This window comes from Ralstonia pickettii (assembly GCF_000607165.1).
GTDB classification, from domain to species: domain Bacteria; phylum Pseudomonadota; class Gammaproteobacteria; order Burkholderiales; family Burkholderiaceae; genus Ralstonia; species Ralstonia holmesii.
In genome coordinates, this window is sequence record NZ_JFZG01000006.1 from 1,021,188 (window position 1) to 1,077,032 (window position 55,845).

Annotated in this window: 56 protein-coding genes (2 of these 56 running past the window's edge); 31 read left to right on the top strand and 25 right to left on the bottom strand. The window is 64.9% G+C overall.

From position 1 onward, the window contains the following. The 5 genes from BG83_RS0111125 to BG83_RS0111145 all read right to left on the bottom strand — a co-directional run. Positions 1-256, bottom strand: the 5' portion of a protein-coding gene (locus BG83_RS0111125; RefSeq protein WP_024976788.1) for a hypothetical protein. Its footprint begins 206 nt before the window's first position; only the first 256 of its 462 coding nucleotides appear in the window; the start codon lies at positions 254-256; the stop codon falls past the left edge of the window. Between the two features lie 245 nt (positions 257-501). Continuing rightward, positions 502-804, bottom strand: a complete 303-nt coding sequence (locus tag BG83_RS0111130; protein ID WP_024976789.1) for a CBU_0592 family membrane protein — start codon at positions 802-804, stop codon at positions 502-504. 65 nt (positions 805-869) lie between these two features. After that, entirely contained in the window at positions 870-1,679 is an 810-nt protein-coding gene (locus BG83_RS27730) for a TorF family putative porin (RefSeq protein WP_024976790.1), read from the bottom strand. Further along, positions 1,679-3,400 (bottom strand): choline dehydrogenase, encoded by a 1,722-nt coding sequence (gene betA / locus BG83_RS0111140; protein ID WP_024976791.1) that lies wholly within the window; start codon positions 3,398-3,400, stop codon positions 1,679-1,681. The genes BG83_RS27730 and betA overlap by 1 nt, the downstream gene beginning before the upstream one ends. 17 nt (positions 3,401-3,417) lie before the next feature. After that, complete coding sequence (locus tag BG83_RS0111145) at positions 3,418-4,941, bottom strand: aldehyde dehydrogenase family protein (protein WP_051541469.1); 1,524 nt, start codon at positions 4,939-4,941, stop codon at positions 3,418-3,420. A gap of 269 nt (positions 4,942-5,210) precedes the next feature. Here BG83_RS0111145 and BG83_RS27735 point away from each other — a divergent pair, with 269 nt between their 5' ends. From BG83_RS27735 to BG83_RS0111160, 3 genes are all read left to right on the top strand, one after another. After that, positions 5,211-6,656 (top strand): helix-turn-helix domain-containing protein, encoded by a 1,446-nt coding sequence (locus BG83_RS27735; protein WP_024976793.1) that lies wholly within the window; start codon positions 5,211-5,213, stop codon positions 6,654-6,656. A 187-nt stretch (positions 6,657-6,843) separates the two neighbouring features. Further along, a complete protein-coding gene (locus tag BG83_RS0111155) occupies positions 6,844-7,914 on the top strand; it encodes a DMT family transporter (protein ID WP_024976794.1) in 1,071 nt (356 codons plus the stop codon). Next, a complete protein-coding gene (locus tag BG83_RS0111160) occupies positions 7,911-8,213 on the top strand; it encodes a hypothetical protein (protein ID WP_024976795.1) in 303 nt (100 codons plus the stop codon). Before BG83_RS0111155 ends, BG83_RS0111160 begins: the two co-directional genes overlap by 4 nt. 180 nt (positions 8,214-8,393) lie before the next feature. Here the strand turns inward: BG83_RS0111160 and BG83_RS0111170 are convergent, their stop codons facing one another. Beyond that, complete coding sequence (locus BG83_RS0111170; protein WP_024976796.1) at positions 8,394-10,496, bottom strand: phosphocholine-specific phospholipase C; 2,103 nt, start codon at positions 10,494-10,496, stop codon at positions 8,394-8,396. Positions 10,497-10,582: 86 nt separating this feature from the next. After that, positions 10,583-10,801, bottom strand: a complete 219-nt coding sequence (locus BG83_RS0111175; RefSeq protein ID WP_024976797.1) for a hypothetical protein — start codon at positions 10,799-10,801, stop codon at positions 10,583-10,585. Between the two features lie 383 nt (positions 10,802-11,184). Here BG83_RS0111175 and BG83_RS0111180 point away from each other — a divergent pair, with 383 nt between their 5' ends. Together BG83_RS0111180 and BG83_RS0111185 are read left to right on the top strand one after the other, a co-directional pair. Then, the gene (locus BG83_RS0111180) at positions 11,185-13,149 is read left to right on the top strand and encodes an NRPS-independent rhizoferrin synthetase (RefSeq protein WP_024976798.1); all 1,965 of its coding nucleotides are present in this window, start codon (positions 11,185-11,187) and stop codon (positions 13,147-13,149) included. Then, entirely contained in the window at positions 13,146-14,390 is a 1,245-nt protein-coding gene (locus BG83_RS0111185; RefSeq protein ID WP_024976799.1) for a rhizoferrin export MFS transporter, read from the top strand. The genes BG83_RS0111180 and BG83_RS0111185 overlap by 4 nt, the downstream gene beginning before the upstream one ends. Here the strand turns inward: BG83_RS0111185 and BG83_RS0111190 are convergent. The 5 genes from BG83_RS0111190 to BG83_RS0111210 form a co-directional block, all read right to left on the bottom strand. Next, positions 14,378-15,568 carry a VanZ family protein gene (locus BG83_RS0111190; protein WP_024976800.1) on the bottom strand — a complete coding sequence of 397 codons (1,191 nt, stop codon included), beginning with the start codon at positions 15,566-15,568 and terminating at the stop codon, positions 14,378-14,380. The two genes, BG83_RS0111185 and BG83_RS0111190, sit on opposite strands and share 13 nt — an antisense overlap. Before the next feature lie 120 nt (positions 15,569-15,688). Further along, positions 15,689-16,354 (bottom strand): ABC-type transport auxiliary lipoprotein family protein, encoded by a 666-nt coding sequence (locus tag BG83_RS0111195; RefSeq protein ID WP_024976801.1) that lies wholly within the window; start codon positions 16,352-16,354, stop codon positions 15,689-15,691. Between the two features lie 9 nt (positions 16,355-16,363). Beyond that, complete coding sequence (locus BG83_RS0111200) at positions 16,364-17,332, bottom strand: MlaD family protein (RefSeq protein ID WP_024976802.1); 969 nt, start codon at positions 17,330-17,332, stop codon at positions 16,364-16,366. Further along, entirely contained in the window at positions 17,332-18,210 is an 879-nt protein-coding gene (locus BG83_RS0111205; RefSeq protein WP_024976803.1) for an ABC transporter ATP-binding protein, read from the bottom strand. The genes BG83_RS0111200 and BG83_RS0111205 overlap by 1 nt, the downstream gene beginning before the upstream one ends. Next, positions 18,207-19,331, bottom strand: a complete 1,125-nt coding sequence (locus BG83_RS0111210; RefSeq protein ID WP_024976804.1) for an MlaE family ABC transporter permease — start codon at positions 19,329-19,331, stop codon at positions 18,207-18,209. The genes BG83_RS0111205 and BG83_RS0111210 overlap by 4 nt, the downstream gene beginning before the upstream one ends. Positions 19,332-19,517: 186 nt before the next feature. Here BG83_RS0111210 and BG83_RS0111215 point away from each other — a divergent pair, with 186 nt between their 5' ends. The 3 genes from BG83_RS0111215 to BG83_RS0111225 all read left to right on the top strand — a co-directional run bounded on the left by BG83_RS0111215 (position 19,518) and on the right by BG83_RS0111225 (position 22,164). Beyond that, positions 19,518-20,399 carry a biotin--[acetyl-CoA-carboxylase] ligase gene (locus tag BG83_RS0111215; RefSeq protein WP_024976805.1) on the top strand — a complete coding sequence of 294 codons (882 nt, stop codon included), beginning with the start codon at positions 19,518-19,520 and terminating at the stop codon, positions 20,397-20,399. Next, on the top strand, positions 20,396-21,277 hold the full coding sequence (locus tag BG83_RS0111220; RefSeq protein ID WP_024976806.1) for a type III pantothenate kinase: 882 nt from the start codon (positions 20,396-20,398) through the stop codon (positions 21,275-21,277). Before BG83_RS0111215 ends, BG83_RS0111220 begins: the two co-directional genes overlap by 4 nt. A gap of 101 nt (positions 21,278-21,378) precedes the next feature. Next, positions 21,379-22,164: an SPOR domain-containing protein gene (locus BG83_RS0111225; protein ID WP_024976807.1), complete on the top strand. Its 786-nt coding sequence runs from the start codon at positions 21,379-21,381 to the stop codon at positions 22,162-22,164. A 4-nt stretch (positions 22,165-22,168) separates the two neighbouring features. Here the strand turns inward: BG83_RS0111225 and rfaE2 are convergent, their stop codons facing one another. Both rfaE2 and BG83_RS0111235 read right to left on the bottom strand, forming a co-directional pair. Next, the gene (rfaE2, locus tag BG83_RS0111230) at positions 22,169-22,666 is read right to left on the bottom strand and encodes a D-glycero-beta-D-manno-heptose 1-phosphate adenylyltransferase (RefSeq protein ID WP_024976808.1); all 498 of its coding nucleotides are present in this window, start codon (positions 22,664-22,666) and stop codon (positions 22,169-22,171) included. A gap of 74 nt (positions 22,667-22,740) precedes the next feature. Beyond that, positions 22,741-23,595, bottom strand: coding sequence for a ferritin (locus BG83_RS0111235; RefSeq protein ID WP_009239234.1), 855 nt, complete (start codon positions 23,593-23,595; stop codon positions 22,741-22,743). A 404-nt stretch (positions 23,596-23,999) separates the two neighbouring features. On the opposite strand from BG83_RS0111235, the gene BG83_RS0111240 reads away from it, so the two are divergent. Beyond that, positions 24,000-24,695: a glutathione peroxidase gene (locus BG83_RS0111240; RefSeq protein ID WP_024976809.1), complete on the top strand. Its 696-nt coding sequence runs from the start codon at positions 24,000-24,002 to the stop codon at positions 24,693-24,695. Here the strand turns inward: BG83_RS0111240 and BG83_RS0111245 are convergent, their stop codons facing one another. The 5 genes from BG83_RS0111245 to BG83_RS0111265 all read right to left on the bottom strand — a co-directional run bounded on the left by BG83_RS0111245 (position 24,696) and on the right by BG83_RS0111265 (position 29,951). Continuing rightward, on the bottom strand, positions 24,696-25,880 hold the full coding sequence (locus BG83_RS0111245; RefSeq protein WP_051541470.1) for a patatin-like phospholipase family protein: 1,185 nt from the start codon (positions 25,878-25,880) through the stop codon (positions 24,696-24,698). A 3-nt stretch (positions 25,881-25,883) separates the two neighbouring features. Then, positions 25,884-26,762 carry a PhaM family polyhydroxyalkanoate granule multifunctional regulatory protein gene (locus tag BG83_RS0111250; RefSeq protein ID WP_024976811.1) on the bottom strand — a complete coding sequence of 293 codons (879 nt, stop codon included), beginning with the start codon at positions 26,760-26,762 and terminating at the stop codon, positions 25,884-25,886. A 49-nt stretch (positions 26,763-26,811) separates the two neighbouring features. After that, positions 26,812-27,630, bottom strand: coding sequence for an enoyl-CoA hydratase/isomerase family protein (locus BG83_RS0111255; protein ID WP_024976812.1), 819 nt, complete (start codon positions 27,628-27,630; stop codon positions 26,812-26,814). A 68-nt stretch (positions 27,631-27,698) separates the two neighbouring features. Beyond that, positions 27,699-28,862, bottom strand: a complete 1,164-nt coding sequence (locus tag BG83_RS0111260; RefSeq protein ID WP_024976813.1) for an ABC transporter substrate-binding protein — start codon at positions 28,860-28,862, stop codon at positions 27,699-27,701. A gap of 84 nt (positions 28,863-28,946) precedes the next feature. Continuing rightward, positions 28,947-29,951 carry an LLM class flavin-dependent oxidoreductase gene (locus BG83_RS0111265; protein ID WP_024976814.1) on the bottom strand — a complete coding sequence of 335 codons (1,005 nt, stop codon included), beginning with the start codon at positions 29,949-29,951 and terminating at the stop codon, positions 28,947-28,949. Between the two features lie 104 nt (positions 29,952-30,055). Here BG83_RS0111265 and BG83_RS0111270 point away from each other — a divergent pair, with 104 nt between their 5' ends. After that, complete coding sequence (locus tag BG83_RS0111270; protein ID WP_024976815.1) at positions 30,056-30,964, top strand: IclR family transcriptional regulator; 909 nt, start codon at positions 30,056-30,058, stop codon at positions 30,962-30,964. 3 nt (positions 30,965-30,967) lie between these two features. Here the strand turns inward: BG83_RS0111270 and BG83_RS0111275 are convergent, their stop codons facing one another. Further along, complete coding sequence (locus BG83_RS0111275; protein ID WP_024976816.1) at positions 30,968-31,960, bottom strand: fumarylacetoacetate hydrolase family protein; 993 nt, start codon at positions 31,958-31,960, stop codon at positions 30,968-30,970. Between the two features lie 82 nt (positions 31,961-32,042). Between BG83_RS0111275 and BG83_RS0111280 the strand changes: the two genes are divergently transcribed. From BG83_RS0111280 to BG83_RS0111295, 4 genes are all read left to right on the top strand, one after another. Next, positions 32,043-32,915 (top strand): IclR family transcriptional regulator, encoded by an 873-nt coding sequence (locus BG83_RS0111280; RefSeq protein ID WP_024976817.1) that lies wholly within the window; start codon positions 32,043-32,045, stop codon positions 32,913-32,915. Next, a complete protein-coding gene (locus BG83_RS0111285; RefSeq protein ID WP_024976818.1) occupies positions 32,881-34,017 on the top strand; it encodes a DUF3108 domain-containing protein in 1,137 nt (378 codons plus the stop codon). Before BG83_RS0111280 ends, BG83_RS0111285 begins: the two co-directional genes overlap by 35 nt. A gap of 1 nt (position 34,018) precedes the next feature. Then, positions 34,019-34,858, top strand: coding sequence for a 3-oxoadipate enol-lactonase (pcaD, locus tag BG83_RS0111290; protein WP_024976819.1), 840 nt, complete (start codon positions 34,019-34,021; stop codon positions 34,856-34,858). A gap of 319 nt (positions 34,859-35,177) precedes the next feature. Then, on the top strand, positions 35,178-35,435 hold the full coding sequence (locus BG83_RS0111295) for a DUF3567 domain-containing protein (RefSeq protein ID WP_012760982.1): 258 nt from the start codon (positions 35,178-35,180) through the stop codon (positions 35,433-35,435). Between the two features lie 114 nt (positions 35,436-35,549). Here the strand turns inward: BG83_RS0111295 and BG83_RS0111300 are convergent, their stop codons facing one another. Next, complete coding sequence (locus tag BG83_RS0111300; RefSeq protein WP_024976820.1) at positions 35,550-35,942, bottom strand: rhodanese-like domain-containing protein; 393 nt, start codon at positions 35,940-35,942, stop codon at positions 35,550-35,552. 152 nt (positions 35,943-36,094) lie between these two features. Between BG83_RS0111300 and BG83_RS0111305 the strand changes: the two genes are divergently transcribed. The 6 genes from BG83_RS0111305 to BG83_RS0111330 all read left to right on the top strand — a co-directional run bounded on the left by BG83_RS0111305 (position 36,095) and on the right by BG83_RS0111330 (position 42,258). Further along, the gene (locus BG83_RS0111305; RefSeq protein ID WP_024976821.1) at positions 36,095-37,135 is read left to right on the top strand and encodes a homocysteine S-methyltransferase family protein; all 1,041 of its coding nucleotides are present in this window, start codon (positions 36,095-36,097) and stop codon (positions 37,133-37,135) included. Between the two features lie 50 nt (positions 37,136-37,185). Continuing rightward, a complete protein-coding gene (gene metH, locus BG83_RS0111310) occupies positions 37,186-39,903 on the top strand; it encodes a methionine synthase (protein ID WP_024976822.1) in 2,718 nt (905 codons plus the stop codon). A gap of 241 nt (positions 39,904-40,144) precedes the next feature. Next, positions 40,145-40,558, top strand: coding sequence for a hypothetical protein (locus BG83_RS0111315; RefSeq protein ID WP_024976823.1), 414 nt, complete (start codon positions 40,145-40,147; stop codon positions 40,556-40,558). Positions 40,559-40,868: 310 nt separating this feature from the next. Continuing rightward, positions 40,869-41,501: a response regulator transcription factor gene (locus BG83_RS0111320; RefSeq protein WP_009277190.1), complete on the top strand. Its 633-nt coding sequence runs from the start codon at positions 40,869-40,871 to the stop codon at positions 41,499-41,501. A 102-nt stretch (positions 41,502-41,603) separates the two neighbouring features. After that, positions 41,604-42,044, top strand: a complete 441-nt coding sequence (locus tag BG83_RS0111325) for a response regulator (protein ID WP_024976824.1) — start codon at positions 41,604-41,606, stop codon at positions 42,042-42,044. Between the two features lie 73 nt (positions 42,045-42,117). Continuing rightward, a complete protein-coding gene (locus tag BG83_RS0111330) occupies positions 42,118-42,258 on the top strand; it encodes an entericidin A/B family lipoprotein (RefSeq protein ID WP_024976825.1) in 141 nt (46 codons plus the stop codon). Between the two features lie 82 nt (positions 42,259-42,340). Here BG83_RS0111330 and BG83_RS0111335 read toward each other — a convergent pair whose 3' ends face one another. Then, positions 42,341-43,783: a CHASE3 domain-containing protein gene (locus tag BG83_RS0111335; RefSeq protein WP_024976826.1), complete on the bottom strand. Its 1,443-nt coding sequence runs from the start codon at positions 43,781-43,783 to the stop codon at positions 42,341-42,343. A 223-nt stretch (positions 43,784-44,006) separates the two neighbouring features. On the opposite strand from BG83_RS0111335, the gene BG83_RS28680 reads away from it, so the two are divergent. The 3 genes from BG83_RS28680 to BG83_RS0111350 all read left to right on the top strand — a co-directional run bounded on the left by BG83_RS28680 (position 44,007) and on the right by BG83_RS0111350 (position 45,349). After that, complete coding sequence (locus tag BG83_RS28680; protein ID WP_004633727.1) at positions 44,007-44,180, top strand: DUF1328 family protein; 174 nt, start codon at positions 44,007-44,009, stop codon at positions 44,178-44,180. A 144-nt stretch (positions 44,181-44,324) separates the two neighbouring features. After that, complete coding sequence (locus BG83_RS0111345) at positions 44,325-44,756, top strand: DUF883 family protein (RefSeq protein ID WP_024976827.1); 432 nt, start codon at positions 44,325-44,327, stop codon at positions 44,754-44,756. A 35-nt stretch (positions 44,757-44,791) separates the two neighbouring features. After that, positions 44,792-45,349 carry a ferritin-like domain-containing protein gene (locus BG83_RS0111350; protein WP_024976828.1) on the top strand — a complete coding sequence of 186 codons (558 nt, stop codon included), beginning with the start codon at positions 44,792-44,794 and terminating at the stop codon, positions 45,347-45,349. 126 nt (positions 45,350-45,475) lie between these two features. Here BG83_RS0111350 and BG83_RS0111355 read toward each other — a convergent pair whose 3' ends face one another. Further along, positions 45,476-45,799 (bottom strand): DUF1840 domain-containing protein, encoded by a 324-nt coding sequence (locus tag BG83_RS0111355; RefSeq protein WP_024976829.1) that lies wholly within the window; start codon positions 45,797-45,799, stop codon positions 45,476-45,478. A 177-nt stretch (positions 45,800-45,976) separates the two neighbouring features. Here BG83_RS0111355 and argS point away from each other — a divergent pair, with 177 nt between their 5' ends. The 5 genes from argS (at position 45,977) to BG83_RS0111380 (ending at position 51,118) form a co-directional block, all read left to right on the top strand. After that, the gene (gene argS / locus BG83_RS0111360; RefSeq protein ID WP_024976830.1) at positions 45,977-47,767 is read left to right on the top strand and encodes an arginine--tRNA ligase; all 1,791 of its coding nucleotides are present in this window, start codon (positions 45,977-45,979) and stop codon (positions 47,765-47,767) included. Positions 47,768-47,827: 60 nt separating this feature from the next. Continuing rightward, positions 47,828-48,538, top strand: coding sequence for an SPOR domain-containing protein (locus BG83_RS0111365; RefSeq protein WP_024976831.1), 711 nt, complete (start codon positions 47,828-47,830; stop codon positions 48,536-48,538). A 161-nt stretch (positions 48,539-48,699) separates the two neighbouring features. After that, positions 48,700-49,356 (top strand): thiol:disulfide interchange protein DsbA/DsbL, encoded by a 657-nt coding sequence (locus tag BG83_RS0111370; RefSeq protein ID WP_004633713.1) that lies wholly within the window; start codon positions 48,700-48,702, stop codon positions 49,354-49,356. A gap of 119 nt (positions 49,357-49,475) precedes the next feature. Then, positions 49,476-50,276 carry an SDR family oxidoreductase gene (locus BG83_RS0111375; protein WP_024976832.1) on the top strand — a complete coding sequence of 267 codons (801 nt, stop codon included), beginning with the start codon at positions 49,476-49,478 and terminating at the stop codon, positions 50,274-50,276. Beyond that, positions 50,273-51,118: a helical backbone metal receptor gene (locus BG83_RS0111380; protein WP_024976833.1), complete on the top strand. Its 846-nt coding sequence runs from the start codon at positions 50,273-50,275 to the stop codon at positions 51,116-51,118. The genes BG83_RS0111375 and BG83_RS0111380 overlap by 4 nt, the downstream gene beginning before the upstream one ends. A gap of 71 nt (positions 51,119-51,189) precedes the next feature. Here the strand turns inward: BG83_RS0111380 and BG83_RS0111385 are convergent, their stop codons facing one another. Both BG83_RS0111385 and BG83_RS0111390 read right to left on the bottom strand, forming a co-directional pair. After that, complete coding sequence (locus tag BG83_RS0111385; protein ID WP_024976834.1) at positions 51,190-51,576, bottom strand: antibiotic biosynthesis monooxygenase family protein; 387 nt, start codon at positions 51,574-51,576, stop codon at positions 51,190-51,192. A gap of 33 nt (positions 51,577-51,609) precedes the next feature. Then, entirely contained in the window at positions 51,610-52,689 is a 1,080-nt protein-coding gene (locus BG83_RS0111390) for an MBL fold metallo-hydrolase (protein ID WP_024976835.1), read from the bottom strand. A gap of 185 nt (positions 52,690-52,874) precedes the next feature. Here BG83_RS0111390 and BG83_RS0111395 point away from each other — a divergent pair, with 185 nt between their 5' ends. The 3 genes from BG83_RS0111395 to aceK all read left to right on the top strand — a co-directional run. Beyond that, entirely contained in the window at positions 52,875-53,372 is a 498-nt protein-coding gene (locus tag BG83_RS0111395) for a MerR family transcriptional regulator (protein WP_024976836.1), read from the top strand. Positions 53,373-53,550: 178 nt separating this feature from the next. After that, positions 53,551-54,732: an isovaleryl-CoA dehydrogenase gene (locus tag BG83_RS0111400; RefSeq protein ID WP_024976837.1), complete on the top strand. Its 1,182-nt coding sequence runs from the start codon at positions 53,551-53,553 to the stop codon at positions 54,730-54,732. Positions 54,733-54,891: 159 nt separating this feature from the next. After that, a protein-coding gene (gene aceK, locus BG83_RS0111405) for a bifunctional isocitrate dehydrogenase kinase/phosphatase (RefSeq protein ID WP_024976838.1) crosses the window boundary here: on the top strand, positions 54,892-55,845 show its 5' portion. Its footprint extends 882 nt past the window's final position; 954 of the gene's 1,836 nt are visible here — the first part of the coding sequence; its start codon is at positions 54,892-54,894; its stop codon lies beyond the right edge, outside the window.

Below are 55,845 nucleotides of genomic sequence, written 5' to 3' on the forward strand. Positions count from 1 at the left end.
GGTCGTTCTTCCACGACAGGTAGCCGTAGGTATCGGCTTGGCGATCGGCGCCTTGGGTATAGACGTCGTACTTGGCGGCAGCGCCCTGGGTGTACGGATCAGCCTTGGCGACAGCGCCTTGCGTGTACGGATCAGCACTGCTTTGGACGGCAGCGGCGGCCGGTTGGGCCGACAGCAGCGCTGCGGAAGCCGAAACCGTGGCCACCAGGGCCAGCAGAGCGTTACGGGAGAAAGCGGTTGCGAGACGGGTGTTCATGATGGGCTCCTGATCTGTCTGGATATTCGGTTGCGCTCAGTTCGTTGCGCTTGTGATCAGAATAGATCGTTGCCCATGATGAATAAATACTCAATTTAAGAAAATACTGTTCTTCATACATCAACAATTGTTCAGCACCCGTGCCGGAAAAAGAGACTCTTGAGCCATATATCTAGCGGCGATCCCAAATCGGTCCCGCAAAAAAACCGCGTACGTAGACGCGGTTTTAACCGTGAGGGGCGAACCTACTGCTGCGCGGGATGCCCCGGGCGCGGCGCGCCAGCGGGTTCCGCTACCGGCCGCCCCGCTTGCTTATTCCGCCACCAGCCCATCAGCGTCAGCGCCAGCCAGAAGAACTGGGTGAGAAACGACGCGAGATTGAACGCGCCCATCAGCGAAATCAGGATGCAAATCGGTCCAAGCAAATTGAGGCGAACGGCAAATGCGCCGGTCGGCGGCTTATGCAGGACCTGCACGCCAAAGTGCGCAGAAACATAAGCGGCGACGCCGACCAGACCGACAACGTCGGTAAAACCCAGGGAGGCCATGGTGTGTGCTTTGAAAGCAGAGGTTGTGGAGAAAGGGTTGCAGGTAGCGCGCCGTCGCCTGCCGCTCAGTACTTGGCCGTCAGCTTGAGGGCGACCGTGCGTCGGCCGAGCGTCATGCGATCAGTGCCGTTGCGCACGGAGACCTGACGGGCGTAGGCAGATGCGTCCGCACCGGTCAACGCAGCGGACAGCGTCAAGAACTTGTTGATGGGGCGCGAGAGTTCAATGCGGTAGTCAGTGAAACTGAACGCGCTGTGGTTGCGCACGTGCTCGTGGCCAATATGCAGGCCGAGTGTGAAGTCGTTGGGCAAGGGCACGGCCCAGTTGGCTTCGGCGTAGGTGGAACCGCGGCTGCCGCGATCGATGCCGTCGGCCAGCGAATTGCCATCGAAGCCGAAGTAGTTCGACAGGGATGTCCACAACTTGACCGACACGCCGCGCCAGCCGGCGCCGACCATCCATTCCGTGTAGTCGTAGCCCGTGCCGGGGCCGCCGCCGACCGCCTTGTCGTAGCGGGCACCGGGGTACCAGTAGCGGTAGAGCCCGGTGGTCAACTCGACGCCATGCGCAACGGTGGTGGCATAGCCGAGGTAGGTATCGATCTCGGCATGTGCCCCTGCAATGACGTGATCGCTGACCTGGGAACCCCATGCACCGGCATAGAAACCGCTCGGTGCGGTGTAATCGACGCCGGCCTGCAGGGCAGGTTTTCCCCAGGTCTGGTGCAGGCCGCGCGAGACGTATTGCGAGACAACCGATGCATTGGCCGACCAGCGCTTGTCCTCGCCGGCCGGCACGTCATCCGCCAGTGCGGGCAGGGCAGCAGCGCACGCCGCCGCCCCACCCAGCATTGTCGCGACCTTGCGCCAGCGCATCACGCCACCACCAGTTCACTGGCGACCAGCGGTTTGGCCGGCGCCTGCAGCGGCGATTTGCCATGCACATAGAACGCCGCATCGGAGCGAGCGAGCGGCGCCACACCGCGAATGCGGTCGGCAATCTTCTCGGCCATCATGATCGTCGGCGCATTCAGGTTGCCGGTGACGATGCGCGGCATGATCGACGCATCGACCACGCGAAGTCCGTCGAGTCCATGCACGCGGCCCTCGTTGTCGACCACGGCCATCGGGTCGTCTGCGGGCCCCATCTTGCAGGTGCAGGACGGATGGAGTGCGGTCTCGGCGTGATGGCGTACGAAGGCATCGATCTCGGCATCGGTCTGCACGCTCGGACCGGGGCTGATTTCGCGACCGCGGTATTGATCGAAGGCACGCTGCGCGATGATGTCGCGCGTGATGCGCACACCGGCACGGAACTCGCGCCAATCCACATCGTGCGCCATGTAATTGAAGAGGATGCGCGGCTTGTCACGCGGATCGCGCGAGGCGAGCTTCACGTAGCCCCTGGATGGCGAACGCATCGAACCCACGTGGCACTGGAACCCATGCATCTTCACGGGGTTGCTGCCGTCGTAGTTCACGGCCAGCGGCAGGAAGTGGTACTGAATGTTCGGCCACTCGAAGCTGTCATCGCTGCGGATGAAGCCGCCCGCCTCGAAGTGGTTGCTGGCGCCGGGGCCAGTGCCGTGCATGTACCACTCCAGGCCGACCTTCGGCTTGTTGTACCAGAGCGTGTTTTCGTAGATCGACACCGGCCGGATGCACTCGTACTGGATGTACATCTCCAGGTGGTCCTGCAGGTTCTCGCCCACGCCCGGGAGGTGCGCGACCGAGTGGATGCCCATCGCGCGCAGGTCATCCGCATTGCCCACGCCCGAGCGCTGCAGCAACTGGGGCGAAGCGATAGCGCCACTGGTGACGATCACCTCGCGGCGCGCACGCCATGTTTCGCGCTTGCCATCCATCAGCGCTTCGACGCCCACGGCACGCGTGCCATCGAAGATCACGCGATCGGCCAGCACGCGTGGCAGCACGGTCAGCGTGGACCGTTTGCGCGCATTGTCGAGGTAGCACAGCGATGTACTGGCACGTCGACCCTTGGCGGTCACGGTGCGATCCATCGGGCCCAGACCTTCCTGGCGATAGCCGTTCAGATCGTCCGTAGCCGGGATGCCGGCTTGCTCACCGGCTTCGATAAAGGCGTGGAACAGCAGGCTGTTGTCGTGCTTGGGCGTGGTGACCTGCAGCGGGCCAGCGTCGCCGTGCCAGTCGTTGGCGCCCTTGTCGTACGTCTCCGATTTGCGGAAGTACGGCAGGCAGTCGGCATAGGTCCAGTCGTCCAACTGAAAATCGCTCGCCCAGCGCTCATAGTCCATCGCGTTGCCGCGAATGAAACACATGCCGTTGATGAGCGACGAGCCGCCCAGCCCCTTGCCGCGGCCTTGCGACATGCGGCGGTTATTCATGTGCGGCTCGGGCTCGGTTTCGTAGGCCCAGTTGTACGCGGTGCCCTGCAGCGGATACGCCAGTGCCGCCGGCATCTGCGTGCGGAAATCCCAGCGATGGTCAGGGCCGCCCGCTTCGAGCAGCAGCACGGTCACGTCCGGGTCTTCAGTGAGGCGCGCAGCCAGCACGCAGCCGGCAGAGCCCGCGCCCACGATGATGTAGTCGTATTCCTGTACGGTGTTTGTGGTCAAAAGATGCCCTCCCGTTCTTACGCAGCGTCCGCGCCGAACCAGCCCATCGGCTGCGGAGCGAGGTTGATGTAGCTGTGCTTGAGTTCGGTGTACTCGTCCAGTCCGCCGCGGCCCAGTTCGCGGCCGATGCCGCTGGCCTTGTAGCCGCCCCACGGTGCCTCGGGAAAGTACGGGTGATAGTCATTGGCCCACACGGTGCCGAAGCGCAGTGCGCGGGTCACACGGTTGGCGCGGTTCAGGTCGGCCGTCCACACGGCGCCGGCTAAACCGAACGGCGTGGCGTTGGCGCGGCGCACGGCTTCTTCTTCGGTGGAAAAGCGCTCAACGGTCAGCGCCGGGCCGAAGATTTCTTCGGTGGCGATCTTCATGTCGTCGCGCACATTGGTCAGCACGGTCGGCTCCAGCCAGAAGCCACGCTGGAATGCCTCGCCTTCCGGTGCCTTGCCGCCACAGCGCAGCACAGCACCTTCCTGCACGCCGGCCTGGATCATGTTGATGATCTTCTGGCGCTGGAAGGCGGATTGCACCGGGCCCATCTCCGTGCCTTCAGCGAAGCCATTGCCCACGCGGATGCGTTTGACGCGCTCGACCAGCGCATCGACAAAGCGGTCGTGGATACCGTCTTGCAGCATCAGGCGCGATCCGGCCGAGCACACTTGACCCGCGTGGAAGAACGCCGCGTTGACCGCGTAATCGACGGCGGTATCGAAGTCCGCATCGTCGAAGATGATGTTCGGGTTCTTGCCGCCCAACTCCAGGCCGATCTTCTTGAAGTTGCCGATGGCCGCGCTCATGACCGCCGCGCCGGCAACCGCGCCGCCCGTGAACGACACGAGATCCACGTCCAGGTTGCGCGACAGCTCGGCACCGGCTTCACCCGCGCCCGTGACGAGGTTGAACACGCCCGCCGGCACGCCGACCTCAACCAGCAGCTCGGTAAAGCGGTGCGTGGTCAGCGGCGTCAGGTTGCTCGGCTTGACGATGACGGTGTTGCCCGCGCCCAGCGCCGGCGCGATCTTCCAGGCGGCTTGCAGCAGCGGGTAGTTCCATGGCGTGATGAGGCCGCACACGCCCACCGGCTCGCGCAGCGTACGGCTGATGACGGTGTCCGGTGCCTCGTTGATGAGGCCGGATTCCGTGGCGACCAGGCCCGCGAAGTAGCGGAACGTCGCGGCAATGCCGTCCATGTCCCAGCGGCTTTCGATGATGGTTTTGCCGGTGTTGAGCGATTCGAGCGTCGCCAGGTTCTCGGCGTCGGCGTCGATGGCGTCGGCAATCCGGTTGAGCAGGCGTGCACGCTCGCGCGGGCCGGTCTGGCGCCACGGGCCTTCGTCGAATGCGCGACGGGCGGCGGCGATGGCGCGCTGCGCATCGGCCACGGAGGCGTCGGCCGCCTGCGTCAGGACGTTTTCGGTGGCGGGATCGACGATGTCGCGGTACACGCCGCCTTCGGGCTGCACCCACTGGCCGTCGATATAGAGATCAAGACGGGGAGCCAGTGCGGCGGAACGGAAATCGGTGGAAAGGGAAGCTTGCGTCATATCCAGTACCCCTGTGGATGATGGGCGCGCAAAGAAGTCGGCGCCCGAAATGCCGGCACCGAGGCGTCTTGTCAGACACCCATCCGATGCGGCGACCCTGAAATTCACTGATGGTGTTTTTATTTACCTTTGGAGAATTTTCGACTAGTCTAGAAAAAATTAGTTGCACCAGGCCAATCGTTATGACCTAACGCTGCAATTTATCGATAAATTCTCGCTATTTTTGTCACGCTATACTGTCGCGAATCACTTCCAGTCAATCCGCCCCCATGACCGCCGCAGCACTTCCGCCGTCCGACGGCCCACTTGATGACGACAGCTTTGCTGGCCGCCTTAAAGGCGTGCTGACGCGCGGTCGCATCCAGCTCAAGCAAGTGGCGGCGGCGCTGGGCGTGTCACCGTCTGCCGTCCATAAATGGACGCGCGGCGGCGAGATCGAATACGCCAACCTGCTCGCGCTGGCGCGCTTCCTGAACGTGAACTGGCTCTGGCTGCGCTACGGCGACCGGGCTCTGGCCGACCTGGAAGCCAGCCTGGCCACCGACGCCCGCGCCCGCGAAGGCCGCCAGAAGCACATCGCCGCGATCATGGAAAGTGAGGCGCGCATGACCTTCGCGCAGGAGATTTCCGGCGTGGTTACGTGGGAGTGGAACCTGCTGACGGATGCGGTGGCGTATTCGCCGAATGTCGCGCGCCTGTTTGGACGGCCGATCCGCACGCTGGAGGATTTCTGGCAATGCGTCGTTGCCGAAGACGTGCCGGGTGTGCAGGCGGCAATCGCTCAGAACCTGACCGCGGGCGGCGTCTACGCCCATGAATTCCGCATCGCACCGGCACCCGACGTGGTGCGCTGGATCGTCTCACGCGCCACGCTCGTGCGCGACGCACAGGACCGGCCGGTCAAAATGATCGGCCTGAGCCTCGATACCACCGAGCGCCACACGGCCGAAGCCGCGTTGCGTGATTCAGAGGCGCTGCTGGCCAAGGCGCAGCAGATCGCCCACCTCGGCAGTTGGATCTGGGAACCCGGCAGCGACGCCTGCCGCTGGACGGATGAGGCCTACCGCCTCTTCGGCTGGGCGCCGCAAGTCACGCCGGTGACGATGGCTCGTTATCTGGACGCCATCGTTCCCGCAGACCGCGCCCGTGTGCAGGCCGTGTTGGATCGGGCCGTCGCCTCACGGCAGCCGTATCGCGTCGAATACACCATCACCCTGCCCGATGGCACGCGCCGCCACCTTCGTGAGGAAGGCGAGGCGCAGGACCCTTCCGCGGCCACGCCCACGATGATCGGCGCGGCGCAGGACATTACCGCGCAAGTGCAAGCGCAGGCCGCGTTCCGTGACAGTGAGTCCAAACTGCGCACGCTGTTCGAGCAAGCACCGATCGGTATCGCGCAGGTCAGCCTGGAAGGCCGCTGCCTGAGCGCCAACCCGTGGTTGTGCAAGCTGCTGGGCCAGTCCGAAGCGGCGCTGCAGCAACGCACGCTGCTGGACCTCACGCACCGCAGTGACCTCGCACGCCATCTGCGCCAATACGGCGAGTTGCTCGCCGGGACGGTGCCCACGTATGCGCTCACGCTGCAGTTGGTACGCGGCGACGGCTCGGCAGTGCCGGTGCGCATGACCACGTCCTTGGCACGCGACCCGGCCACAGATGCCCCGCTGCACATGATCACCGTGGTCAATACGGTGCCCGAGGCGGGCGCGTCCTAGCCTACGGCGTCAACTGACGTCGCGAACGTCAACGCCTGACATTTCCAATCCATCACGATTTTTCCGGCACGCCTGGAGGGCCGGCATAGACTCCAAAGAACTATTAGTTAATTTCTTAACCTCCAGTAACTAGGGCGTCACACGCGTTTTCCCTGCACCTGGCGCCTACAGAACAAGGAGATCGGTTTTGGCCTCTTCCTCCGCCGCCCGCGCGGCACATCATCAACGCACTCTGCAATGGGGCTACCGCTGGGCGCTATGGGCGGCCATCCTCTGGGGCGCCTGGTACGTGCCGGGCACGGCTGTCTGGCATGAATCTCCGTTTGCCACGATGGACCTGTCCGATCCGCGCGCATTCCTGGTCTGCGCGGCCGTCATCACGGCGTTCCATAGCGTCATGGTGACGGTCTTCCAGTGGGTGTGGCTCGGCTCTCTCGGCAAGCTGGGCGATTACTTCCGCACCATCGGCCAGTTCCGCAAGATCTCGCGCTGGTACTTCATTGCGGCAGTCGTCGGCGGGCTGATGGCCAACTTCGGCTCGTATCTGGCGATGGGCTATGTCGGCGCCGTGTTCGCGGCAGTGGCCGGGCTGCTGTATCCGGTGGTGGGCGCGACGGTCGCCAAGCTTTGGTACAACGAGCGCATCACCGCGCGGGCGGCAGTGGGCATCGCCATCATCATCCTGGGCGGCGTGGCGATCTACGCGCCGGCATTGATGGCCGAATCGCACAGCGGCGGCAATCAGTGGATCGGCTACCTGGGCGGCGCCATGGCGGCGATCGGCTGGGGCCTGGAAGGCGCGATCGTGGGCCGTGCCATGGACGTGACCGACCCTGACTGCGGGGTCTCCATCCGCTACACCGCCGAGGCCATCTATTGGGTCGTCCTCATCCTGCCGGCCATCGCCCTGTTTGCGCATGTGCCTGTGCCGGTAACGGAGATTGCCTCAGGCATTGTCCACAGCAAGGCGCTGCTGTGGCTGGTCGTGGGCGGCGTCACCTTCTCGTTCTGCGCGGTGGCCTGGTACAAGTCGTTCCCGCTGATCGGCGTGGGGCGCGGGCAAGCGCTGGGCGCGTTCTACGCGATGTTCGCCACCCTCTTCACCGCCATCTTCACGCTGCAGTTTCCGGAGTGGTACTTCCTGATCGGCCTGGCGCTGGTGATCTTCGGCGGCTTCGTGATGGTGTCGGAGCGCTCGGAAAACCTGGAAGTGATCCGCGGCGGTGCCACCCCTGCATCCACGGAGACGCACGCATGAAACTGCACACGAAGGGCTACATCCTGCAACTGCTTGCGGGCAACGACACGCTGTGGGACAGCGACATCGCCCATCGCACCTGCATCGAATACTGCAAACCCGAAGACGAATACTGGACGGGCAGCATCCGTGCCATCCTCGCGGATCTCTACTCCGGCGGGCTGGTGCAAACGGCTGAAGACACGCTGGACGAAGCCACGGGCAAGGTGCACTTCCGCTACGCCATCACCGATTTTGGCCGTCAACGCATGGCCGACACCGGCCTGCTCGACCTCGAACCGAAGGAGACCACGCAATGACCGATTACTGGGGCTATCCGTTTGCCGATGTGTTGGCGATCGTGGTGATCGTCGGGCTGAGCGCACTGGCGCTGTATCAGGCACGCACGTACACGAAGCAGCTCTGACACTGGAGCATCAAAAAAGAAAAACGGCCCGCCGGCAGACCACGCCGGCGGGCCGTTTTTACTTGGATACCGCTTATGCGCTCAGCGCCGGATCGGACACACTGACGCGGCCGGTCTCAACGTGACCGGCGAGGCGGCGCTCGAAGCCGGCATCGGTGCTGGCCGTGACGGTCAAGTCGTACCAGGCGTACTGGCTGCGCAGGTCGAGGTACACCGACGCATCGTCACCGCCGCGCACTTCGCGCTGCACGCTCTCGCCCGTGTACGCGCTCTTGATCGTGAAGACCGTGGGCGCGCGGCCGTGGTTGATGAGGCGCAGTTGCAGGTTGCCGTTGGCCACGTCGTAGCCCTCCTTCACTTCCAACGCACGGCCATGCGGGCGCAGCAAGCCCGACAGCGCGAGCTTGCCTGCAAAGCGTCGCAGGAAGCCGTTCGGGCCGTGCACCGTGAAGTCGTACGCGCCACCGGCGTTCACGGCCAGCTTGTCCGACAGGCGCTTGCCTGCTTCCACCGTGTAGGTGCGCGGCGCATCGGTGCTGCCCGCGGTGTAGACGAGGAAGGCCGCACCCACGTCGCCGGTGTTCACGAATTCCAGTTGGAACTTGCCGGCCGCCTCATCCTGGCGGCCGCGCACGAACAGTTCGTACGGCAGGGCGCGCGACGGGCGCACACCGGTTTCCTGCTTCGGCACGGCCTGCACCAGCGGCGGCAGCGGCACGTAGCTGGCGTGGCGCAGCTTGTCCTTCGGCACGTAGGCGGCGGTGCTCGGCAATGCAGGCACCACCTCGTTGGGCGTAGCAAAGTTGAACGCAGACGTCAGATCACCGCACACGGCGCGACGCCACTTCGAGATGTTCGGCGACTTCACGCCGTGCGTGCGCTTGAAGCGTTGCTCGATGAAACGGATGATCGATGTGTGGTCGAACGTTTCCGAGCACACGTAGCCGCCCTTGGACCACGGCGATACCACCAGCATCGGCACGCGCTGGCCCAGGCCGTAGCTGCCGGCACCGTACGTGCTGTTGCCCGGAAAGTATTCGCCCGTGGTGTCGACCGTCGACAGCCCATTGCTGCCCGACGAGGCAAACGGCGGCACGAGGTGGTCGAAGAAGCCGTCGTTCTCGTCGTAGGTGATGAACACCGCGGTCTTGCTCCACACCTCGGGGTTGGAGGTCAGGACCTGCAAGACCTGATCGATGTACCAGGCGCCGTAGTTGGCCGGCCAGTTCGGGTGCTCGGAGAAAGCCTCGGGCGCGGCAATCCACGACACCTGCGGCAGCGTGCCGTTCTGCACGTCGCGCTTGAGGATATCGAAGTAGCCGTCGCCGGCCGCTGCGTTGGTGCCGGTGCGCGCCTTATCGTACAGCGGGTTGCCGGGCTGCGCGTTCTGATACTGCTTGAAGTAGAGCAGCGAGTTGTCGCCGTAGTTGCCGATGTAGGCGTCGCTCGTCCAGCCCCAGGAGCCGGCCGCATCGAGGCCCGTGCCGATGTCCTGATAGATCTTCCACGAGATGCCGGCGGCTTCCAGCACTTCCGGATACGTCGACCAGCCGTAGCCGGCTTCTGCGTTGTCGATCACGGGGCCGCCGCCGACGTTGTCGTTGCCGACATAGCCCGTCCACATGTAATAGCGGTTCGGGTCGGTCGACGTGGGCGTGGCGCAGTGATAGGCGTCGCAGATGGTGAAGGCGTCAGCCAGTGCGTAGTGGAACGGAATGTCCTGGCGGGTGAGATACGCCATCGTCGTGGTGCCCTTGTGCGGGACCCAGCCGTCGTAACGCCCGCCATTGACGGCGAGGTGGGTGTCGTTCCAGCCGTGCGGCAGGTCTTGCAGGAACTGCAGGCCCAGATCCGGCGCGCTCGGGCGGAACGGCAGGACTTCGCCCACGCCGCCGGCCATCGGCTGGTGCCACACGCTCTTGCCCGTCGGCAGCGTGACGGTGCGCGTATCGCCGTACCCGCGCACGCCCTTGAGCGTGCCGAAGTAATGATCGAACGAGCGGTTCTCCTGCATGAGGATCACGATGTGCTGTACGTCTTCGATATTGCGGTGCGCGTTATGGGCGGGAATCGCCAGCGCCTGGCGAATGCCTTCGGGCACCGCGCCCATGGCTGCGGATGCAGCAGCCAACTGGGCGGCGGAGCGGAGAAAACCACGGCGACTGTTGGAGGTCATGTTCTCGTCCTGATGTCTGTGTATTTGGGGGGTGGTGGGGGGGGGGACAACACGGGGCAGCGACTGACTGAACGCAACGCGCAAAGTCAGTCGACGGTATGAATCACAGGCGGTGCCAAGACGTTTTGCGAGGCAACGGCGGGCGGCGGCGAGGCGGGCGGCACGGAAGCCGGCGCGCGCACCACGGCAGGCACATGTGGGTCAGAAGCATCGCAACCGCTCAACACGAGCGCGAACAGCACAGCCGCACCCGCCACAAACGCAGGCACGCGGCGTGAAGCGCTGGCATTTCGGTTGGCAGACACAGATGACCTCCAGATGACCTCGGCGAGCCTGACTGTGCTGCGCGCGCTGTCTACTCACCACGCGCTAAGGTAGAAAGGATTCATGTCGGTTACGTGACGACGGCACGCGCCGGCTCCATCACCCGAGCTCGCAGATTGATGGAATAGTGTTGCAAGTGCGAATCATTCTCATCTACACTGCAGCGCACCAAATGGCGCCACCGTGCAGCCGATCAGGCTGCTTGCATTGCGCACATACCGAGAAGAACGAGCCTCCCTTGCAGCTTCCCCATGGGAGCGCTGCATTCCCGCCTGTCTCTGAAGCGGCCCCTACATCAGGACCCCTTGTGCTGCAGGGTCGAGCCCCGCTCGCCTGCACACGCTCATGTCCCGTAGGAGCCCTCATGCAACGTCGATCCGATACCGCCGCCAAGACCCAAACCGCACCCGCAGCTGCGGCCGGCAACTTCCGTCTTGAATCCATTCCCGCGCTGCTCGAAGTTGGCGTGCAGGCCGAGCATTGGTCAGCGGCACAACAACTGGCACGGCGGCGCGTGCTGTCGCGCCTGCTGCAGGCGCTGTTTCGTGAAGCGCTGCTCAATGCCGACCAGCTCATCGCCGATACACGCGCCGATGTGACGTTGCTGCCGATCTGGCAGCAGCGCGTGCTGTTGCGTTTCACTGGTTTGCGTCCGGGCGCGCTCGGCAGCTGGACATTGACCGGTGATATCGCCGTGCTGGCGCACGAGCGCCCGCCGGCACCCATTGAACGTCCGTCCGCCCTGCTCAACTGGCTCGCGCCCATGCTGGACATTGGCGATGCCACCGACGCCCACCGCCTGGCCGCCATTGCCCGGCTCGCGACGGAACTGGACAACAGCCAGGACAACGACACGCTGTGCCAGGCCTATCGACTGGCCTGGGGCGAGCGTCTCGCTACCGAGCACCGCACCGCAGCGTGCCAAGACGCGCTGGCCCTGCTCTGCGGCGATGGCACGCCGTACGCCCTGGCGCGTACCGAACAGTGGGGCACTGGCGGCCACCCATGGCATCCGGCCTACAAGACTCGGATGGGCCTCGCGCCTGAACAGGTCATCGCGCTCTCACCGGAGTTCGAAGCGCAGGTGCCTATCGGCTTGGTGGCCGTCGCGGCGCATCGGCTGCAGGTCACCACGATGGACGGTGTGCAGCCGTACGCCGACTGGTTCGCGGCAACCTTCCCCGACGCGATGGCGGCGTTTCGCAAAGCCTTGCTGGCACGCCAGCTCGCGCCCGAAGCGTGGCTGCCGCTGCCCGTACATCCGTGGCAGCGCGACACGACGCTCGGCGAAACCTTCGCAGCTGAATTCGCCGCCGGCGAATTGATCAATCTGCCGGATATCAGCATTGCCGCCCGTCCGACGATGTCATTTCGCACTGTGGCCGCGACCGACGCGCCGGGCGGCCCGATGCTCAAGCTGCCGGTCAGCATGCGGCTGACCAGCGTTGAGCGCACCGTATCGCCCAAATCGGCAGTGATGGGGCCGCGCGTGAGCGCCCTGCTGGAACGCATTCTTGCGACCGACGCGGGATTGGCGAGCGCTCTGTCGATCGTGCCTGAACGCCATGGCATCCACGTGGCTGGCACGGATGACGATCGCGCCCGGCATCTGTCGATGATCGTGCGCGACAACCCGACCACGCGCGTTGCCGGGATCGCGCGGCTACTGCCAGTCGGCGCCCTCTTCACGCCGGACTTCACCGCCGACATGACGCACACAGACACACCCGTGCTGCTCGACACCGTGCTGGCGCGCCAGGCCGACGGCACGCGCGCCGAGCGGGCAGCGCGTTTCTTCGACGCGTACCTGCGCGTCGCCATTCCGGCCATCGTCGGCCTCTATCTGCGTTACGGCATTGCTCTGGAGGCGCATCAGCAGAACACCTTCGTCGTCATCGACGAGGCCGGCATGCCGGTGCGGCTGGTGGTGCGAGACTTTGGCGACGTGAAGATCGCGTTGCCGACGCTGCAGGCACAGGGCTTTTCGATCGAGCCGTTCCGTGCCGGCCACACCACGTATCCCGATCGGGACATTCCGCGCAAGAAGCTCATCCACGCCTTCCTGCTGTGCCATATCGGTGAACTAGCCCTGGCGCTGTTTCCCGAGCACGGTAGCGCCGTCGGGCTGCACCAATGGCATGACGCCATGCAGGCCGTGTTTGAAGCCAACCGCGCAGCGCTGGATGCCGACACCTGGGCGCGCGAGCGCTACGCGCTGCTCGAAGCACCGTGGACGTTCAAGACGTTCGTCCGCATGCGTCTGCGCGACCAGTCCGACGACATGCACGCCGCGCTGCCCAACCCGCTGGCTGCAGCCGCTCGCGCATGAACCCGGCAACGACTGTGGACGCGTGGCGGGGGGCCATCCGGTGGCTCCTCGTCATCCAGGCCCTTTCAATGGGCGCGATGGAAATGACGGGGCCGTTCTGGCCGCTGTTCCTGCGTGAGCTGTCGCCGGTGCCGCACGTGCCGTTCGCGTGGGTGGCGAGCGCAGCGTACTTTGCGCCGATGGCCGCCACGCTCGTCACCGCGCCATGGTGGGGGCGCCTGGCCGACCGTGTCGGGCCCAAGCCGATGATCCTGCGGGCGCTGGTCGCGCTGGCCGCGTCACAACTGTGGTCGGTCTATGCAGACTCAGCAGCAAGCGTGCTGCTGGCGCGCACGGTGCAAGGCGGGCTGGCGGGCTTTCTGGCCGCCGCCCAGATCTACGCCATGCGCGTGGCGCCGGCCGACATGCGCCGGCGAGTCTTCGCCGATCTGCAGACCGTCACGGCGTGCGGCAGCTTCATGGCCCCGCCGGTTGGTGCGTGGCTCGTGGGGTGGATGGGCTTTCGCATGGCCAACACGGCGGGCGCGGTCGTGATCCTGGCGTGCATTCCGCTGGCGATGGTCTGCCTGCCCGCGATCAAGCCCGCCGCGCAGTCCGTAGACGAGCCGGACGCCGATGCTCGCCAGGCACGTCACGCTCCGCTGGGCGCCCTGGTGATCGGCCTGTTGCTCGGCACAGTGGCGGTGCAGGCGGCACGCGTCATGCCGCAAGGCTTCCTCGCGCCGTATATCACCGAGACGCTGCATGGCTCGGTGATGCTGGCCGGTCTGGCGTACAGCGCCACGGCCGCGACACTGGCGCTGTCTGCGCGCTGGTGGGCAAAGCGGTTTGCGGGCCTGCCCGTGCACGTCACGCTAGGGCGCGTCTGCGCATTGACCGCCGTCTGCGGCCTTACTGCGCTCTGGCAAGGCGTTGCTCAGGGGGAAGCCGCGTTCATCGCTGCGCGCCTGGCGTGGGGTCTGTGCCTGGGCGGCCTGCTACCGGTCCTCAACAGCCTGGTGGCAGAAACCAGCCCGGAAGATCGTCAAGGCTTTGCTTTGGGGTTGTGCAGCAGTGCAGCCAAGGGCGGCGCGCTCATCGGCCTGGGCGTGGCGGCGTTGTCGACGGGCCTGTTCGGATGGCGTGCGGGCTTTGTCGCCATGACCGCCATGTACCTGGCGGCACTGCTTGCCCTGCTGGTCATACGCCGCGCAGCCTCACCACACGCAGCATCGGCGGTGGGGCAGACTCAACGCGCCTGACGTCCGGCGCGCCGCTGCAGCTGTGTCTGCTCGGCGCGCCAGGCGAGGTAGCCGAGGCCGAGAAACGGCCACAGCCAGCCGATCCATTGAGAAAGGCTGTTGAAGTGGACGAAGCGCCCCAGCCGCCAGCTTTGCGCCGACACCCACGAATATGGGCTCGGCGGCAGCACGTTGGACAGGATGATCAGCGCGATCAGCAGGGCCATGGCCAGCGCACCGCGCAGCCAGCGCGGCAGGCGCACCAGCAGCACCAGCACCAGCGAGCCGACGACCAGCCCGAAACGCGCGCCAGATGAAAGCCAATCCCACGCGCCGCCCAGCGGAAACTGCAGCACCGTCGCCCCCGCCTTCACCAGCAGCGCGCCGGCCAGCAACGCGGCCAGCAGGCGCAGCATGGGCGCCCCGCGGCGCATGGCCACGCTGGCCAGCAGCCCCGTGCCGATCCAACTGCAAGCGGTGATGAGGGCTTCCAGCAGTTCCTGGCGCTGCAGCGCTTCCGGGTGCGCCGTCAGCTTGTCCTGCCAGTCGAACAGCTCCGGAAACCAGCCGTTGAGGAAATTGACGACAAACGCATCCGGCGATGGATCGAGCAGGATGCTGCGGATCACCCCGCCCATGCTGAAGAGAAATTCCTGCGGAAAAATCTGCGCAAACGGCCATACCAGCATCAGCAGGATCGCAAAGGTCGCATGCGGCTCGAACCAGCGGCGGCGCAGGCGGCGCAGCCCGCCCCGGTCGATCAGCCGCGCAGCAAACGGCAGCATGACGATGCTGCCCAGCAGCGCGCCCAGCGTATTCGTCGCCAGATCGACGTTGGAGGATACGCGCGTGGGCAGATAGGTCTGGATCGCTTCCATGGCGCCCGAGAGCAGCAACCCCGCCAGCAGGGCCAGCAACACCGCACGCCAGCCCGTGATGCGCGGGTGCAGCGCCAGCACCGTCAGCATGCCCAGCGGCATGTAGCCCCACACGTTGGTGAGCAGGTCGAAGCCGGTGTTGTAGCGCGGCAGCGGTGCGCTCAGGAAGGCAAACGGCGACACGCCGGTGTCCGTCCAGCCGGCAAACGGATACAGGCTGGCGTAGACGACCAGCAGCACGAACCACCCCAGCCCGGCGCGTGCAAGCGGCGAGTGGCGATGCGGAGTGGGTGCGGCGGGTTGCGAGTGGAAGTCCGTCACCGGAAGAAGCAGCTATCTATCTAGGAGGAGGAGCGGACATGCCCGGAAGAAGCCGCCCATGATAGCGTCCGATGCCGCTCTTCACGGATGGTTCCTCCATCCGGTGGAGAGGTCGAGGTATCAGCGCCGACGCGTGCCAAATGCAGCACCGGGCGTTGCAGGCACGGCCGAGGTTGACGCCGCCAGAGGCAAACCTGCCACCCAGTCGAGCACCTCGCCGATGGCCTTGTCTGACGCCTGCGTGAGCGCCGTCACCCCACCCGCAGCGTCAGGGCTGGGCGCAGGCGCATCGGCCTGCACCACGCGCTGGTCGATCACCCCGCGCGCCAGTGACACCGTTGCCCGCAGCCGCACCACGCCCCGGCTGGCCTCGGGCCGGTCGAACACCTGTGAAAAGTCGACCAGCTCGATACGCAAGCTCGGCACATCAGGCGTGGGATAGCCGACCACATGGCCGCGCGCCGCCGCCGCATTGCGCAAACGCGCGTCGAACAGGCTCACGGGCGATTCCACCCAGCGGCTATTGGCGTACGCGTCGGTGCGCTGGCTTTGCGCATAGGCGAGGCGGTAGTAGATGGCGTTGCCATCCATCCAGCCGGGGCCGGCCACGTCGGCCACGCGCAAGGCGGTGGGCAGGCGTGCGCCTGCGCTGGTGGCCGGCGCGAGCCCAAAGTCATACAGCGCGGCGGGCGCCACGGGGGCGCTTGAGCAAGCTGCCAGAAGCGACAGCGCCATCAAAGCAGGCAGCGCGTGCGAGCGGCGGAACACAGCAGACAACATCGGCATGGAATCTCCTCAGGGCTGGGCCGAAGCGCGGGCGGCGGGCGCGGTGAAGCCGGTCTCACCGGGGCCGGGCGCGCCGGGCGCGGGGCCAAACAGCACGCTCTGCGGCCGGGCGTTGAAGTCGGTCACGGCATGGTCGAAGCCGCGCACAGCCTGGCGAGCCTCACGCGCAAAGCCGTTGAGTTGCGGCAGCGTTTCGTAGGTCAGCACGTTGGCGGCGGATTGCATCGATTGCGTCGCCGCCGTCAGATCGGTCCCGGCGCCGGAAAGCGTCGTCATCAACGGCCCCTTCGGGTCGGACAGCGATTGCGTGAGCTTGCGCGTGGCCACCAGCGTGGAATCGAGGTTGTCGGCAATCTTGGGCAGACGGCGCACGGTCGGCTCTGCCTGCTGCGCGAGCGTGCTGTAGGCGTCCATCGTCTTCTGGAACGATTGCAGCGACGCCGTGACCTGCTGGCGGTGCTCGTCGTCAAACATGATCGACAGCGAGTTCAGCGTCTGATCGAGCTTAGAGAGCATCTGGTCGCCGCGCTTGTCCAGTTCGTCGAGGAAGCCGGCTTCCATGCGAATGCGAGCGGGTTCCTTCTGGGATGTGGCCAGTCGCACCGGGCTGGGCGCGTGCTGGCTGTTGTCAAAGCCGCGGTCGTCGAGCTGGACGTAAGCCAGACCCGTCACACCTTGGTACGCCAAGCGGCCATACGTCGTGGTGGTAATGGGCGCATCCTTGTCGACCAGCACGCGCACGACGATCTGCCCCGGCACCTTGTCGTCAAAGCGGATGCTGTCGACCTTGCCGACGTCCAGGCCACGGTATTTCACGGAAGCCTGTGGGTTCAGCCCGTTGACGGTGGAACGCGTGACCACGTCGTACGGCACGCGTACGGTCTGGTCGCGGTTGAACCACATGACGGCCAGCCCGATGAAGATGACCAGCCCGATCGTGAACAGCCCGGCCAGGAATGCGTGGGCCTTGTTTTCCATCAATCCTCCTGCGTCGAAAGCGAGGCTGCAGCCACCGCCTCCGTCATCTGCGGGCCCAGCGCCATCAGGGCCCGTTTGCCCCGCTCACCCAGGAAGTATTCCTTGATGAACGGATGATCGATCTGAATGATCTGCTCCAGCGGCTTGGCCGCCACCACCTTGCGATCCGCCAGCACGGCAATGCGGTCGGACAGCGCTACCAGGGTGTCGAGATCGTGCGTCACCATCACCACGGTCAGGCCCAGCTCCTGGCGCAACTCGCGGATGAGCGCAACGTAATCGTCCGACGCGCGCGGGTCCAGCCCGGCGGTCGGCTCATCCAGAAACACCAACTCCGGCTCCAGAGACAACGCCCGTGCCAGGGCCACGCGCTTGATCATGCCGCCCGACAGGTCCGACGGCATCTTGTCGGCATCGGTCGATTTGAGCCCCACCATCTGCAGCTTGAGCATCGCCACGCGCTGGACGAACGCGTCGGGCAATGTGCGCAATTCGCGCATCGGCAACGCCACGTTGTCGATCACCGACAGCGCAGAGAACAGCGCGCCGTGCTGGAACTGCATGCCCCAGCGGTTGCGCATCGACTGCAGATCGTTGCCCACCTGGCAGGTCAGCTCTTCGCCAAAGATGTGGATCGTGCCCGAGGTGGGTTTCTCCAGCCCCACCACTTGGCGCAGCAGCGTCGTCTTGCCGCTGCCCGAGCCGCCGACGATGGAAAGCACTTCGCCGCGAAACACGTCCAGATCGATGTTGTCCAGCACGGTCACCTTGCCATAGCGCTTGGTGACGCTGCGCACCTCGATCACGCGTTCGCGCGCGGGCGTGATCGCCGGCGGCGCCCCGGCATGCTCGATATGCGGATGGCGGGGGCGCGTCATATCCCGACGTCCTTGAAGAGGATGGCGAACACGGCATCCGCGAGGATGACAATGGTGATCGACACCACCACCGACGTAGTCGTGCCCTCGCCCAGGCTCTGCGTGTTGGGCTGGATGCGCAGACCGAAGTGGCACGCCACCAGCGCAATCAGCATGCCGAACACCACGCCCTTGCCGATGCCGAGCCACAGGTTGGCCACCGGCACCGCATCGGGCAACGAGGTGATGAAATACGTCGGACTGATATCGAGCTGGAACTTGGCCGCAAGAATGCCGCCCGCCAGCGCCAGCAGATCCGTCCACGCCACCAGCAGCGGCATGGCAATCGCCAGCGCAATCACCTTGGGCAGAATCAGCCGAAAGCCGTGGGAGATGCCCATCACGCGCATCGCATCCAGCTCTTCGGTCACCCGCATCACGCCGATCTGCGCAGTGATGGCTGAACCCGAACGCCCGGCCACCAGAATCGCAGCCAGCACCGGTCCAAGCTCGCGGATGATGGCCATCCCCAAAATGTTGACGATGAAGATGCTGGCCCCGAACACGCGTAACTGGTTGGCCGACAGATAGCTCAGCACGATGCCGATCAGGAAACCCACCAGCGCCGTAATGCCCAGCGCCTTGTAGCCCGTGCTGTAGATGTTGGCGGAGATCTCGCGCCACGGCCCGCGATGCGGCGCGCGCACGAACCTGCCGAAGTCGAACATCAGTTGGCCAACCATGGCGATGCCGTTACGGGCGTGATCGAAGAAATCGAGCATGCCCTCGCCGAGGATCGCCACCGGGTTCATGCGTGGCGCCAAGCGCTGCTTCCAGCCGCCGGGGTCGAGCTTGGCAACGCGATCGAGCATGCGGCGCTGGTCGGGCCGGGCATCCAGGTGTTCGGGCCACTGGTTGCCCCAGGCGCGCCAGAGCAGTTGCGCGCCAAAGTGGTCGATACGGCCGACTTCGGTCAGGCACCACGCGTTGGCGTTGTCCAGCCCGGCGCGGATCTGCTGACGTGCGCTGCGCACGCCAGCGCGCTCGGCCAGCGCGAGCGTGGTCCAGTCGCCGGAGAGAAAGGCGACGGAGCGTCCATCGACAACGCGCACCTCAAGCTGCGGTGTACGGCAGGTGATCAAACGGTTCTCCGTAAGCGGTGATGCCGGATATCGGTCGAATTGTAGCCAACGCGCCGCCAAACGCTGTCACACTGGCTGCCACACTGTGAGGCCTTTGCATCGCTTGAAGCAAGCGCCAGTCCCGTGTTTGCAGCACCGCTCGTACAATGCGCGCATTCTTAGCGCGAACTTGATCGCCCGTTTTTTATGTCTCTTGCCGAACCCTCCGCGCGGTGGCGCCTTGCGCGCGAGCGCATCCAGCCCAGCGGCCCGGCTGCCGGCTGGCCTGTCGATGTGGTTGAGACCACCGGCTCCACCAGCGCCGACCTGATGGCCGCCGTGCGTGATGCCGCCTGGCCTGCCAGCACGACGATTCCCGCCCCAGCCGGCGCCGCGCCGCTGCTGGGCGCGCGCGTGCTGGCCGCGCAGCGCCAGACCGCCGGGCGCGGTCGCCAAGGCCGCCCGTGGGGTGGCGACCACGGCCTGACCTTCTCCATCGCCTGCGCCTTTGCGGGCGAGCCCGCGCAGCTTGGCGGACTGAGCTTGGCCGTGGGTGTGGCCGTGGCCGACGCCGTGGCTGGGTACGCGGACGCCCGGGGCGGGAGCGGACAGGCGCTCGCACTGAAATGGCCCAACGATGTGCAAATTGCGGGGCGCAAGCTGGCCGGCATCCTGGTCGAGACCGTGCGGACAGAGCCGGGCCGGACCTGGGCCGTCATCGGCATCGGCCTGAACCTGGAACGGCCGCGCGTGCTGGAAAACACGCTGGGCCGCGGCCTGTCAGGCGTGGAAGAACTGGTGGATGCGCCAGAGCCGAATGCCGTGTTCTCGGCACTGCTCACGTCGCTGGGTGAACACCTGCAGCGCTTCGGCGCACAGGGCCTGGCGCCGTTCGTTGCGCCGTTTGCCGCCCGCGATGCCTTTGCCGGCGAGCGGGTGCGCCTGTGGCAGGACGGCACCATGGTGCTCGAAGGCGTGGCGCATGGCATCGATGCACAAGGCCGGCTGGCGATCGAATCTGGCGGACGTGTGCAGTGGATCCACAGCGGCGAGGTTTCCTTGCGCAGCGCAGACGCGGAACAGCCATGACGCGCCTGAAAGTCTCTGCCGCGCACGCCGCCCCCGCCCGTCCGCTGTTGCTGATCGACGCGGGAAATACGCGCATTAAGTGGGCATGGATTGCCGGTGGTGCCGATGCCGAACTCGCCCTGCCCGAAGAACCCGGCGGCACACCCTGGCAGCATGCGGGCGCCCGTGCGCACGATCGATTGGCTGAACTGGTGGAAGACTGGCGCGATTGCCACGCCTCCGGTGTTGCCCCACCCGAGGTGTGGATCAGCGCGGTGGCTGGCCCGGCACTGCGCGATGCACTCACCGCGCGCATCGCCCGCGTGTTCGACGGGGCACGCGTGCGCATTGCCGCGTCGGAAGATGCCACCGCCGGCCTGCGCAACGGATATCGCGACCCAACGCAGCTTGGCACTGATCGTTGGGTTGGCGCGGTCGGCGCACGCCACTTGTGGCCCAACGCGGCCCTGCTGCTGGTAACCGCAGGCACCGCCACCACACTCGACATCGTCACGCCCGATGGCCTGTTTGCCGGCGGCCTGATCCTTCCCGGCCTCACATTGATGATGCGCGCGCTGTCACGCAACACGGCGCAGTTGCCCGAAGTCGATGTCAGCTACCTGAGTGCGGGCGACGTCGTTGCGCCGCCCTGGGCCGACAATACGCAGGACGCCATCGCGCTGGGCTGCGTCATCGCACAGGCGGGCGCAATTGCGCAGACGTGGATGGCACTGCAGAAGCAATACCCCGGCCCGGCACGCTGCGTGCTGAGCGGCGGAGCACGCGCCGCGCTGGGGCCGCATCTGCGCATGCCGTTCCAGATGCACGATAATCTCGTGCTGCTCGGCCTGCAGGTGCTGGCGCGCGCGCGCCGGGAAGGTGCCGCGACGCTGGCCTAGCCTCGGTCGGCCGGGCTGCAGTTTTCGTCTGACGTCTTACCGTTGTTGCTGCTGTGTTCCTGCATTCCGAGCCACCGTCCGAATCCACGTCCGTTCGCACCATGACGCTTCGCCTCGCCCTGCTGCTCCTGCTGCTCGTCAACGGCGTTCTGCTCGCGGCCAATACCGGCGTGTTCGGGCCAGAAGTGTCCAAGGCGTGGTTCGAGAGCGAGCGCGAGCCCGATCGCATGCGCCGCCAGATCCGCACCGAAGCAATCCGTATTCTCGAACCGGCACCCGCTTCTGCACCGGCCACCGCCTTACCCCAATCGGCGCCAGGCTCGCCGCCGGCGGCGTCGGCGCCTGCCGCATCGAGTCCGCAAGCGAACATCGAGCATACGGCTCTGACCACCACTACCACCTCTGACAGCGGCGGCAGTTGCACCGAACTCGGCGGCCTGACCGAAGCACAGGCCACGCGAGGCATCGACCAGCTCAAGCAGCTGGCCGGCGTGCAGGTTGAGCGCATCACGCGCCAGGAAGACAACCGCTGGTGGGTCCACATGCCGGCCCGCGACACGCGCGACGACGCCGATCGCAAGGTGGCCGAACTCAAACGCCGCAACGTGGCGGATTCAGCCATCGTGCAGGAAGGCAATACGTTTGTGGTGTCGCTCGGTCTGTTCCGCGACAAGGAGCGCGCGCAGCAGCGTCTGGACGAACTGCGCGCTAAGGATGTGCGCACGGCCGTGGTCACGCAAACGCGCCGGCTCGGCTCGCAGACCTCGCTACGTGTGAGCACCACCGCCGATGCGGCATCGGGCGTCGCAGCCCAACTGGCCGCACTGAAGAAAACGCTGGGAGCCGAAGACCTGCACGCTTGCGCGGCAGTCACGGCATCGCGCTAAGCGTTCAGGACGACGCGCGCACGCGCTTGAGCAGCGCCGTCGTCGAGCGATCGTGCTCAAAGGGAATCGCCAGCGCCGTGCCGCCCCAGCTACGCACGACACGCGTTTCTTCCAGCGCATCGATGTCATAGTCGCCGCCCTTGACGTAGATGTCGGGACGCACGCGCTGGATGAGTTCGACCGGGGTTCGCTCGGCAAACAACACCACCAGACTCACCGCTTCCAGCGCAGCCAGCACGGCCAGGCGATCGTCCTGCGTGTTGAGCGGGCGGTCGTCACCCTTGCCCAGCATCCGTACCGAGGCATCGGTATTCACGCCCACCACCAGCGAAGCGCCCAGTGCGCGCGCCTGCGCCAGATACGTGGCGTGCCCGCGATGCAGGATGTCGAACACGCCGTTGGTGAAGACCAGTGGGCGCGGCAAGGCACGCACGCGGGCTTCCACATCGACGGAGTCGCAGATCTTCTGTTCAAAGGCGGGCGCGGGCTGGCGAGCGGTCATGGCGAAGGCGAAATCGGGGTGGAAAACAAAACGGCCCATCGAATCGATGGGCCGCTCACTGCCAGTGGCAAGGATCAGGCAGCTTGTTCGGCCGAGCCGAGCAGACGCGCGTTGAGTTCCTTGCGGTAGCGGTTCAGGTCTTGCACGGTTTCGAAGGTGCGCTCGAACAGCAGACCCATGTTGTGCAGGATGCGCTCGATGACCTTCTTTTCCCAGCCGGCGTCGAACTTGATCTGCTCGTCCAGCCAGTGCTCCAGCCAGTCCGGGTTCGGCAGGCGCGACTGCACGGTGTCTTGCGGGAACAGCGCCTTGTTCACGTGCAGATTGGTCGGGTGGAGCGGCTTTTCGGTGCGGCGCGCCGAAGCCATCAAGACGCCGATCTTGGCGAATGCGCTGCGCGCGCTGTCGCCGAACTGGCCGAGGTATTTCTTCATGTAGCGCAGGTAGGCGCCGCCGTGGCGGGCTTCGTCCTGCGACAGATGCTTGTAGATTGCCTTGATGACCGGCTCGGTGTGCCATTCGGAGGCACGGCGATACCAGTGGTTCAGGCGGATCTCGCCGCAGAAGTGCAGCATCAGCGTTTCCAGCGGCGGGGCCGGATCGAACTCGAAGCGCACGTTGTGCAACTCTTCTTCGGTCGGTACGAGCTCAGGGCGGAAGCGGCGCAGATATTCCATCAGCACCAGCGAGTGCTTCTGCTCTTCAAAGAACCACACGCTCATGAACGCCGAAAAATCGGAGTCGTGACGATTGTCACGCAGGAACATCTCGGTGGCCGGCAGGGCAGACCACTCGGTGATGGCATTCATCTTGATGGTCTGCGCTTGCGCGTCGGTCAGCAGCGACGCATCGAACGTGTCCCACGGAATATCCTTTTCCATATTCCAGCGGACCGCTTCCAACGACTTGAACAATTCGGGATAGAGCATGGTAAGCCTTTGAATTTGCAGGCGGATTCTAGCAGACATGCTTGACCAGCCCCCGATTTTCGTGGTTGCCGGAGCAAAGTTCTGCGCCGCCCGTTTCCTCGTGACAACAGGCCTGCCGGCGCCACAATCGCAACGTGGCTTGGCGACCCCCTCACACGCGATGCGATCGCGCATTGTCTCGCGGTAAGCCGCGATGTGATCGGCAGCGCGGTGGCCGTCCGTCTTTTGTGTCAGACCGGGCACCGCCCGGCAAGGTTTCCAGTATAGGAAGCGCTGCAATTCGTGGGGCGAATGGCGCGCAACGCATACCGCACATTTCACCTGAGGCGACCCCGGGGCGTTATACCCTAGACTGAAGACAAATTCCGGCTCGCCGGCTGAGCGTCCGCTTTTGGAGATTCGCCATGTTGCTTTCTGCCACCGTTTCCGCGCGTCGGCCGCGCCTGCAATTGCACGCGTCGGGTGTGCTGCGTCGACATCATCTGCTGATGATCGCCATTGCGATTGCCATTGCCGTGATCGCGTTGCTGCTGCCACGCACGGGGCATGCCGCCACTTCGAGCGCCCCAACCACCGCGCAAGCACCGGCTGCCGCAGGCGCCTGCCCCGCCAGCCTGAACTTTCGCGTCAAGCGCTTGCAGGACGATGCGCCGCAAGACCTCTGCCAGTACGCCGGCCGCGTCGTACTGGTAGTCAACACCGCCAGCTATTGCGGCTACACGCATCAGTACGAAGGGCTCGAAGCGCTGTACGCGAAGTACCGCGACAAGGGCCTGGCGGTGCTGGGTTTTCCGTCGAACGACTTTCAGCAAGAACCCGGCAACAGCAAGCAGATCGCCGACTTTTGCTACAACACGTATGGCGTGAAATTCCCGATGTTCTCGAAGACAGCGGTGGTTGGCGCGGGCGCGTCGCCGCTGTATTCGTGGCTGGCGACGCAGACGGGCCAGCCGCCCAAGTGGAACTTTCACAAATATCTGCTGGACCGCACCGGCCGCGTAGCGGCGGTGTTCCCGAGCAGCATCGAGCCGAGCGACCCCGCGCTCATCAAGCGCATCGATGCGCTGTTGGCTGAACCGTCGACACGCTCGTCGCGCTGATCAGGCTGCGCGCATCGTGTCAGGAATCGCGCCGTACAGGAACGCGGCCAGCTCGTCGCGACGGGCTTGTACGTCGCGCTCGCCCAGGTCGATCAATTCTTGCGTGAACTCGGGTTCGAAGAGCAGATAGCTCGCGAATGCCGCACCGCGCGCTTCGGTGCCGCCCAGCGGCTTGAGGAGCGCACGCACCGTGCCCGGCAGGCGCTGCACGTGGCGCGAGGCAATCAGCTCGATGCGCTCGGACGGCGCCATCACCAGCACTTCGATCTTGCGCCAGCCGTCGCGCGCGTCGGCAATCTCGGGGTTGCGGGCCACCACTGCGTTGACGTGCTGCAGCCGTTCGATATCGGCCGAGAGCCCGTCAAGAAAGATGCTCGCCAGCGCCTGCCCCGCGATCTGCGCGAGCGACGGATAGCCGGACGCCGGCACCGTGTCGTACCAGCCCGGCTGCGAGCGAGACGCGGCGCCCACCACCAGAATGCGATTCGCGCCCAAATGAATGGCCGGGCTCAACGGCGACATCTGGCGCATCGTGCCGTCGCCGAACCATTCGTCGTTACCTTCGAGCGGCACCGGCTCGGCTGGGAAGATGAACGGGATGCTCGACGAGGCGAGCATGTGCGAGACGCCGATCTCATCGGATACCGCAATCCGTTGCGAACGCCGCCACGGCAGCACCACATGCGGCGACTGATAGAACGTGACATGGCGCCCAGTGGTGTATGACAGCGCGGTGATGGCCAGCGCGCGCAGCGCTCCGGCATCGAATGCGGCCTGCACCTGCTGACCGTCGTGTTGCGACTCAAGCAGTTCACGCAGCGGCGTATTGTCGAACAGCGCGCGCGGCGTGCGGCCGGTCATCCAGCCGAACGCCAACGCGGTCAGCCACCGGGCACCGCTGGAGCCCACGCGGCCCACGTCCGTGCGATAGACACGATCGGCATGCAGGCTGCCCCAGAGCTGGGTGAGCGCCTCGGTGGCGAGCGTGAAATCCTGTGCGCCGCGTGCGAGGCCCAAACTGTTGATCGCCCCCGCCGACGTACCGCAAATGACGTCGAACGGCGTGCGAGCCACCCCCGGCGCGTACTCCCGCGCCAACTCCGCGATGCCGCGCAGCACACCCACCTGATAGGCGGCCCGCGCGCCGCCGCCCATCATCAAGAGCGCAGTGCAGTCTGGCGACATCGATCAGGGCGTGTCGTTGGCGGGCTTGCGCGGCGCAGATTTCGCCGGCGCTTTCTTGGCAGCCGCCTTCTTGGTGGCTGGCTTGGCCGTGCTGCCCGCAGGCGTCTTGGTGGCCGGCTTCTGCGCCGGCTTGGCGGCAGCGCGCTTGGGCTTGGCCGGCGCCGTCTTGTCTTCGATGTCTTCCGGCGCCGCGTCCAGCCCTTCCGCGCCTGGAGCCCCCGCAAACCCAGGGAAGCCTCCTGGGAAACCCGGCATCAGGTTCTGCGGCATCGGCATGGCGGCGGCAGCGGAGCTGGCGATCTGGTTGAACTGCTGCTGCAGCATGTTCCACCACGGCGAGGGGTCCAGCGCGGCTGCGGCGGCACGTGCGGCAGCTTGCGCCTGCGCGGCGGCCTGGGCCTGAGCCTGGACATTCTCGGCGCGGGCTTCGGCTTGGTCGTCGTCAGTGTCTTCTTCCGCCTCGGCCTCGTCTTCGGGCGGCGGTTCGTCTTCGGCCGGCTTGGCTGTGGCGGCCGTGTGCGGCCACGCGGGCTTGGATTCTTCGTCAGTCGAGGACGCGCTCGGCGTCAGGCCGTCGAACGCGGACTTCATGGCATCGGGCGTCAGCGCGGAGCCGAAGGTCTGCAAAGCCACCAGCGTGGCGCGCTGCACTTCCAGGCCCTGGATTGCCGTGCGCAGCAGGCTGGCGTTCAGTTGCAGCCAGCCCTCAACAGCGCGCAGGTCGTGGATGCGCTTGTCGATTTCCTCGAGATCCATCGGCGGCGCGGCAAAGCTGGCCATGTTGGGCATGCCGCCACCGGCCATCCCGGCAAAGCCGCCGCCCCACAGCTTGCGCAGAAAATCGAAACCGCCTTCGGCGAAATTGGGCATCTGGGTGAACATGGTGTCTCCTACAAATCGGTCGGGGTCGGGCGCACGGGCGTGTTTCCTATCAGGCGCCATCAAACGTGGGCGGACGCTTCTGGCGCAGGCTCGCAATGCCCTCGCGAACGTCGGGGCCCGCAAAACCCATGAATTCAAGCGCCAGCGATGTATCAAAACTTGGACCCGCTAAGCGCAACCAGTTGTTCAGCGCGTACTTGGTCCAGCGGATGGCCGTCTGCGAACCCGCCGCCAAGCGCTCGGCGATTTCGAATGCGCAGTTGACGAGATCCGCTTCGGGCACGGCTAGCGAGACCAGCCCAATGCGCTCGGCCTCCTCGCCCGTCATGGACTCGCATAGCAGCAAGTAGTACTTGGCCTTGGCCATGCCGCACAACAGCGGCCAGACAATGGCCGCATGGTCGCCCGCTGCCACGCCCAGGCGGGTGTGGCCATCGACGATGCGGGCGTCCTTGGCGGCGATGGAAATATCGGCCAGCAATCCGGCGACCAGCCCTGCCCCCACGGCCGGGCCGTGCATGGCGCTGACAATGGGCTTGTCGCAGTTGATGACGTTGTAGACGAGGTCCCGCGCCTCGTGCCAGACGCGCGTGCGCACGTCGAAGTCTTCGGCCATCTGCTCGACGAGGTGCAGATCGCCGCCGGCCGAGAAGCCCTTGCCCTCACCGCGGATGAGCGCGACGCGCACCGAGGGCTCGGCGGACACATCGCGCCAGATCTCCGCCAGCTCGCGGTGCAGGCCGGCATCGGCAGTGGACAGCTTGCGGTTGGCCGACTGCGCCGCGCCCATCACGATTTCAAGGATGGGGCCGTGCTGGACGAGCGTCAGCGCCTGATAGCGGGCAAAGCGGGGAGCGAGCGAGGTCATGGCGTCCGAGGTAATGGATCAAGCATAGCGGATGAGATCGCACGTGCAACGCGGGATGTGCGCCGCCGTCACTTTGCGGTATCGGCCAAATGCCATTGGCCGCGGCGGATCTGTGCCATCACGCGGGCGCGCTGGTCGAGGCCCACGTGGTCTTGCGGGCTCATGTTGACCACGCCGGTGCTGGTGGGCAGATCGCGCACCTGCTCCAGTGCGTCGCGCAGCGCCTCGCGAAAGGCCGGCGTGCCCGGCTTGGCCCGATTGAGCGCCACCGGCACCGCACGCTGCAACAGCACGCCGATGTCACCCGTGTAGGCGGCGAAGATCGACACGCTTCCCTTGCCGAAGGCGGCCTCGTAGCGACGCGCAAAATCCAGCGCCTGCTTCTTGGCAGGGTTGGTGTCGGACAATTCGGCGGCGACCATCACGGGGCCGGTCGGCACGTAGGCGCCTTCGCAATCCTTGCCGCACAGCCTGACGAAATCGTTGTTGGAAACGCCGTGATTGAAGTAGATCTTGCCGGTGTAGCCGCGCTCGGCCAGCGCCCGGGCCGGCAGCGCGGCGGGCGTTCCGGAGCCGCCAATCACCACCGCGTCGGGCTTGTTGGCCAGCAGATGCAGCACCTGCGCGGTCACGCTGTTGTCGGTGGGCGAAAAACGCTCGGTATCGGTGATGCGGATGTGCTTGAGATCAGCAAAGCGCTGCACCTCCGCCAGGAAGGCCTCGCCCAGCGCATTCGCAAAACCGATGTAGGCGATGGTCTTCACGCCATGCGCGGCGGCGTGCTCGGCAATGAGCGATGCCATGTGCGAATCCGAGTGCGGCGTCTTAAAGATCCAGCGCCGCTTCGCATCCATCGGCTCGACCAACCTGGCGGATGAGGCCAGCGAAATCACGGGCGTCCTCCCCTCGGCCGCCGCGTCGATCATCGCCAGCGTATTCGGTGTCGTGGACGAGCCCACGATCACGTCCACGTTGGACTCGCTCATCAGCTTGCGCGTGTTGGTGACAGCGCGCGTGGTGTCCGACGCGTCGTCCAGGACAATCACGTCGACCTTCTCACCGCCGATCTCGCGCGGCCACAGCGTGGTGGCGTTCTTCTCGGGCTGCCCCAGCGAGGCCTGCGGCCCAGTGGCCGACACCGTCACCCCGATGCGGATGTCCGCCAGCGCGGCGGAAGACAGCAAAGCCAAACCAACCAGTACGCCCGCATGTCGCCACTTCGGTCGCTGCATTGGGGGTCTCCTCCCGTGGTTTGGCAAAGAGCGTAGCGGTTTTGCGGCGGTTTGGCGATGCGGAGTCGCCCAGGCTAGACAGGTTCAGGCAGCGAGCGCAGTGATGCCGGCACGCGGCAACGCATCCTCCACCAACGCGCGCATCGATTCGAGCACGGCCGATTGCGGCATCAGGCCGAAGTTATGCAGCGCCATCACGTGATCGACGCCCATGTCGGACAGCCGCGCGAGCTTCTCGGCCACCGCGTCGGGCGTGCCGAATAACGACAGGCCGCTGGCCAGCACATCGTCGTAGGTTTGGCGGCGCGCGTAGAGGCGCGTGGCGACGTACAGATCGAACGCGTCGGCGGCCGTCGCACGCACGGCGGCTTCGGTGGGGCCTACGTGCGTGTGCAGCGCGACGGCCGCCATGCCGCGCGTGTCGGCAATGCCCGCTTCGGCCAGGCCGCGCCGGTAATCGTCCATCAACGTGCGGATGTCGTCGAAGCTGTCGACCGAGGCATACGGCACGAAGAGCATGCGCCGCCGCTGCCGGCCAATGTGATACGCCGCCTCGCGCCGCAGGATCGCCACGTGGATCGGCACGCGGGCCTGCACCGGCAGAACGTTGAGGCGCACGTCGCGCAGCGTGTGGAACTGGCCCGCGTGGTGCACGCGCTCGCCAGCGAGCAAGCGCTCGACGAGCATCAATGCTTCGTCAAAGCGCTCGCGCTTGATGGCGGGGTCGACGTCGTAGCCTTCGAACTCGTGCTTGAGATAGCCGGAGCCCACGCCCAGCGACAGCCGTCCGCCCGAAAGCGCATCGACCATCGCGTAGTTCTCCGCCACGGTGGCCGGATGGTGGAAGGTGAGGATGGAGATGGCCGTGCCCAGCTGCAGGCGTTGCGTCTGCGCGGCCAGATGCGAGAGAAAGACCGCAGGGTTGGGAACGGCGCCGTACTCGTGAAAGTGATGCTCGGCCACCCAGAAGGTGTCGTAGCCGAGCGCTTCGGCATGACGCGCCTGGGCGATGACGTCTGCGTAGAGTTGCGGCAGACTGCGGGGCCGGTCGGGGTAGTGGTCCTGCACGGAAAAGATCGACAGCTTCATGGCGTCTCCCGGGTTTCGAGGTCTTTTCCAGCGCGCGGGCCGCCGCGCCGGTTGTATCTTTTAACGTAACGCGTATCTTATAAAGCGACACCCGAGACTTCAAGATGCCCATCGACGCTCCCCTGCCGCCGGATACCTCGCCCGACGATTTGCCCGCAGAAGACGCCGCGCCTGAACGCACCAGCGCCGGCATCCAGTCCGCCGAGATCGCGCTGAGCGTGCTTTCAGCGATGGCGCATGCCGGTGGCGCACACGCCGTCTCCGAACTGGGCCGCCAGCTCGGCATGCCGCGCGCAAAGGTTCACCGCTACCTGGTGTCGCTGGAGCGCATGGGTTTTGTGGAACAGGACCCCGCCTCCGCCCGCTACCGGTTGGGCGCACAGGCATTGCAGGTGGGGCTGTCGGCGCTGTCCGACGTGGATTTCGTGCGTGAAGGCAGCAACCTGCTGCCCAAGCTGGCCGAACGGCTGAACGAAAGCGTGTTTCTGTCGATCTGGACCTCGCGCGGCCCCGTCATCGTGCGCTGGGAAGACAGCGGCCGCCCGGTGGCGGTCAACGTGCGGGTCGGCTCGGTCATGCCGCTGCTGAACTCGGCCACGGGCCAGGCGTGCGCCGCGTGGATGCCGGAAATCCAGATCGTCTCGCTCATCGACCGCGAACTGCGCGGCCCCGGCGCCGGCAAGGCCGGCCTGACCGACTGGCTGAACTGCCGCGCTCGCTGGCAGGCGGTGCGGCAGGAAGGCGTGGCCCGCATCGGCGGGACGTTGGTGCACGGCATCGATTCGGTGGCCGTGCCGGTGCTCGATTCACAAGGCAAGCTGGCGGGCGCGATCACGGCGCTGGGCTTGTCCAGCGTGTTCGATTCCAGCCTGGAAGGTCCCGCCTCGCGGCTGCTGCGCGAAGCCGGGCGGACGCTGTCGCTGCGCCTGGGGTATCACGGGCAGGCGCTGACAGCGGGTGCCGCGGCGCCAAAGCGGGGGCGCCGTCCGAAAACGGCACCCGAATCCGCTTAAGCCTTACGCCTGCGTGCCCGGGGCAACGACTTCCTGGTCGATCGCCCCGAAAATCGACACGCCATTGGCGTCGAACATCTCGATCTTCACGGTGTCGCCATAGCGCATGTATTCGGTGACGGGTGCGCCGGATTCGAGGGTTTCCAGCATGCGTTTCTCGGCGATGCACGCGTACCCCTTGCTGCGGTCCACGTTGGAAATCGTGCCCGAGCCGACGATGCTGCCCGCGCGCACGTTGCGTGTCTTGCAGATGTGCGCGATCAGCTGGCCGAAGTCGAACACCATGTCGGTACCGCACTCCGGCTGGCCAACCTTCTTATTGTTCCAGCGCACCGTCATCGGCAGATGCACCTTGCGTTCGCGCCAGGCGCCGCCCAATTCATCGGGCGTGACGGCCACAGGGGAGAACGACGTGGCCGGCTTGCTCTGGAAGAAGCCGAAACCCTTGCCCAGCTCCGCCGGGATCAGGTTGCGCAGCGACACATCGTTGGCCAGCACGATCAGGCGGATGCCCTCGGCAGCGGCGGCCGGCTCGGTGCCCATCGGCACGTCGCCGGTAATGACAGCCACCTCCGCCTCGAAATCGATGCCGAACGCTTCGCTGCGGCAGATGATGGGGTCATGCGCGCCGGCAAGGTCATCCGAACCACCCTGGTACATCAGCGGGTCGGTCCAGAACTCGGCGGGCATCTCGGCGCCGCGTGCCTTGCGCACCAGTTCAACGTGGTTCACATAGGCCGAGCCATCGGCCCATTGGTACGCGCGCGGCAGCGGCGCCATGCAGTTGCCGGCGTCAAACGCAAACGGGTGGCGCGCACGGCCCGCGTTGAGCTGGTCGTACAGATCCTGCAACTGCGGTGCATGGAAGGCCCAGTCGTCCAGCGCGCGCTGCAGTGTGCCGGCGATGTGCGTGGCGAAGTGAGCGGTCTTCAGGTCCCGCGAAACCACGGCCAGCTGGCCGTCGCGCGAGCCATCCTTGAGGGTGGCGAGTTTCATGTGCGTTGTATGGAAAAAGGCTGCGCGGATGGTACACCTAGCATCGGCTAAACTGGCCCGAACTGATCCCTCACCCCTCACCATGTCACCGCTGCCCGCCGACACCGATCTCGACCTGGAGTCCGATGCCGATGGCGAGCTGGATGCGCCCGCGCGCTCGGGCATCCAGTCCATCGAAGTCGGCTTCCGGCTGCTGGAAGTGCTCACGCACACCGATGGCCCGATGATGCTGCGCGACCTGGCGCGTGCGGCGCCCATGAACCCCGCCAAGGCGCACCGCTATCTGGTGAGCTTTGCGCGCCTGGGGCTCGTCACGCAAACGCCCGAAGGCCGCTACGACCTGGGGCCGTTCGCGCTGGAAATGGGGTTGGTAAGCCTGAACCGGCAAGACCCGATGCGCCGCGCCCGGCCCGCAGCCGCCGCATTGCGCGACGAGATCGACCACACCATCGGCCTGGCCGTGTGGGGCAACCAGGGCCCAGCCATCGTCCACTGGGAAGAAGCCAGCCATCCCGTAACAGTCAGCCTGCGCCTGGGCGACGTGATGCCGATGCTGAACTCGGCCACCGGTCGCGTGTTCGGCGCTTACTTGCCGCGTGCGCAAACGCGCGCGTTCATCCAGCGCGAACTCGACCGCATTACGGCAGCAGGGAATACCCCGAGCGCCGAGAACCCCGAGCTGCCGCAAACGCTCGAAGCCTACGACGCCATCTGCGCAGACGTGCGCAAGCACGGCGCTTCGCGCATCCACGGCGGCGTATTGCCGGGCATCAACGCGATGTCGCTGCCTGTGTTCGACGCCAACGGCCAATTGTGTCTCGTGCTGATCGCGTTGGGCGCACAAAGCACCTTCGACACCACTTGGAGCAGCCCGCTGGAGCGGCGCTTGCGGCTGGCCGCACAACAGCTTTCTGCCGATCTTGGATACGTTGCACCCCACGCCCCGCAATCCTGACGAACTGAATACCGACCGCGTGCAACCCCGCAGGCGTCGCTTCTATCGGCTTGGCCGGTTCGGGCTCGTGCTGCTGGCCGTGCTCGTGCTGCACATCATTGCCGTCGTGTGGATCGCGCGCAGCCGTCAGGTGACGTGGCCGCCGGCGCCCGAGCAGATCATCCCCACGCTGTTGCTGCATCCCGAGCCCGTGCAGCCGCCAACGCCCCCGGCTGCGCCCAAGGCCCGCCCGGCTTCGCCCCGTCCGCGTTCTCAGACCCCACCCGCTCCGGCGCCGACACCCACGCCGCCCGCGCCCGATCTGGCAAGCATGGACCCGTCCGAATTCACCAGCGCTGGCGCTCAAGCCTCGGGCGATACGGGCGTGGTCAAGGATCTGAGCGGCGAAGGCCCGAGCGGGCCGCCTGCACCGCCGGGCGACGCGTTCTCGCTGCCGCCCTCAGCCACGCTGCGGTACGCCACTTACGTCAACGGCGTGCGCAACGAAGATGGCGTGATCCGCTGGGCCACCGATGGCAAAACTTACACGCTTGCCGTGGAAATTCCGTTGCCACTCTTCTTTGGCAAACTCGCGTTTCGCAGCGCAGGTGTGGTCGGCCCGTATGGCCTCACCCCCACGCGCTACGAAGAAGTGCGCGGGCGCCGACAACCCGACGTGACGACGTTCCATTACGCGACCGATCCCATACCGGCATCCGGCGCACAGAGCGCACCCACGGTCACTTTCACCCGCTCGCCGGCCGTGCTTCCGTTGCCCGAGGGCACGCAAGACCGCTTCAGCGTCTTCCTACAATTGACCGGATTGGCCCGTGGCGGCCCCGAGCGGATCGCCAGCCCCGGCCTCACGCTGGAATTCCCGATCGCCGATACCGACAGCGTGGAAGTGGCCCGCGTCCAGCACGTTGGCGAGGAAACCATCGACACCCCGAACGGCACGATTCGTGCGCAACACTTCATACGCCTGCCGCGCCGTGCAGACGACAAACGGCGTGTAGAGATCTGGCTGTCTGCCGATCACGGTTGGCTCCCAGTACGCCTGCGCCAGACCGAGCCCAACGGCATGCAATTCGATCTGGTCTACCAGTCCCAAGAAGGAGGCTGACATGGACGCCAACGCCCTCTCCAACTCCGGCACGGTGCGCGCCAACGGCATCGATATCCACTACCGTACCGACGGCACAGATGGGTCATGGGTCGTGCTTGCGCACGCGTTGGGCGTGGACCACCGGTTGTGGGACAGCATCGCCCAACGCCTGGCGAGCCGCCACCGCGTGCTGCGCTACGACGCGCGCGGCCACGGCAAGACCAGCGCGCCGCACGGCGCCTACACGCTGTTCCAATTGGCGGATGATGTGGCCGGCTTGCTTGATGCCCTGTCGATTGAACAGGTGCATTTCGTTGGCCTGTCGATGGGCGGCATGGTCGGGCAGGTTTTGGGCGTACGATACCCGCAGCGGCTGCTCTCGCTCACGCTGTGCGACACCGTGTGCTACACGCCGGTGTCAGCGCATGCCATGTGGGACGAACGCATCGGCCAAGTCGAAGCGCACGGCATGAGCGGCATTGTCGAACCCACGATGCAGCGCTGGCTGACCACGCCGTTTCGTGAAGCCCATCCCGACGTTGTTGAACACATCCGCGGCTTGCTGCGCGCCACGCCTCCGCACGGCTATGTCGGTACGTGCCTGGCCATCAAGGCGCTCGACACACGCAGCTCGCTTGCACGCATCGCATGCCCCACGCTCGTCATGACCGGCGAACAAGACACCGGTGCGCCGGTGGAAGTAGCGCGCGAGATCGCCTCGCTCATTCCCGACGCCCGTTTGAAAGTGATTTCGCACGCAGCGCACCTGGCGCCTATCGAACAGGAGGAGGCCTTCCTCACCGATCTGGATGAATTCCTCGGGCACGCAGGATGCGGGAGCCAATGTGACACGCCATAAGGCCTGCTTGCCTTGCCGATAGTTGCAGGCGCCCCGCACACGGCCCGTCGTCTACCCGCCGAATGGCGGAAGGCCGCTTGCTTCTTTCGATGCAGGAGCGGAAAGGTCTTGTTACGCGATCACAACGCACGTCACACATTTCGCCTCGCGTTCGCGAACTTTGTGACCGATCATAAAGCCCAAGGAGCAGATGGGGCAGAACGGTCAGGAGGCGGGAGTTGATCGGCCCTTGAAGTCATGGTCGTGGGCCCCATCTACCCGGTGCAGCAGTAGAGCAGTCCCCACAACAGCAAGACGATTGACGCCTCGGAGGTGCACCATGCAGATGATCTACAACAGCGACAACTACTGTGTTGTTGAGTTCGGTGTAGACGGCCAACACGCCATGCTGGCAGCGGGTGGCTACGAGATCGTGGACAAGAACCTCAAACGTGAAATCTTCCTCGGCGGCGAGTTAGCCGAGCATTTCCGTGAGGACGTGAAAAAGCTCATCGCCAGCGAGCCCACCGTTGAAGAAGTCGACGACTTTCTCGGCAAATTCGACACGGTGATGACGCAGCCGGTGACGATGCACTGACCTACCGCGCGGGCAAGATCGCCCGCCAGACGGATCAACAAAAAACGCCCGGAGCATGGCGCTGCCGGGCGTTTTTTTCATGTGTCGATCGACTATCGGGTCGATAGCGCCCTTCTAGCATTGCTCCCACGGCAGGCCGGCATGACGCCAGCCATTCAGCGTGTTGCGATGGCGCGTGCTGTCCAGGTCTCCCTCGAAGCCGTGGCGCACGACATACACATCACGGAAACCCGCCTCTTCCAGTGCGTGCGCCGCAGCGGCTGAGCGATTGCCGCTCCGGCAGATCAGCACAATGGGACGCTCGACTCCATGGCCGGTCAGTTTGCGCACGGTCGGCACGAACTCGGGGTTCACCTCCCAATGCGGGCCATCGTTCCACGAGACGTGATGGGCGCCGGCCGGATGGCCCACGAACAGGTGTTCCATTTCACTGCGGCAGTCGACAAAAAGCGCGGCGGGCGTACGCTCCAGGAAAGCGTGGGCGTCTGTGGGATCGAGCAATTGCATGGCGGGCGTCAGGGCGGGCAAATGGCGTGATGTGGATTATAGGAGCGCGATTGCCCACAACGGCGGCAAGTCATTGATGCGACTGGTAAAATTCACCTTTGGCCGCAAATCCGGAATATTTGACCGGCCGCAGCACCTCGGAGTCCCTCCCCATGACCGCGCCCCTGCCCTACACCCGTGCCGCCAACCTGCCCGCGCTGCTGCGCGAGCGCATCCTGATCCTGGACGGCGCGATGGGCACCATGATCCAGCGCTACAAGCTGACCGAGGCGCAATACCGCGGCGAGCGCTTTGCCAACCACCCGATCGACGTGAAGGGCAACAACGAGCTGCTGCTGCTCACGCGCCCCGACGTCATCCGTGAAATCCATGAGCAGTACCTGGCGGCCGGCGCGGACCTGATCGAAACCAACACCTTCGGTGCGACGACTATCGCGCAAGAAGACTACAAGATGGCGGAGCTGGCTTACGAGATGAACGTCGTGGCCGCCCGCTTGGCGCGCGAGGCCTGCGACAAATACAGCACGCCGGACAAGCCCCGCTTCGTGGCCGGCGCCTTTGGGCCGACGCCCAAGACCGCCAGCATTTCGCCCGACGTGAACGACCCGGGCGCACGCAATGTCAGCTTCGACCTGCTGCGCGATGCGTACTACGAACAGGGCAAAGCGCTGCTCGAAGGCGGCGCGGACGTATTCCTCGTCGAGACGATTTTCGACACGCTCAACGCCAAGGCGGCGCTGTTCGCCATCGATCAGCTTTTCGAAGATACCGGCGAGTGCGTGCCCGTGATGATCTCCGGCACGGTGACCGACGCCTCGGGCCGCATTCTCTCGGGCCAAACCGTCGAGGCGTTCTGGAACAGCCTGCGCCATGCCAAGCCGATCACCTTCGGCCTGAACTGCGCGCTGGGTGCCGCGCTGATGCGCCCGTACATTGCCGAGCTGGCGAAGATCTGCGACACGGCCGTCTCCTGCTACCCCAACGCCGGCCTGCCCAACCCGATGAGCGACACGGGCTTTGATGAAACGCCAGAGGTCACCTCCAGCCTGGTCGACGAGTTTGCGTCGGCCGGCTTGGTGAACCTGGTGGGCGGCTGCTGCGGCACGACGCCTGAGCACATCAAGGCGATTGCCGAGCGCGTGGCGAATCGCAAACCGCGCGCTTGGCCCGGCCAATACAAAGAAGCCGCCTGAGCACAGGCCCCACGCCCGTACACCGCCGACCCCATTCGCATCAAACGATCATGACCGACCACCCCATGCGCCTCTCCGGCCTCGAACCGTTCAACATCGGCGAGAGCACCCTGTTCGTCAACGTCGGCGAGCGCACCAACGTCACCGGGTCCAAGGCGTTCGCGCGCATGATCCTGAACAGCCAGTTCGACGAGGCGCTGGCCGTGGCGCGCCAGCAGGTCGAAAACGGCGCGCAGGTCATCGACATCAACATGGACGAGGCGATGCTCGACTCCAAGGCGGCGATGGTTCGCTTCCTGAATCTGATCGCCTCCGAGCCGGACATCGCGCGCGTGCCGATCATGATCGACTCGTCCAAGTGGGAAGTGATCGAGGCCGGTCTGAAGTGCGTGCAGGGCAAGGCGATCGTCAACTCGATCTCGCTCAAGGAAGGCGAAGAACAGTTCGCGCACCACGCCAAGCTGATCAGGCGCTACGGCGCGGCGGCCGTGGTCATGGCTTTCGACGAACAGGGCCAGGCTGACACGTTCGAGCGCAAGACCCAGATCTGCAAGCGCAGCTACGACTTCCTGGTCAACAAGGTCGGCTTTGCTCCGGAAGACATCATCTTCGATCCGAACATCTTCGCGGTGGCCACCGGCATCGAAGAGCACAACAACTACGCGGTCGACTTCATCGAAGCGACGCGCTGGATCAAGCAGAACCTGCCGTACGCGAAGGTGAGCGGCGGCGTGTCGAACGTGTCGTTCTCGTTCCGCGGCAACGACGTGGTGCGCGAGGCGATCCACACCGTGTTCCTGTACTACGCGATTCAGGCGGGCATGGACATGGGCATCGTCAACGCCGGCCAGTTGGGTGTATACGAGAACCTAGACCCCGAACTGCGCGACCGCGTGGAAGACGTGGTGCTCAACCGCCGCCCGGATGCGACCGATCGCCTGCTGGAAATCGCCGACCGCTACAAGGGAGGCGGAACCAAGCGCGAAGAAAACCTCGCCTGGCGCCAGGAGCCGGTGGAAAAGCGCCTGGCCCACGCGCTCGTGCATGGCATCAACGATTACGTGGTCGAAGACACCGAAGAAGTCCGCGCGAAAATCTTTGCCGCGGGCGGCCGCCCGATCCAGGTAATCGAAGGCCCGCTGATGGACGGCATGAACATCGTCGGCGACCTGTTCGGCGCCGGGAAGATGTTCCTGCCGCAGGTGGTGAAATCCGCCCGCGTGATGAAGCAGGCGGTGGCCCACCTGATTCCGTTCATCGAAGAAGAGAAGCGCCAGATTGCAGCAGCCGGCGGCGACGTGCGCTCGCGGGGCAAGATCGTCATCGCCACGGTCAAGGGCGATGTGCACGACATCGGCAAGAACATCGTCACCGTCGTGCTCCAGTGCAACAACTTCGAAGTCGTGAACATGGGCGTGATGGTCCCGTGCAACGACATCCTGGCAAAGGCGAAAGTGGAAGGCGCGGACATCATCGGGCTGTCGGGCCTGATTACGCCGTCGCTCGAAGAGATGGCCTACGTGGCATCGGAAATGCAGCGCGACGAATACTTCCGCGTGAAGAAGATCCCGCTGCTGATCGGCGGCGCGACGACGAGCCGCGTGCACACCGCCGTGAAGATCGCCCCAAATTACGAAGGCCCAGTGGTCTACGTGCCGGACGCCTCGCGCTCGGTGAGCGTGGCGTCGAGCCTGCTGTCGGACGAAGGCGCCGCGCGCTACGTCGAAGAGCTGCATGCGGATTACGACCGCATCCGCACCCAGCACGCCAACAAGAAGGCCCAGCCGATGGTGTCGCTGGCTGCCGCGCGCGCCAACAAGACGAAGATCGACTGGTCGAACTACACGCCGCCCAAGCCCAAGTTCATCGGCCGCCGCGTGTTCCGCAACTACGACCTGAACGAACTCGCGCAGTACATCGACTGGGGCCCGTTCTTCCAGACGTGGGACCTGGCCGGCAAATTCCCCGACATCCTCAACGACGAAATCGTGGGTGAGTCAGCCCGTCGCGTGTTCTCCGACGGCAAGAGCATGCTCGCGCGGCTGATCGCCGGCCGCTGGCTCACGGCCAACGGCGTGATCGCGCTGCTGCCCGCCAACACCGTCAACGATGACGACATCGAGATCTACACCGACGAATCGCGCTCGGAAGTCGCGCTCACCTGGCGCAACATCCGCCAGCAAAGCGAGCGCCCGATCATCGACGGCGTGATGCGCCCGAACCGCTGCCTGGCGGATTTCATCGCACCCAAGAGCACCGGCATTGCCGATTACATCGGCTTGTTCGCCGTGACGGGCGGCATTGGGGTGGAAAAGCGCGAGAAGCAGTTCGAAGCCGACAACGACGACTACAGCGCGATCATGCTCAAGGGCCTGGCCGATCGCTTTGCCGAAGCCTTTGCCGAATGCCTGCACGCCCGCGTGCGTCGCGACCTGTGGGGTTATGCGGCGGATGAAACGCTCGACAACGACGCGCTCATCCGCGAGGAGTACAAGGGCATCCGCCCCGCGCCCGGCTACCCGGCCTGCCCGGAACACACCGTCAAGCGCGACATGTTCCGCGTGCTGGACGCGCAGGAGATCGGCATGAACCTGACCGAGGCGCTGGCGATGACCCCCGCTGCATCGGTATCGGGCTTCTACCTGTCGCACCCGGACAGCACGTACTTCACGCTGGGCAAGATCGGACAGGATCAAGTGGACGACATGATCGCCCGCAGCGGTGAAGACCGCGCGTTTGTGGAGCGCGCCCTCGCGCCAAATCTCTGATTCTGTGACAAGACGTTTAAGACATGGTGTGATCCACACTGTGTCTTACGTCCGCAAACCCTTGCCGGCATTGGTTTCGCCGGGGTTTCAAGAGGGGCGATCCTTACATTACAAAGGCTTACACCCCCTAACAGTCGTAACCGGAAGAGCTCCATAGACTGAACCCATTCACTCAACACACACAGAGTGATGCCGCGACGAATCCTTCGCGTGGCCGTTCAGAACGAAAGGAGTCTCTTCCATGAACAAGCTGCTGATCTCCCTGTCCGCCATCGCCATCGCTGCTGCTTCGGCTTACGCCAACGCGCAAACCCCGTCGGCCGGCGCATCGCTGCAAACCAATGGCACGGCTGCCGTGGCTCCGGCACAAGGCAATACCGGCGCAGGCCTGAAGGCCGATGCCGGCACCAAGCTGGACACCGAGTCCACGAAGAGCCAACTGAACACCAAGGCTGAGCACGGCGCCAAGGCCGCGCACGAGCACAAGGCCAAGGCGGAAGCCGGCATCGACAAGACCGCCGATAAGGTCGGCAAGTCGGTCAGCAAGACGGAAAAGTCGGCAGAGAAGTCGGGCAAGGCTGCCAAGGCTGAGACCTCTACTGGCCTGAGCGCCGACGCCGGCGCAAACGCCACGGCCACTACCCAGGCCAAGTAACACGTCACTACGTGGGATAGCCGGGCACAGCCCGGCGCATCTTAGCGACCCCGGGGCGGAACTCTTCCGCCCCGTTTTCTTTGGGCGCACGCGCTCAGGCACATGGATTGCTCAGTGGCAGGCATCGACATGTTGCGATTCATGCACATTCCCGAGGTATTTTATGGAAACGCTGACAACTCCCCCTGACCGCGCCAGCAAGAGGAGCCCCGTTTTGGCGCAACAGTCCGATACAATTGCTGTCGTATCGAACCAACAAGCGCAGCGCGCGGAGCCGGGCAGCCCGCCCAGCGCGCTCATAAGGAGCAGCATGATTCGCGTCCTGATTGCGGACGACCACGAGATCGTCCGTGCCGGCCTTCGACAGTTCCTGTCCGAAGAGCGGGACATCGAAGTCGCGGGGGAAGCGGCCAGCGGGGAAGAGGTGATGGAGCAACTCCGCACCGGCGCCTTTGACGTCGTGGTGCTCGACATTTCCATGCCCGATCGCAACGGCATCGACACCCTCAAACTCGCTCGCCAGCGCCATCCCGATCTGCCGGTGCTGATCCTGTCGACCTTCCCGGAAGACCAGTACGCCATCAACCTGATTCGCGCGGGCGCATCGGGCTATCTGACCAAGGAAAGCGCGCCGGATGAGCTGGTGAAAGCCATTCGCACCGTGTCGCAAGGCCGTCGCTATGTGAGCCCGACGGTGGCCGAGCTGCTGATTGGCGGCCTGGAAAAGCCGACCGACCAACCCCTGCACCAGACGCTGTCCAAACGCGAATTCCAGATCTTCTGCAAGCTTGCACGCGGGCAATCGGTATCGATCATCGCGGAAGAGCTGTTCCTGAGCGTCAAGACGGTGAGCACTTACCGCACGCGGATTCTGGAAAAGATGGGCATGAAATCCAATGCCGATCTGACGTATTACGCCATCAAGAACGGCTTGGTTGAGTAGCATCAGGTGGGGCGCCAAATTCCCTCGGCGCGCCGCAAACCCAACTGGCATGTAGGACAACGCCTGATACCACCTCGGCAACCCGCTGGCTAACATCAACCCATGCTGGATCAAGCCGTCACCCTCTCCACCCGTGGCCTGCGCGTCCTCCTGATCGAGGACTCCCCCGTGCTTCGCGGCATGGTGCTGGAATACCTCAAGGCTTCCGCCTTCGTGGCGACGGTCGAATGGGCAGACACCGAAGACTTGGCGCTGGGCCTTCTCGGACAGGGCCCCTATGACGTCGTGATCGTCGACCTGCAATTGCGGCAGGGCAATGGCTTCAAGGTCCTCCAAACGTTGCGCGATCAAGCGTCGCCCAGCGTGCGCATCGTCTACACCAACCACGCGCAAGTGCCGACCTACCGGCAACGCTGCTTTGAGGCAGGCGCAAACTATTTCTTCGACAAATCGCTCGAACTCGACAAGGTGTTCGAAGTGATCGAAGAGCGCGCCGGCGTCGGCCGCCCCCGCCAGCAGCCCGCGCAGCATTTCCACCCCTGAGATTCTTCGCGCCCGCCGCGTCTGCTGTCGTGGCGCGCGCCCAACGCCATTTCTCACCCCCAAGGAGCGTTCGATGAAGACCTTGTGTGCCGCACTTGCACTGACGTGTGTATTCCTGGCCGGCTGCAACACCATGGCCGGTGCCGGCAAGGACCTCCAGACCGGTGGCCAGAAGCTGGAGAACTCGGCCGACAACGCCAAGCAGAAGATGTAACGCCGTCAGCTACACCGGCATCAAAAACAAAAAGCCCCGCGATGGGGCTTTTTGTTTGGGCGTTGACATCACGCTGGGCGACTCACACCGTCGCGCCACCGTGGCCCGGCGCGGGCGCAATACCGCCAGTCAGCGCCTGCATGCCCGACGGTTCGTTGGCCGCACCTCGATCGAATACGGCATCGCTGGGAGGCAGTTCAACGATGATCGTCACGCCGCCACCGGGCATCGAATCGATGACGAGCGTGCCACCCAGCGCAATGGCGCGCTGCTCCATCCCCAGCAGTCCGTGATGGCCGACCATGCGGCGCCGCTCGATGTCGGCCGGGAAGCCACGGCCGTTGTCCCGCACGCGCAAACGCACGCCCTGGTCATCCACATCGAGCGCCACTGACACCGTGGTCGCATGCGCGTATTTCGATGCGTTGGTCAGCGATTCCTGCACGATGCGATACAGCGCGATGGCCGCATCGTCGGTCAGCTTGGGCATGTCGTCGGGCAGGCTCACTTCCGTGTGCCAGCCGTTGCGCGTGCCGACGTCCTCCGTCAACTGCGAGAGCGCCTCCACCAAGCCCAGGTTGAGCAGGATCGTCGGGCGCAGGTCTTCGATCAGGCGGCGCTTGATCTGGATGCCCTGATCCACGTGGGCCATCACGCGCGTGATCTTTTCGCTCACGGCCGGCTCGTTGGCGTGAATGCGTGAACGCAGCCAGTGCAGGTCCATCTTGGTGGCGGTGAGGATAGCGCCCAGCTCGTCGTGCAGCTCGCGCGCGAGGCGCGTCTTCTCGTCCTCGGTCACGCGCTGCAAGTGGGCGGCCAAGTCGGACAACTGCCGCGTGCGCTCACGCACCATGCGGTCGAGTTTCTGGCTTTCCTCCTCCGCCATGTCGCGCTCGCGCTCCGTCACGGCAAGACGCTTGGCGTGCTGCATGCCCAGCACCACCAGCAGGATGATGTTGACCGCCGTGATGAGCGCAATGCCGTAGCGCGACAGCGCCAGATCGCGCTCGGCGTGTTCAAGGCTGCGGGCCACCGTGGCAATCTCGCGCTGACGCAGCCGATCCAGACCCTGGCGCACCGCTTCCATCGACGCCTTGCCGAAATCGGTGCGCACCAGATCGAGCGCAACTTCCAGGTCACGCTTGCCGTAGATCAGTGTGAGTTCCATCTCGGTGAGCTTGCGGCTCACCTGCAGCGCCGTCTCAGAGAACAGCTTCAGCGCGTCCGGATCGTTGGCGTAGTGATCGCGAATTTCTGCCATCAACGCGTGGATATGCGGGATGGCCTTGTTGTACGGATCGAGGTATTCGTCCTTGCCCGTGAGCAGGAAACCACGCTGCCCGGCCTCGGCGTTCACCAGCTCGGCAAGCAGTTCGTTGATGGCGGTTTCAGCCTGCTGCGACTGAATCACCTGCCGATAGCCCTGGCTCAGGCGGATGTTGCCCGTCTCCGAGGCAATCAGCACCCCGAGCGTCAGCAGAATGCCGCCGGCGAGCAGCAGAGTGGAGCGCAAGGATGACCGCATGGCATGCAGACCCATAGGAAACGCGTCAAACCGCCCGACGCGGCGCGCGTTGCGTTTGTGTTTTTTTGGCAATTCGGATGATACCGCGTGGGCGCGCCGCGCGACACTTGGGGCGCACCCCGGTCAGGCACGCGATGTGCGTGGGAGTACGCGACAGGGCGCCGGCCTCTCACCCAACACGCGGCTGCCCTGCATTCCATCCATCCGAACCGGAGACGACAACATGCTGAAATGGGCACTCATCTTCGCCATCATTTCCCTGGTGGCCGGCGTGCTGGGCTTTACCGGCATTGCCGCAGGCGCGGCGAGTATCGCCAAGGTCCTGTTCTTCATCTTCGTGGTGCTGTTCGTGCTGTTTCTGGTGCTGGGCGTCACGGTCTTCAAGGCCGTCGATTAGCGCGGACCACCCAGGCGGTAGCGCGGCCCGTGTCTTGCTAGACCCTTTGGCATACGGCCCGCTTTCGCAAAAGCCGAAATCGCACCCGAACCAACCGCGCCGCCGGTGTGTGTCTCCCGCGGCGCCACGATGAGGAGCTTCACCATGTCACTCTTTGCCAGCCAACGCGTCCGAAGCCGAATTGATGACGTCAATGATCGCGCGCACCGCGCCATGAACAGTGCCAGCGACGCCGTCGACCACGCCCGGTACGCCGCTCGCCCCGCCGTGGAAGACGTGCAGAGCCTGCTGCGATCGCTCGAAAACGCCATCCATACACTGACCGACGAAGGCAGCACCGAAGCCCGGCGCGCCAGCCGCACGCTGCATGCGCGTGCCGCCCAACTGCGCCAAGCCGCCAACGACCGCGCGCAGCAAGCCCGCGAACGCATGGACTGGGCGCTCGATCGCACCGAAGAAACCATTACCGCGGCGCCATTCAAGTCGGTTGGTGTAGCCGTGGCGATTGGCGCAGCGATCGGGTTGGTCGTCGCGCTGGCCGGCGGCAGCAGCCGACGCGACGCCAGCAGCGAATAGACCACCCCCGCCAATCACCCCGCAGGAGCAAACACATGAGCCGGACCAACGTCGCCGCCCCCTCGGAAAGCGGCTTCCTCACCGACATCAAAACCTTGCGCGAACGTGCCCGCAAGCACATCGAGGAAGGCGCGGTGACCGGAGACTACAAAGCCGATCGGGAAACCGTGCTGCGGCTGCTGAACGAGGCGCTGGCCACGGAACTGATCTGCGTGCTGCGCTACCGACGTCACCACTTCATGGCCAAGGGCATCAATGCAGAACCGATCGCCGCAGAATTCCTTGTGCACGCCAACGAGGAGCAGGCGCACGCCGACAGCATCGCCACGCGCATCGTGCAACTGGGCGGCGAGCCCAACTTCAACCCGGAAGGCCTATCCACGCGCAGCCATTCTGAATACGTGGAAGCCGACGGCCTGGTCGACATGATCAAGGAGAACCTGGTGGCCGAGCGGATTGCGATCGACAGCTACCTGGAGATGATCCGCTACATCGGGGACCGAGACCCCACCACGCGGCGCGTGCTGGAGCAGATTCTGGCCGTTGAGGAAGAACACGCGGACGAACTGTCCGACATGCTCCACGACCAATAACGCAACCGCAGCAGGACGAGACACCGGCCAACGCGCCAGCCCCTCCCCCGCTCCCGGCCCGTGTGGCCGGATGCCCGGACCGCCCCGTTTGGCGGCCGGGCATTTTTTTGGGCCTGCGCCCCAAGCTCAGACGCCCCAGAGCACGCTGGATTTTTCGACCAGCGATTCTTCCAGCATGTGCAGCAGCGGATAGGCGCGCTGGCCGAGATGTGGCGGCTCTTCTTCGCCGTCTTCGTCCAGCTCGGGCGCCGAAAGTTCGGCCACCTTGATATGTGCCTGGTGCGTGTCATCCTTGATGGCGCGCTTGAGGCGATCGATGGCGTGGGGCATTTCTTCGGGCGTAATGACACCGCGCTCGCCCAGCGTCTTGCCGATCACGCCCAGCAACACCATGGCGAGATCCTTCTGCATCGAGAATTTTTGCGAAGCGTGCGAAGTAAAGGTGATCATGATTTCTTGTTTCCCTTGGTTGGGTGGGGGAGCCGCAGATTGCCATGACTGGGGGCGGATACCTCTGAGACCACGGCTCACCTGATAAAATTTCGTACTTTTCCCCGAACAACGCAACTGGCGGCGCCAGAACTGGATTTCAATCCATTTCAGCACTGTCGGCGTCATGGTTTCTTTATGCTGCCCTCCCACAAACAGACGATCGCCCAATTGTTGTCCGACGCCGTCGGCTCCCTGCTGCCCGAGGGCCAAGCCCGACCGGAGATCGTCCTGGAGCGCCCCAAGCAGGCCGCGCACGGCGACATCGCATGCAACGTCGCGCTGCAGCTCGCCAAGCCGCTGGGCACCAATCCGCGCGAGCTGGCCGGCAAGATCGCCGATGCCATCCGCGCCGATGCCCGCGGCCAGCGCCTGGTGTCCGCCGTTGAGATCGCCGGCCCCGGCTTCATCAACCTGCGCCTGTCGGCCGCCGCGCGTGCCGACGTGATTGCCGCCGTGTTTGCGGAAGGCGACCGCTACGGCGCCGCCAATACACATGACGGCGCGCCCGTGCTGGTGGAATTCGTCTCGGCCAACCCGACCGGTCCGCTGCACGTCGGCCACGGCCGCCAAGCCGCGCTGGGCGATGCGCTGGCGAGCCTGCTCGACTGGCAAGGCCACAAGGTCCACCGCGAGTTCTACTACAACGACGCCGGCGTGCAGATCCACAACCTGGCTGTCTCGGTGCAGGCCCGCGCGCGCGGCTTCAAACCCGGTGACGCCGACTGGCCCGAAGCCGCCTACAACGGCGACTACATTGCCGACATCGCCGCCGATTACCTCGCCGGCAAGACCGTACGTGCCTCCGATGGCGAGCCAGTGACGGGTGAGCGCGACGTTGAAAACATCGAAGCCATCCGCCGCTTTGCCGTGACGTATCTGCGCAACGAACAGGACATCGACCTGCAAGCCTTCGGCGTGAAGTTCGACCGCTACTACCTGGAATCGTCGCTCTACACCGAAGGCAAGGTGCAGCAGACGGTGGATACGCTCGTTGCCGCCGGCAAGACATACGAGCAGGAAGGCGCGCTGTGGCTGCGCACCACCGACGACGGCGACGACAAGGACCGCGTCATGCGCAAGTCCGACGGCGCCTACACCTACTTCGTGCCCGACGTCGCGTACCACACGACCAAGTGGGGCCGCGGCTTCACACAGGTCATCAACGTGCAGGGCAGCGACCACCACGGCACCATCGCCCGCGTGCGCGCCGGCCTGCAGGGCCTGAACATCGGCATCCCGAAAGGCTATCCGGATTACGTCCTGCACAAGATGGTCACGGTGATGAAGGACGGCGCCGAGGTCAAGATTTCCAAGCGCGCCGGCTCGTACGTAACCGTGCGCGACCTGATCGAATGGTCCAACGGTGACGCCGAGAGCGAAGCCGGCGTCGACACCATCCGCGCCTGCGTGGACGCCGGCGAGCCGAACTGGCCCGCACGCTTCACGCGCGGCCGCGACGCCGTGCGCTTCTTCCTGCTGTCGCGCAAGGCCGATACCGAATTTGTCTTCGACGTCGATCTGGCGCTCAAGCAAAGCGACGAGAACCCGGTGTACTACGTGCAGTACGCTCACGCCCGCATCTGCTCGGTGTTCGAACGCGCAGGCGTTGACGCCGCCTCGCTCACCAGCGCAGATCTGGCTGCGGTGACGGGCCCCGACGTCAGCCCGCAGGCGACGGCCCTGGTGCAACGCCTGGCCGCATTCCCCGACATGCTGGCCGACGCCGCACGCGAACTGGCCCCGCACGCCGTGGCCTTCTACCTGCGCGACCTCGCGGGCGATTTCCACGCGTTCTACAACGCCGATCGCGTGCTGGTCGATGACGAGGCCGTCAAGCGTGCCCGTCTGGCGCTCCTGGCTGCCACGCGACAGGTGCTGCGCAACGGGTTGGCGGTGATTGGCGTGTCCGCGCCGCAAAAGATGTAAATGCGCACGATTTGGCATCACACGGCGCTCTTATAATCGGGCGCTTCTAGAAGGATCGACATGGCACGCAATACGCAATCTTCCCGTGCCCGCTCGCAACGGGGCGGCACGTTTCTGGGTCTGGTGCTCGGCTTGATCGTCGGTTTGGCGATCGCCGTGGTGGTGGCGGTGTACATCACCAAGGCCCCGGTGCCCTTCGTTTCGCGTGGCGGCGCGCAACCCAAGCCGAGCGAAGCGGGCAACGTGGTCAACACGCTTCCGGTGCCGGTGCAACCTGCGCCGCAGGCGAGCGCTCCGCAGGCGGCGGACCCGAACGCGCCGCTGTGGAGCCGCGTGCCGGCCAAGCCGGTCGATCAGGCCGCCGAGCAGAACAATCCGCCGCCGGGCATCACCATCCACCCGGCCCAGCCGGGCTCGACCCCGCAGGTGGCAAGCGCACCGGGCGCCAAGCCGCCCAAGCCGCCGGTCACTGCCTCCAACGAGAAGCCGGTGACGGACCCGATTGCCGAGATCGCCCGCCAGGATGCCGCCAAGACGGGCTATTTCCTGCAAGTTGGCGCTTACAAATCCTCCGAAGACGCCGAGCGCCAGAAGGGCAACCTGGCCATGCAAGGCTTTGAAGCCAAGGTGACGCAGCGCGAGGTGAACGGCGCCACCATGTATCGCGTGCGGCTGGGGCCGTTCAACTCGCTCGACGAGATGACCGCCGTGCGCAGCCGCCTGCAGTCGACGGGCGTGGAATCATCGGTCATCCGCTTCGCCCGCCAGTAACGTGAAGTCCGTGCAGCCCGCTGTGAACCCGGCGGGCTGTGATCGGTCAGAAACCTGAGATTCAGTTACGCTGACACCCGCGTCGAGCGGCTCGGCACTCGATTTCGCTGGTTTTTCCGTTGCTTCGTCCAGTTCGTCGTCTAATCCGTCGTCCATTCACCATGAAAAAACTCGCTGCTTTCCTGATCGCTCTCGCCACCGGCGCCGGCTTCCTGATGACCGCGCCGGCCAATGCCGCACCCACCGCCGGCAAGGAATACAAAGTGCTGCAAACGCCGCAGCCCGTGCCCGCAGGCAAGATCGAAGTGACGGAGTTCTTCTGGTACGGCTGCCCGCACTGCTACGACTTTGAAAACACCTGGACGGCGTGGGTCGCCAAGCAAGGCAAGGACGTGGTGATCAAGCGCGTGCCGGTGGCTTTCAATGCCAAGCTGGAGCCGCATACCCGCATCTATTACACGCTGGAAGCGCTGGGCAAGCTCGACGCCAAGGACGCCAGCGGCAAGACGCTGCATGACCGCGTGTTCGACCAGCTGCACAAGAACTACCGCTCGATGTCCGAACTGGATGACATCGCCAAGTTCATGGCCGCCAACGGCGTCGATGAAAAGCAGTTCCGCGACACCTACAACTCGTTCAGTGTGAACGCCAATACCAAACGCGCCGCGCAACTGGCCGATCAGTACAAGATCGAAGGCGTGCCGACCGTGGTCGTGCAGGGCAAGTACACCACCTCGCCGGCAGATGCAGGCAGCAACGTGGGCGCCGCCCAAACGCTCGACTACCTCGTCGACCAGGTGCGCAACCGCAAGATGTGACGGGTTGCCGCGTTTCCGGGCCTCTGCCCGGGCGTGACACCGCCATCGACGCCCGCCCCTGTGCGGGCGTTTTTTGTGCGTCGACCTTCTTCACATCTTCACACCAACAGGACATCGACATGAGCGAGATCGTCTTCATCACGGGCGCTTCCAGCGGGATCGGGCAGGCACTGGCACGTCAGTACGCAGCGCAGGGCGCCACGATCGGGCTGGTCGCACGACGTGTCGACGCGCTCCATGAGTTTGTGCAGACGCTGCCTGCCGGTATCCGGAGCCGCTGCCATTGCTACGCTGCCGACGTGCGCAGCGCCGATTCCATGCGCGATGCGGCAAATGTCTTTATCGCCGCAGTTGGACTGCCCGATGTGGTGATCGCCAACGCCGGCATCTCGGTCGGCACGGACTTGCGCGAATCCGGTGACCTGAAAGCCTTTGCCATCGTGATGGACACCAACTGGATGGGTGTGCTCAACACGTTCCAGCCGTTCGTCGGGCCGATGCTGGCACGCGCCAAACCTGGGCAGCCAGGCGGCACGCTGGTCGGCATTGCCAGCGTGGCCGGCGTGCGCGGGCTGCCGGGTGCGGCGGCGTACAGCGCCTCCAAATCGGCGGTGATCAAGCTGATGGAGAGCCTGCGCGTGGAGTTCAGCCCGCTTGGCCTGCGCGTGGTGACGATCGCCCCCGGCTACATCCAGACGCCGATGACCGAACACAATCCGTATCCGATGCCCTTCCTGATGCCGGTGGACCGCTTTGCACAGAAAGCCGTGAATGCGATCCATCGCGGCGTGCGCTTCACGGTGCTGCCATGGCAGATGGGCGTCGTCGCCAAGCTGCTGCACGTGCTGCCGCGCGGGCTCTATGACTTTGCATTTGCGCGCGCCGGGCGCAAACCCCGCAACCCCGAGATTTCGTCATGACTTACACCGATGCGGCTGGCCTCGCGCACGCCCCTGTCGACACCACACCGCGCATCGCCAGCCTGGTCCCTTCGATTACCGACTTGCTGTTCTCGCTTGACCTGGGCGATCAACTCGTCGCCCGCACCGGCTTCTGCATCCACCCGCGCGAAGCGGTGCGCAACGTACCGAAGGTCGGCGGCACCAAGACCGTCAAACTCGACAAGTTGCGCGAACTGGCGCCCACGCACGTCATCGTCAACATTGACGAGAACACGCGCCCGACCGTCGACAAGCTGCGCGAATTCATCCCGCACATCATCGTCACGCATCCTTGCTCGCCAGAAGACAACCTCGCGCTATACCAGCTGCTGGGCGGCATCTTCCGCCGCGAGGCGCAGGCGCAGAAGCTATCCGACGCGCTCACGCAGGAGCTGGAAGCGCTGCGCGCCCGCCACTTCCTGCCGCACCGCGTGCTGTACGCCATCTGGCAAGACCCGTGGATGACGGTGTCGCGCGATACGTACATCTCGCGCATGCTCAAGCTCGTGAACTGCCATACGTGGCCGGACGATCCGGCGCCTGTGCAATGCGGCACTGATAAGAGCGGCGATTGCGCCCGCCCCAACCGGCCGGACACGCGCTACCCGACGTTCCGCTGGAGCGATGAGGTGGTGCGCAACATCGACTGCGTGCTGCTCTCCACCGAGCCTTACAGCTTTACCGAAGAGCATGTCGACGCGCTGGAAAAGCAGATCGGCAAACCGGTCTACCTCGTCGATGGCGAAATGGTGTCGTGGTACGGCAGCCGCGCGATCGATGGCGTGCGGTATCTTGGGCAGTTTGCGAAGACGCTGCGTTAAAGTGAAATCATCTGGCCGCCGCCAAAAAAAACCCGCCGGTTGGCGGGTTTTTCGTTGGCCGCAGCGATGCGTTATCGCTCGAACCCATAGTCGTACTCCACCTTTGCAATGCGCAGGTGGTACGACGCGTACCACTGTTCGCGCCCCAGCTTCTGCGCGGCAAGGTGGTCGCCCTGGTTCTTCCACTCGCGAATGGCCTCCAGCGACGACCAATACGACACCGTGATGCCCGGCCGCCCCTGATCGCCGGCCAGTTCATCGCGTACGGACTCGATGCCGAGGAACCCCGGCATGCTGCGCGCCAACTCCACCATGCGGTCGGCCATGGCGCCGTACCCGTTGTCGCCGTCGGTGCGCGTGGAGGCAAAGATCACGGCGTAATAGGGCGCAGTGGGAGTTTGCGCGGGAAACGGCAGGACGACGGCGCTGTCGTCGAGAACGTCATGCTGGTCAGCCATGGTCGGCTCCGGTGGAAAGCACGGGTTGTGCGGTTATGCAGTTGCGTGGAATCGAACGATACCGTCCGCGCCGGTTTCGCGCACCAGTTCGCCGCGATGCCACAGCGCATGCAGGTGGGCGAGCGCCTCGCCCATCGCGAAGGTCATCTGGTGCACATCGAACTGGCGCTTGAAGATGACATTGACGATGTCGCGTGCCGATTGCGGCGCGGCCTTGCACGCAGCCAACGTTTCGGCCAGCCGGTCCGCATGGTGGTCGCGCAGTTGCTGGATGCGCGTATGCAGCCCGCGGAACGGCCGCCCGTGCGACGGCAGGATGAGCACATCCGCAGGCAGCGGCTCGTACTTGCCCAGCGAATCCAGATACAGCGTGAGCGAATCCGCTTCCGGTTCCAGATCGAACACGCTCACGTTGGTGGAGATGCGCGGCAGGACCATGTCGCCGGAAATCAGCACGTTGGCATCTTCACTGTAAAGTGCGACGTGCTCGGGCGCGTGGCCGAAGCCGGTGATGACACGCCATTTGTGCTCGCCGATGGCGACGACATCGCCATCCATCAGGCGGCGGTACTGGCTCGGCACGCCCGGCACAAGCGTGCTGTAGTAATCCTTGCGGTTGCGGATGCCTTCGATGGAGGTCGGGTCCGTCAAGCCGTGGCGCTCGAAATGGCGCGCGGCAAATTCGCCGCCTGCATTCGACGCGCCGGTGCCGCCCACCAGCATGCGCGCGAAGGCGTAGTCGCCCAGGCTCATCCACAGGCGCACGTTCCAGCGCTTTTCGTCGCCGCCTTCGCACAGCCAGTTCGAGAGGCCAACGTGGTCCGGATGGCAGTGCGTGACCAGCACGCGCAGCACCGGCAGGCCGTCGAGGTGGTTCGCGAAGATCGTTTCCCAGTACCCGCGAATTGCTTCGTGGTTGATGCCGCAATCGATGATCGTCCAGCCCTCCTTCCCGTCCTGCCGATCACGCAGCAGCCAGAGGTTGATGTGATCGAGCGCAAACGGCAGCGGCATGCGCAGCCAGTAGACGCCGGGGGCGACTTCAAACCGCGTGCCGCCTTCGGGAAGCGTGTCGCCAAAGGGATAGTCGAGTTGGTGTTCGAGCGCGTTCATGGGGATGTGGTCTCGGTCGCCGCCTTTGGGTGCTTCGGGGCGGTCTTTGCGATTGCGGTTTGGCGCCATTGACGCTAACGTAAACGTCAATTTGCCGCCGGTCTTCCATCTTAAGCGAAAACTTAATGTCGCTGCCCGGCGTGCATGCGCAATCACACCTCTGTCGTTACTCCGTTCCTCGCCGCATGTCTGCCTCTACTCCGTCTGCCGCCGCCGCGCTCGCCGCCGATCTTGAATCGGGCGATGCTGGTGAGCTTGCTGACGCTAGCTTCACCATCACCGACCTTGCCCGCGAGTTCGACATCACGCCGCGTGCCATCCGCTTCTACGAAGACCAGGGGCTGCTGGCGCCGGATCGCCAAGGCCCGGGCGGGCGTCGCCGGGTGTATTCGGCCGGCGAGCGCACGCGCCTGAAGCTGACCCTGCGCGGCAAGCGGCTCGGCCTGTCGCTGGGCGAGATCAAGGAGATCCTGGATCTGTATGAGTCGCCGCGCGATACGGTGCCGCAACTGGAACGCTTCCTGGCGTCGCTGGCGCAACACCGCGCGGTGCTTACACAGCAACTGGAAGATCTGAACGCTCAACTGGCCGAGATCGACCAGCATGAGCGCCAGTGCCGTCGATTGCTGGAAGACGCGCAGGGCGGCACGGGCAAGCCGCCCAAGCGACGCAAGGCCGCCTGATTCCGCAAATCTACGTAACAACCGGTCATTGACGTTTACGTAAACGTCAATACAATACGCAACACCTTAAAGCACCCTTCCGGCACCGGTGCGCCCGCCACAAGCGGCGTGCACCGCACAGCGCCAGACCCATTACTCAGAGACACCAGCGGCTTGAGCCGCGCCCAAGGAGACCACCATGATTGATCTGCCCGGCCTGAAATTCGACTTGGGCGAAGACATCGAGATGCTGCGTTCGGCCGTGCGCGATTGGGCGCAGGGCGAGCTGGCACCGCGTGCCGGCGAAATCGACCGCACCGACCAGTTCCCGATGGACGCGTGGCGCAAGATGGGTGAGTTGGGCGTGCTCGGCATCACGGTGGCCGAGGAGTACGGCGGCGCCAACATGGGCTACCTGGCGCACATGATCGCCATGGAAGAAATCAGCCGTGCCTCGGCGTCGGTTGGCCTGTCGTATGGCGCGCACTCGAACCTGTGCGTGAACCAGATCCACCGCAACGGCACGGCGGCCCAGAAGGCCAAGTACTTGCCCAAGCTGGTGTCGGGCGAATGGGTCGGTGCCCTGGCGATGAGCGAGCCGAATGCCGGCTCTGACGTCGTCAGCATGAAACTGCGCGCGGAGCTCAAAGGCGACCGCTACGTGCTCAACGGCACCAAGATGTGGATCACCAACGGCCCCGACTGCGACGTGCTGGTCGTCTACGCCAAGACCGATCCCGAACTGGGTGCGCGCGGCATGACGGCGTTCATCGTCGAAAAGGGCATGAAGGGCTTCTCGGTGGCGCAGAAGCTGGACAAGCTCGGCATGCGCGGCTCGCACACCGGCGAGCTGGTGTTCGAGAACGTGGAAGTGCCGGTGGAAAACATCCTTGGCCAGGAAAACGGCGGCACCAAGGTGCTGATGAGCGGCCTGGACTACGAGCGCGCGGTGCTCTCCGGCGGCCCGATCGGCATCATGCAGGCCTGCATGGACGTGGTCACGCCGTACATCCACGACCGCAAGCAGTTCGGCCAGAGCATTGGCGAATTCCAGCTTATCCAGGGCAAGATGGCCGATATGTACACCACGCTGCAGGCCTGCCGCGCGTATCTGTACACGGTCGGCAAGAACCTCGACTCTTTGGGGCGCGACCACGTGCGCCAGGTGCGCAAGGACTGCGCTGGCGTGATCCTCTACACGGCCGAGAAGGCCACCTGGATGGCCGGCGAAGCCATCCAGATCCTGGGCGGCAACGGCTATATCAACGAATTCCCGGTCGGCCGCCTGTGGCGCGACGCCAAGCTCTACGAAATTGGCGCCGGCACGTCGGAAATCCGCCGCATGCTGATCGGTCGGGAGCTGTACGCAGAGACGATGTAACGGGCGGGAGCAGGCGGGCTGGTGGCACGGGGCCATCAGCCGAACGGATAAGGAGGCGCAACGGTTTCAGGACGCGAACACGGCACCGAAGACCATACAATCTAGGTCTGCCTGGTTTGCTGGTTTCGCCGCTTCCCTGCCCCTCCCCGCGCACACGCCATGTCCCATTTCCCCAAGCTCCTCTCGTCGCAGATCGCCTTTGACGTCGCCCGCACGATGCTCGACGGCTTCGACAAGCACTACCGCTTGTTCCGAGAAGTCAGCGTACAGGCCAAGACTGCGTTCGAGACCGGGGACTGGGCCGGCCTGCAGCAACTGCAGCGCGACCGCATCGCCTACTACGACGAGCGCGTGCGCGAAGCATCGGTCATCCTCGAAGACGAATACGACGCAGAGAACATCGACGACGAGATCTGGCGTCAGATCAAGCTGCATTTCATCGGCCTGCTGACCAACCATCACCAGCCCGAGTGCGCCGAGACCTTCTTCAACTCGGTGTGTACGCGCATCCTGCACCGCTCGTACTTCAACAACGATTTCATCTTCGTGCGCCCGGCCATCTCGACGGAATACATCGAGAACGAAGAATCGCCCACCAAGCCGACGTACCGCGCCTACTACCCCGGCACACGCGACGGCCTGGGCGCCTGCTTCGAGCGCATCGTCCACAATTTCCAGCTCAACGCGCCGTTTGAGGATCTGGAGCGCGACATCGGCTACATCGTGCGCGCGGTGGGCGAGCACTTTGGCGATTTCCGCATCGCGCCGAATTTCCAGATTCATGTGCTGTCGTCGCTGTTCTTCCGCAACAAGGCCGCGTACATCATCGGGCGCGTGATCAACGGAGACAAAACGTTTCCGCTGGCCGTACCGATCCTGCGCAATGCCGCGGGCCAGCTCTCGCTCGACACGGTGCTGCTGCAGCAAGAACAACTGCTGATCCTGTTCTCGTTCACGCACTCGTATTTCATGGTGGACATGGAGATTCCGTCTGCCTACGTGACCTTCCTGCGTGATCTGATGCCGCGCAAGCCGCGCGCCGAGATCTATACCTCGCTCGGCCTGCAGAAGCAGGGCAAGAATCTGTTCTATCGCGACTTCCTGCATCATCTG

Excerpts from the sequence above, each read along its gene's own strand:
- pcaD (WP_024976819.1), top strand. The coding sequence starts at position 34,019 with ATGGACGCCAACGCCCTCTCCAACTCCGGCACGGTGCGCGCCAACGGC.
- BG83_RS0111205 (WP_024976803.1), bottom strand. The coding sequence starts at position 18,210 with ATGACGCGCCCCCGCCATCCGCATATCGAGCATGCCGGGGCGCCGCCG.
- rfaE2 (WP_024976808.1), bottom strand. The coding sequence starts at position 22,666 with ATGACCGCTCGCCAGCCCGCGCCCGCCTTTGAACAGAAGATCTGCGAC.
- BG83_RS0111180 (WP_024976798.1), top strand. The coding sequence starts at position 11,185 with ATGCAACGTCGATCCGATACCGCCGCCAAGACCCAAACCGCACCCGCA.
- BG83_RS0111260 (WP_024976813.1), bottom strand. The coding sequence starts at position 28,862 with ATGCAGCGACCGAAGTGGCGACATGCGGGCGTACTGGTTGGTTTGGCT.
- BG83_RS0111265 (WP_024976814.1), bottom strand. The coding sequence starts at position 29,951 with ATGAAGCTGTCGATCTTTTCCGTGCAGGACCACTACCCCGACCGGCCC.
- BG83_RS0111270 (WP_024976815.1), top strand. The coding sequence starts at position 30,056 with ATGCCCATCGACGCTCCCCTGCCGCCGGATACCTCGCCCGACGATTTG.
- BG83_RS0111255 (WP_024976812.1), bottom strand. The coding sequence starts at position 27,630 with ATGACCTCGCTCGCTCCCCGCTTTGCCCGCTATCAGGCGCTGACGCTC.
- BG83_RS0111195 (WP_024976801.1), bottom strand. The coding sequence starts at position 16,354 with ATGCCGATGTTGTCTGCTGTGTTCCGCCGCTCGCACGCGCTGCCTGCT.
- argS (WP_024976830.1), top strand. The coding sequence starts at position 45,977 with ATGCTGCCCTCCCACAAACAGACGATCGCCCAATTGTTGTCCGACGCC.
- BG83_RS0111325 (WP_024976824.1), top strand. The coding sequence starts at position 41,604 with ATGCTGGATCAAGCCGTCACCCTCTCCACCCGTGGCCTGCGCGTCCTC.
- BG83_RS0111200 (WP_024976802.1), bottom strand. The coding sequence starts at position 17,332 with ATGGAAAACAAGGCCCACGCATTCCTGGCCGGGCTGTTCACGATCGGG.
- BG83_RS27730 (WP_024976790.1), bottom strand. The coding sequence starts at position 1,679 with ATGCGCTGGCGCAAGGTCGCGACAATGCTGGGTGGGGCGGCGGCGTGC.
- BG83_RS0111370 (WP_004633713.1), top strand. The coding sequence starts at position 48,700 with ATGAAAAAACTCGCTGCTTTCCTGATCGCTCTCGCCACCGGCGCCGGC.
- BG83_RS0111160 (WP_024976795.1), top strand. The coding sequence starts at position 7,911 with ATGAAACTGCACACGAAGGGCTACATCCTGCAACTGCTTGCGGGCAAC.
- BG83_RS0111375 (WP_024976832.1), top strand. The coding sequence starts at position 49,476 with ATGAGCGAGATCGTCTTCATCACGGGCGCTTCCAGCGGGATCGGGCAG.
- BG83_RS0111295 (WP_012760982.1), top strand. The coding sequence starts at position 35,178 with ATGCAGATGATCTACAACAGCGACAACTACTGTGTTGTTGAGTTCGGT.
- BG83_RS0111240 (WP_024976809.1), top strand. The coding sequence starts at position 24,000 with ATGTTGCTTTCTGCCACCGTTTCCGCGCGTCGGCCGCGCCTGCAATTG.
- BG83_RS27735 (WP_024976793.1), top strand. The coding sequence starts at position 5,211 with ATGACCGCCGCAGCACTTCCGCCGTCCGACGGCCCACTTGATGACGAC.
- BG83_RS0111355 (WP_024976829.1), bottom strand. The coding sequence starts at position 45,799 with ATGATCACCTTTACTTCGCACGCTTCGCAAAAATTCTCGATGCAGAAG.
- BG83_RS0111390 (WP_024976835.1), bottom strand. The coding sequence starts at position 52,689 with ATGAACGCGCTCGAACACCAACTCGACTATCCCTTTGGCGACACGCTT.
- BG83_RS0111225 (WP_024976807.1), top strand. The coding sequence starts at position 21,379 with ATGACGCTTCGCCTCGCCCTGCTGCTCCTGCTGCTCGTCAACGGCGTT.
- BG83_RS0111280 (WP_024976817.1), top strand. The coding sequence starts at position 32,043 with ATGTCACCGCTGCCCGCCGACACCGATCTCGACCTGGAGTCCGATGCC.
- BG83_RS0111335 (WP_024976826.1), bottom strand. The coding sequence starts at position 43,783 with ATGCGGTCATCCTTGCGCTCCACTCTGCTGCTCGCCGGCGGCATTCTG.
- BG83_RS0111400 (WP_024976837.1), top strand. The coding sequence starts at position 53,551 with ATGATTGATCTGCCCGGCCTGAAATTCGACTTGGGCGAAGACATCGAG.
- BG83_RS0111250 (WP_024976811.1), bottom strand. The coding sequence starts at position 26,762 with ATGTTCACCCAGATGCCCAATTTCGCCGAAGGCGGTTTCGATTTTCTG.
- BG83_RS0111350 (WP_024976828.1), top strand. The coding sequence starts at position 44,792 with ATGAGCCGGACCAACGTCGCCGCCCCCTCGGAAAGCGGCTTCCTCACC.
- BG83_RS0111320 (WP_009277190.1), top strand. The coding sequence starts at position 40,869 with ATGATTCGCGTCCTGATTGCGGACGACCACGAGATCGTCCGTGCCGGC.
- BG83_RS0111315 (WP_024976823.1), top strand. The coding sequence starts at position 40,145 with ATGAACAAGCTGCTGATCTCCCTGTCCGCCATCGCCATCGCTGCTGCT.
- metH (WP_024976822.1), top strand. The coding sequence starts at position 37,186 with ATGACCGACCACCCCATGCGCCTCTCCGGCCTCGAACCGTTCAACATC.
- BG83_RS0111395 (WP_024976836.1), top strand. The coding sequence starts at position 52,875 with ATGTCTGCCTCTACTCCGTCTGCCGCCGCCGCGCTCGCCGCCGATCTT.
- BG83_RS28680 (WP_004633727.1), top strand. The coding sequence starts at position 44,007 with ATGCTGAAATGGGCACTCATCTTCGCCATCATTTCCCTGGTGGCCGGC.
- BG83_RS0111245 (WP_051541470.1), bottom strand. The coding sequence starts at position 25,880 with ATGTCGCCAGACTGCACTGCGCTCTTGATGATGGGCGGCGGCGCGCGG.
- BG83_RS0111330 (WP_024976825.1), top strand. The coding sequence starts at position 42,118 with ATGAAGACCTTGTGTGCCGCACTTGCACTGACGTGTGTATTCCTGGCC.
- BG83_RS0111220 (WP_024976806.1), top strand. The coding sequence starts at position 20,396 with ATGACGCGCCTGAAAGTCTCTGCCGCGCACGCCGCCCCCGCCCGTCCG.
- BG83_RS0111300 (WP_024976820.1), bottom strand. The coding sequence starts at position 35,942 with ATGCAATTGCTCGATCCCACAGACGCCCACGCTTTCCTGGAGCGTACG.
- BG83_RS0111145 (WP_051541469.1), bottom strand. The coding sequence starts at position 4,941 with ATGACGCAAGCTTCCCTTTCCACCGATTTCCGTTCCGCCGCACTGGCT.
- BG83_RS0111215 (WP_024976805.1), top strand. The coding sequence starts at position 19,518 with ATGTCTCTTGCCGAACCCTCCGCGCGGTGGCGCCTTGCGCGCGAGCGC.
- BG83_RS0111385 (WP_024976834.1), bottom strand. The coding sequence starts at position 51,576 with ATGGCTGACCAGCATGACGTTCTCGACGACAGCGCCGTCGTCCTGCCG.
- BG83_RS0111275 (WP_024976816.1), bottom strand. The coding sequence starts at position 31,960 with ATGAAACTCGCCACCCTCAAGGATGGCTCGCGCGACGGCCAGCTGGCC.
- BG83_RS0111380 (WP_024976833.1), top strand. The coding sequence starts at position 50,273 with ATGACTTACACCGATGCGGCTGGCCTCGCGCACGCCCCTGTCGACACC.
- BG83_RS0111305 (WP_024976821.1), top strand. The coding sequence starts at position 36,095 with ATGACCGCGCCCCTGCCCTACACCCGTGCCGCCAACCTGCCCGCGCTG.
- BG83_RS0111185 (WP_024976799.1), top strand. The coding sequence starts at position 13,146 with ATGAACCCGGCAACGACTGTGGACGCGTGGCGGGGGGCCATCCGGTGG.
- BG83_RS0111345 (WP_024976827.1), top strand. The coding sequence starts at position 44,325 with ATGTCACTCTTTGCCAGCCAACGCGTCCGAAGCCGAATTGATGACGTC.
- BG83_RS0111130 (WP_024976789.1), bottom strand. The coding sequence starts at position 804 with ATGGCCTCCCTGGGTTTTACCGACGTTGTCGGTCTGGTCGGCGTCGCC.
- BG83_RS0111235 (WP_009239234.1), bottom strand. The coding sequence starts at position 23,595 with ATGCTCTATCCCGAATTGTTCAAGTCGTTGGAAGCGGTCCGCTGGAAT.
- BG83_RS0111365 (WP_024976831.1), top strand. The coding sequence starts at position 47,828 with ATGGCACGCAATACGCAATCTTCCCGTGCCCGCTCGCAACGGGGCGGC.
- BG83_RS0111170 (WP_024976796.1), bottom strand. The coding sequence starts at position 10,496 with ATGACCTCCAACAGTCGCCGTGGTTTTCTCCGCTCCGCCGCCCAGTTG.